Below are 57,671 nucleotides of genomic sequence, written 5' to 3'. Positions count from 1 at the left end.
TGGATTGTGAGTTTCATTTAGTTGAACGCTCATAGGTGATTTGCTTTCTTTAGACTTGAATTGGGTGTGTCGTTATTCCGCTTGAATATTAAGCTTGATTAGGATTGAAGTTTTTCTTAATCCCTTGCCAGCATTGGAAATAATCTGGCTGTAACTGCGGCGAGTTCATCGCGGCGCGGGTTGGCTTGATGATGGTACAGGTTTCTATCATGAAGGCCATGGTGTTATCAACTTTTTGCGGTGTGCTGGTGTCGATGTTACTGGCTTTTTCGAAGGTCGGTGCATCAGGGCCGTGACCGCTCATACAGTTATGCAAACTGGCACCACCAGGGCGGAAGCCGCCAGATTTTGCATCGTACTGACCGTGTATCAAGCCCATAAACTCACTCGCAATATTGCGGTGGAACCAAGGTGGGCGAAAGGTGTTTTCGGCAGCTAACCAGCGTGGTGGAAAAATCACGAAATCGATCGTATCCACACCGGGGGTATTGCTCGGCGATTGTAATACCAAAAAGATCGACGGGTCTGGATGATCATAACTGATCGATCCTATGGTGTTGAAATGTCGCAAATCATATTTGTAGGGTGCCATATTGCCATGCCAAGCCACCACATCAAGTGGTGAATGACCTATTTTTGCGCTCCACAAATTGCCACTGAATTTCGCGACCAATTCGAAGTCACCTTCACGATCTTCATACCACGCAGTTGGAGTTAAAAAATCACGTGGATTCGCCAAACCATTGGAGCCGATCACGCCCAAATCTGGCAGCTTCAACATCACACCAAAGTTTTCACAGACATAGCCACGCGCTTCGCTATCGGGAAGTGTGACTTGAAAGCGCACACCACGTGGAATCACCGCGATTTCTTGCGGCTCGATATCGACTAAACCCATCTCTGTTTTAAGATGCAATCGCCCTTGCTGAGGAATGATCAACAGCTCGGCATCTGCATTGTAGAAAAACTTATCGGTCATATCGCGATTGGCTGCATATAAATGAATTGCACAGCCCGTTTGCGAATCGGCTGAGCCATTGCCCGCCATCGTTAACCAGCCTTCGACAAAATCCGTTGGCGTGCTGGGCGGCGGTTGTGGATCCCAACGCAATTGATTCGGCGTACTCGGTACTTGCGCGAAATCATTTGTTATATTGCCGTTATCGATTTGCACGAAAGGCTGATGCATAGCGGCTGGGCGAATCCGATAAGTCCAAGAGCGGCGATTCGAATGACGTGGTGCGGTAAAGGCTGTGCCAGAGATTTGCTCCGCATACAAGCCGTACGCGCATTTTTGCGGCGAATTTTGATTGGCAGGCAAAGCACCGGCTAAGGCCTCTGTTGCAAATTCATTGGCGAAACCACTCATGTAGTTTGTTGTCATGATTTTATCCAAATAGAGAAATAGGACCTACGCAAAACAGACGCTAGTGTCGTTGTTGTTGCCTCGCCGTACAATTGTACTGTCTTCGGCGACACGCCTAGCTAGCGCAATTTTGCGTAAAACCTTGAAAAACACGAGAATCCGCTAATGTAGTGCAATCCCCCCTTTTTTGCGATATAAATACTAAAATGTAGAGCATTCACAAAATCAATAATGGGGTGAAGTTTGATCGAAGCCAAAGACATCGATCTGAATCTTCTGGTTGTGTTTCAGGAAGTATTTCAGGAGCGCCAGATTTCCAGCGTCGCACGTAAGTTGAATTTATCTCAACCCGCAGTCAGCAATGCCCTGGCACGCCTGCGCAAAACATTTAATGACGAATTATTTGTCCGCACTTCGCTAGGCATGCAGCCAACACCATTGGCGCAACAATTGGCCGATCCGGTCGCAGCGGCTTTGGCCAACATTACCAAAGCCTTAAACCAGCATGATGCTTTTGATGTGCCAAGTAGCCAGCGCCATTTCACGATTGCCATGACGGACGTGGGGGAAATGTATTTTATGCCCGTGTTGGTGGAACAGTGTCGCTTACATGCTCCGCAGTTGAAAATTTCTACCGTGCGCGCAAGCAGCGTTGATTTAATGGCGGAGATGGAAACTGGTCGTATCGATTTGGCGTTGGGCGCCTTTGACGAGGTATCGGGTGCGCTCTATCACCGTCGCTTATTTCAACAGGATTACGTTTGTATGTATCGCCAACACCATCCCTTGATGAAGGCAGGCATGTCGAGCCGTGATTTTCTCAATGTCGAGCATCTGATCGTTTCGACTCAAGAAAGTCCCTACGATAAAATTAATCAAAGCTTAGAGAAAGCAGGCATTAAGGCAAACGCAAGTTTTACGGTGCCGCATTTTTCTGCCGTGCCCTACATTGTCAGTACCACCAATTTGGTAGTGATCGTACCGCAGAAGCTAGCTCTCAGCGCCGCAACCCCATTTCGCCTCGCCTATAGTAAACCGCCGATTAAATTGCCCACTTTACAGACAAATATTTTCTGGCATCGTCGTTTTGCACAGGATGAGGGCAATCAATGGTTGCGTGGATTGTTGGTGGAATGCTTTGCTGATACGTGAGAATTAGTTAGTTTTTGACGTATTCTGGTTGTAGGCGTTACTTTGAGTACAAATCAATAATCGCAGAAATTCCGTCCTGACAAACCCGGCAGAACTGTTCGCTACGATCAAACATAAGGCATTGCATTTGTGAGCGGTAGTAGCCTTTTGCTTCGTAGTTCGCGCCTTCAAATGCACCTATGGTTCGGAAGTTGGGATCTTTGCTAAACAGCAGGCTAGATTCGTGCAGATCTTTTTTGAATAAAGCACTCATTTCTGATTCTGGACGATTATTTTTTCTGAGATCTGCGCGCACTTTTTGGAACTGACGTGCCGCTTCTTCATAAGACTGTTTTGGCCATGCGCTTGGTAATGCTGTGTCTGCTTTAACATGCTGTTGCCACTTTAATTGGGCCTTATCTTTTAAGGCGGTGACATTCGGTTCCCATGGTTCTGTTTGAATGTCGTTTCCCGTCTGATAGGCAACTGGTGAGGTGTAATACTCATCAGCTAAACCTGCAAAGTGATGACCAAATTCATGCACGAATAAATAGTTTGCCCAATCGTTTCCAGCCGCGGCGGTAGAAAATTGACCAAAAATACCACCGCCACCATAGGTGTCGTTATTCACCAGAATTTCGATAAACTCGTACGCAGAATGCTGCGCGATTTCACGTAAGGCGCGGTTGTCTAATGTGAGTACATAACGTTCACTTCCAAAGATGTCATAACTTGCTCCGGTGCTAGAGGCTTGATATTTGCCAGTTGAAGGACGAGATATGCCTGATTCTTTGGTCGCTACAGCTAAAGCCCACACATTGAAATCTTTTGCGCGTTCCTTGAATGGAGAAACTGAAAATAAGAAATCGCTGAGTCGTTTTGCGTCTGTCTTAAATTTCGTCATTTCCTTTTGGGTGTAGCCGTCGCCAATAATGAGCAAGTCAACTTTTTCAGAAGAGGCGCCATTGATCTGAATGGGAATGGGTTTGCGCACAGAACCGGCTTGTTTTCTCACGACATCTTGCGCATCGGTGTCGATGTCGACACTCCATACGGTTTGGAATTGATTTTGTGTATCGCGTTTTAGAATTTTGATGTTGACTGGTTTAGTTGGTTTCGGAAAACGGATAGATTCCTGAAAGCCTCGTTCAAGTTTGCTTGCCTCAGCAGTGCTTTGCCATTCAGCAAAAATTGTCGAGAAACCGCGCGAATAAAGTAAGTTGCCAGTTGCTTTATCTCGGACTTCGAATAAGTTCACACCGCGATTCGTGTGATCGATATTTTTGTTGAGATTGCCAGGCCAAGGCAGCGGTTCGATGAGTACGCGGTCTAAAGCAAAGTGTTCGGTTTTAGCGTTCCCGCTGTGGTGATAATCTACACGAACGGTGGCGACTTGTTGTGCATGGCTGATATTGGCAATCCATAGCAAACCAATACCGATTATCGTGATCAAACTGCGCATAATTTCTCCGTGAAGGTTTTGAATAAAATTCATAAAATCTTAACAGATGAATGTGCCGCGGCCTTACTCAAGAATGTAAAAAAGGCGTGACTGTTGCCAGACACGCCAGGAGGGGATGTCAACGAATGTCGAGCTTTTGAAGCTTATGCTGCCTGCAACTGATCAGGTGAGTTGAGGTTATTGATGCTGTTAGCATTGTTAACATTGCGCAATGGCTCGCCATCGATCAAGATACGACGAGGTTTATAAGCCTCTGGGATTTCGCGTTGCAATTCGATATTGAGTAAACCATTATCCAAGCGAGCACCAACTACTTTGACGTGATCCGCCAAACGGAAACTGTGCTCGAAATCACGAGAGGCAATACCACGATGCAAGTAGGTGCCTTGTGTCTCTGGCTTGGTTTTTCGACCGACAACCTTCAGTACATCACGCTCTGTTTCGATTTCGATTTCGCTACGGTCAAAGCCGGCGATGGCCATGCTGATTCGATATTGATCTTCATTGACCAATTCAATGTTATACGGTGGATAGCTTGGTGTCGCCTCCGCTCGTTGTGCCTCGTTAAAGAGGTGCGCTAAACGATCAAAACCGATTGCGGAACGATAGAGTGGAGAGAAGTCAAAATTACGCATGATATATATCCTTATAAGTTGAAGCGATATGAGTTAATTTAATTTGCAGACCTCACTTGAGCATCTGCTGATACCGATATGTAGATGGCAAAAAGGCTTTTCAAGAGAAAATAATTTAAATTTTTGAGGCACTTGAAAGCACTAAATCTGGCCCCATTTCTGCGTGTTTTTTTGATCATCCTAAAGATGTAGGGGAACAAGTTATTTCTGGATTTGCAATGCGCCAGCAGGAATCGAAATGGACTTCACCATAGACAAAGTTGATAGTGAAAATTTGGTGGCCAGAATTTTTTCGAAAAATATTTCAAATTCGTGTCAACACAAAAAAACCTGAGCCCGTTATGGGAGTACGCAGCGAATACTGCGCAACAGCAAGACAAAATAAAGTTGTACCGGAATACAAAACTCACATTTATTCATTTGATCTACATAGGAATTCATCATGAAAAAAATCGCATTGACTATCATCGCAACGACATTGTCTATGAGTGCTGCATTCGCTAGTACAGAACAAGCGCCAGCTGCCAGCGCGACAGCAAAAGCTGCTTCAGCTGTGGCTCAAGTAGCGGCTCCTAAAGCAGCAGCTGCAGCAAGTTCTGCTTCTAGCACTATGGCAAGTGCGGCAGCGAAGGCTGCTAGCGTTCCGGCTACAGCGCCAGCAGCAAGTGCAGCTAGTGTCCCTGCGGCAGCAAAAGCAGCAGCCAGTGCCGATGTCAAAGGCGCACCAGCGAAGCATGCAGATAAAGCCGTCAAGAAGATGGAAAAATCGGTAGAGAAAGCAACTGAAAAAGCAGCAGCTTCTGTACCAGCAGCAAGTAAATAAATTGGTTAGTTCTCTGTATGTTCAGCTGCATAAAATGTAGCCTGGAAAGAACTAAAAAAGTGTAAAAACAAAACGGCGCTTCTGGCGCCGTTTTGCATTATTAGATTTGCTTAAGAGTCGTTTGACAACTGGTGGCAATTGATAGGCTGAAAAGATCTTGCAGTTGATCCGGTTTTTTTGCATTCTGCTCCTAAGATCTGACACTTCATCTTTTTTCGCAGACAATGTCCCAAAATGCTGGCAAACTAGCTTCACTCGATGTAGATCATCGCTTATTCATTAAGGACGGAGTTCATCATGCGCAAATTAGTCGTTTCATGTTTCACAGTTGGTTTAGTGCTAGCCAGTTCTATCGCTGCAGCGGGTGAACAAGTACGTAAAGTTTCCCCATTTAGCACCATTCGAACACAGGGTGCTTTATCTGTTGAAGTGGTCGTCGGTAGCTCGCATTCAATTACCGTGAAGGGTGACGATAAATACATGGATAAAATCATTACCGACATCGCTGGTGATGAGCTCTTAATCAGCTACAAAGAAAAGAAAAATATTCGTATTTCTGATGATTTAAAAGTAGTCGTAACGATGCCTGCTTTGACCAAGTTTAAAATGGAAGGTGCAGGTTTGACGACAGTCAGCAAAATTGCTGGTGACCGATTTGAATTGAATTATGAAGGTGTGGGTCTGTTAAAAATGAGTGGCAAGGTGCGTGATTTTAAATTGCGCGCGCAAGGCGTGGGCTTTGTCGATGCAAAGGGCTTGGTTGCCGAGAATGTTGATGCGACCGTAGAAGGTATCGGTTCGGTTGAAGTTACTGCAACGGAAAAACTCAAGGCGAATGTGCAGGGCATCGGTTCATTAAATTATTTCGGCAATCCTAAATCTATTAGTAAAACGGTCGACGGCATAGGCGGCGTGAGTGCGGGAAAATAATTCTCTAAGCGCTATTTTTGCTTTCTGCTAGGTCAACAGACCCTAAAATATAAAAGCCAGCTAGAATAAAAATTCTCGCTGGCTTTTATGCATCAGTCCCAATTATCTGGAAGCAATTAATTCAATACACTGTCTGCAGTTACATGTTGATAGCCTAGGTCGTGCGCAACAGCTGCGTAAGTCACTTTTCCTTCACAAACATTCAAGCCATTGCGCAGATGTATGTCGTCACGTAGGGCTTGCTTCCAGCCTTTGCTTGCTAAGGCAACTGCGTGCCCAACCGTGGCATTATTTAGCGCAAACGTGGAAGTGCGTGCGACCGCACCAGGCATATTCGCTACGCAGTAATGAATGACCCCATCAACGACATAAGTCGGTTCAGCGTGTGTGGTGGCATGCGAGGTTTCAAAACAACCACCTTGATCAATCGCCACATCGACGACGACAGCACCTTTTTTCATGCGAGAGATTAAACTACGGCTTACCAGCTTCGGTGCAGCTGCGCCAGGGACTAATACGCCACCGATCACCAGATCAGCAGACAATACCGCCTCTTCAATTGATTGTGCGTTGGAATAAACCGTCGAAATACGATTCCCATACACCAAGTCTAATTGGCGCAAACGATCAATACTCTTATCCAGCACTGTTACTCGTGCACCCGTGCCAACAGCCATTTGCATCGCATTGGTACCAACAACACCAGCACCGATAATCACAATATGGGCTGGTGCTACACCCGGGACGCCACCAAGTAATAAACCCATGCCGCCTTTGGATTTTTCCAGATGTGCTGCACCTGCTTGGATCGACATACGACCTGCGACTTCGCTCATCGGTGCTAGTAGCGGTAAGCCACCGTTTGCGCCAGTGATGGTTTCATAAGCGATACAGATGGCGCCAGATTTCACGAGCGCTGCGGTTTGTTCTGGATCGGGTGCCAGATGTAAGTAGGTGTACAAGATTTGACCAGAACGCAGCATCGCACATTCGACTGGCTGAGGTTCTTTGACTTTGACGATCATCTCCGCACGTTCAAAAATCTCTTTTGCTGTATCAACTAGCTCAGCACCTACCGCCAGATACTGTTCATCGCTTAATCCGATTTCGGTGCCTGCATTTTTTTGTACTAATACTTTGTGGCCACGTGAAGTCAACTCACGCACTGAAGACGGAGTCATGCCCACGCGGTATTCGTGGTTTTTAATTTCTTTGGGTACGCCTACGATCATGATGTCTCTTTCTTTATTTCGGAAACTTCGTTTGAAGGTTTTGTGGAAATAAAAGCGTCGGGAAAATAATCCCGACGCTTCTTTTTTTGTTGTTGTATTGGACTAGATGGGTAATCAGCCGAGATTGATTATGACACTAGAAAAACCTAGCAATTCATTAACACAAATCAAAATTTGCTTTTGCTGACCTGGGGCAATTGTGCATTCGCACAATGTATGGAAAATGTTACAGATCGATCTGCATTGTATTGAAAACGAAACAGGAGATGATCAAGTAAGCTTTGGAGAAGGTTTGCGTGAACTGTCGCCTGCTCAGGTCTTCCACGTCTTAACTGCGCTTAGGTCGTCAATAAAGAATGTTGAAATTGAATAGAGATTGAGTTGCTATTCCATACAAGCTAGCATTCCTTCTCTTCTATTTTTATCATGTAATTTGAAGTTTTAGAATAGTTGAATACTGAAAGGGCTTTCCGCTTGATATTGCGAGTTCGCCGAGTAAGTCACAATTGCTGTCTTTTTTATTGAGGAAAAATATGCACGCCATTCAATGCCAATGCGGTCAGCTTCGAGCACACGTCGAAGGCGAAGGTGTTCACAATCATATCGTTTGCTATTGCAGTGATTGCCGTGCTTTCGCACATTTTCTTGGACGAGCCGAGCAAGTGTTAGATGCGCAAGGAGGGACAGAAATTGTCCAAATCAGTCAAGCGCGTTTGCGCTTTGTTCAAGGCCAAGAGCATCTAGCTACGGTACGTTTGAGCGACAAGGGCATGGTACGTTGGTATGCCGCGTGTTGCAAAACACCTTTAGGCAATATCATGCCAGATCCTAAGATGGCCTTTATTGGATTAATTCATAGTGCATTGGACCGTAAAAATATTGAAAAAGATTTTGGCCCGGTGACTGCTTGGATGGAGACGCAAGCAGCAATTGGTGAGCCGAAACCAGTGCAGAAAGGTGTGCTCCCAGTGGTCTTGCGTTTTATTCGGATGAGCTTGGGTGCGCGGCTGAGCGGTAGTTATAAACAATCGCCTTTGTTTAATGCCGAAGGCCAAACAATTGTGCAAGCAGAAATTATGACACCGACGCAGCTCAATGATCTTAAAAAACGATAGCGCATTGAGCGGAGAGAGTTATTTTGTTCGAAGCTCAGCCTAGATGTAGAAATAAGGAAAAATCATGTCAACAAATACTGTCAAGTTCCACCGAGTGATACGCACCAACCCAATTAAACTTTACCGCGCATTTGTCGAAGCCGACGTGATGGCGAGGTGAATTCCACTTTTTGGCTTTACCTGCAAGGTACATCATATGGATCCGAAAAATGGTGGCACGCTTACAATGTCCTCCCGCAATTTCTCGACTGGCAATGACCACTCTTTTGGCGGCGAATATTTGGAAATGATGCCGGAAGCTTGTTGCGTGACCGAGACTAACTTGATGATCCGGCTATGCCAGAAGTGATGGCGGTGACGGTCAACTTCAGACAGGTGATTTGTGGCACTGAGTTGAGTGTTACACAGGAAGGGATTCCGGAAATGATTCCAGTGGAAATGTGCTATTTAGGCTGACAAGAATCTTTGATGTAGTTGGCGAATTTGGTTCAGCCTGACATTCCGGGTTGACTTTATTTAGGTAGAAGCGAAATTAGTGCAGAATTACTAGGCAGTAAAAACTGCATTTTTTTCAGTAGTTTGAATTTTTTCATAGGTTTAATGTCGTTAATATTCCGGTAGGTATTGGGATTCGCGGTGCTCAGCACCCACCTACTCACCTATCACGATTGTTTATCGTATCACTCTGGCCTATCCAACTTAGTCGACAACAAAATCGTCGAAAACGTATCCACCACGCCTTTAATCAAACGTATCTTATCAATCACCGCATCGAGTTCGTGGGTTGATTCTGTCGATAGCATGGCACACAAATCGTAGCGACCGCTGACCGTATAGAGCTTGATGATTTCATGGCGCTTGGTCAGTGCGCGCATGATTTCTGGTTCGTGTTGCGACTCTATTGAGATCAAGACCATCGCGCGTATGCTGGGGCGGCTGCGGCTGACTGAGATGTCCACTGTGTAGCCGCTAATGATGCCGCGATCTTCTAAGGATTTTAAACGTAACTGGGCTGTGCTGCGGGCACAGCCTAGGGCTTTTGCCATCGCGACAATGGGCAAGCGTGCATTCACTTTGAGTAGGTCAATGATTTGCTGGTCGAGCGGGTCTATCTTGTTGGGCATGGCGAATTTCGGCTAGCTTTCAGGCATTTTGTTTGAGTGTCATGCATTATGACTGATTTTTGTCTGTTGTTTAAGTCATTTTGTGCGTTTGTGGCGGCACAACTCGTCTTTACACTGTCTCCCTGTCACCCACATGGGTATTCACCTTATTTTGCCGCTTACTGGCTTTGATTAGCTATATAAAGAGAGAGACATCATGGATCAAAAAGTCGAATTCAATCCTATCAAAAAATTACTGACACGCGAAGAATTAGACGCATACGATCCAGAGTCTGAATCTTGGCAGAAACAGTTCACGCGTCGTTATTCTCATCATTCTGAATTGATGGGCGTATTGAATAATGTGGAAGACGTGGATAACACAGTCTACAAAAAATTCGCGGTGGCGATTACACCGTACATGGCGCAATTGATGGACAAAGATGATCCAAATTGCCCAATCCGTTTGCAATACATGCCTTCCCATCATGAACAAACCATTCCAGGTTTCGCTACTTCTTTGGATCAATTAGGTGAAGAAGGCGATACGATTCCTGGTACTAGCGTGGTGCATCGTTATCCACGTCGTGTGTTGTTCTTGGTCTCCAATACTTGCGCAACTTTGTGCCGTTTCTGTACACGTAAGCGTATGGTGTCGCAACCTGATGGCTCCGTCGCTAAAGACGAAATCGAAGCTTCTATCGATTACATCGCGAGCAACCCACAGATTGACGACGTGCTCTTGTCTGGCGGTGATCCGCTGACATTTACTGACGAACGTTTGGATTACATACTCGGCGAATTACGTCGTCGCGCGCCGCATGTACGTTTCTTGCGCATGGGTTCACGTATGGTCGTGCAATTGCCAACACGCGTCACGCCAGAGTTGTGTGCGGTATTGGAAAAGCATCGCGTACAGATGATCAATATCCATATTGGTCACCCAAAAGAAATCACACCTTTGCTGCGTCAACGTGTGAAGATGATACAAAAAGCCGGCATCATGATGGGCTTGCAAACTGTCTGCTTGAAAGGCGTGAATGATGACGTCGAAGTGATGCGTGATTTGTTTATGCAAACGATAGAAATGGGCGTGCGCCCTTACTACGTGTATTCCACAGATATGGTCGAAGGCGCCGCGCATTTCATCGTGCCACATCACCGTATGATCGAATTGTATGAAGGCTTGCGTGGTTGGATCAGTGGTCCAGCGGTGCCAACCTTCGTGGTTGATGGCTTGGGTGGTTTGGGTAAATTGCCTATTATTCCTACCTATGTACGTGAAGAAGAATTACCTGATGGTAGCGGTACGACGGTGAAGTGCCGTAACTACAAAGGCATGACGATTGATATGCCTGGCTTGGGTCATAACTTTAGTTTGCCTACGCGTAGTAATTAATTGAATATCTCGCTTTAAAAGCCCTTCTCCCGTAAGCGGGAGAAGGGATAATTGCGGCGCTCATCCACCAAATTTCTTCATTCTGCTCATCATGACATTCACAACCCCAAGCTCTCCATACGGTATCCATCGCGTCGTTGAACCCCTAGGCGTCCTGCCGCAAGGCGCATGGAAAATCGATAACACGATGGAGATCACTGATAATGAAATCTTGATCGATGTTTCTGCTCTGAATATCGATGCTGCCAGCTTTACCCAAATCAAACAAGAAGCAAATGGCGATGTAGCCAAAGTCGCTGAGATCGTGAAGGGCATAGTCGAGAAACGTGGCAAGCATCACAACCCTGTGACAGGCTCCGGCGGTATGTTGATCGGTACGATCTTAGAAATTGGTTCTGCACTCGCAGATAAAATAGATCTGAAAGTCGGCGACAAGATTGCCACGCTGGTCTCTTTGTCTTTGACGCCTTTGCGCATCGACGAAATCGTTAAGATCCATATGCAAAAAGATCAGATCGAAATCAAAGGAAAGGCGATTTTGTTTGAAACTGGTTTGTACGCCAAACTCCCAGATGACATTGACGAAAAGATGGCGCTCGCGATTTTGGACGTGGCGGGTGCGCCTGCACAAACAGCACGTTTGGTGAAAGAAGGCGACACAGTTGTCGTCATTGGTGGTGGTGGGAAATCCGGCACTTTATGTGTTTATGAAGCGAAAAAACGTGCTGGTAAAAATGGCTGCGTGATTGGCGTTTCACCATTTGAAAAAGATTGCCAACGCATGCAAGAATTGGGTTGGGCAGATCATACTCTGCAAGTCGATGCGACCAATGCTTTGGCTTTGATGGAAGCCGTAGCGAAAGTGACCAATGGCGCGATGGCAGATCTCGTCATCAATTGCGTGAATATTCAAAACACTGAAATGGGCAGCATCCTGTCGACCAAACAGCACGGCAAAATCTATTTCTTCTCGATGGCAACTAGCTTCACCGCTGCAGCACTCGGCGCGGAAGGCGTTGGTAAAGATGTGGAAATGATCGTCGGTAATGGTTATGCGACTGGTCATGCAGAACACTCATTAGCTTTATTGCGCGAGAGTGAAAAACTGCGCCAGTTGTTCACGGAACTCTACGTTTAATCACATAGAAAGTCACTGACGATGGAGTTCAAAAATCCCACTTTAAGTAATATACAAACCAGCCCGTTATGGCAACGCATACACGACAGTGGCATGCAAACTTTAGCGGTCATGGGTATGACAAAAAATACCGGTAAGACCGTGGCGATGAATCATGTGCTGGCGCAAGCAGCGGCGGCACAAGTCGATATTGGCTTGACCTCGATAGGTCGCGATGGTGAAGATAGAGACCAAGTATTTTTCAATCCTAAACCACCGATTATGGTGTGGCCGGGCAATCTGGTCGCTACTGCACGTGAGACTTTGCAGCGCGCTAAGGTTCGTTGGAAATTAATTGATTCGACTCAAATCGACAGCCCTATGGGTGAGATTTTGGTCGTAAAAGTTTTGGAATACGGCGAGATGGAAGTCGCTGGTGCATCGCGTGGTAGTGATCAGTTAAAAGTGATTGCACGTCTACGGCAATGCGGCGCTAGTTTAGTGATTTTAGACGGTGCTTTAGGACGCAGTCATCATGCTTCACCGGCGATTGCGGATGGCGTGATTTTGGCGACCGGTGCGGCTATCGGTGGCGGCATACAAGATGTGATTCGCAAGACTCGCGATCGTCTCGGCATTCTCGGTATCAAACAAGCGGATGCTAGCGTCAAAGCGCAATGTGAAGCGGTATTCACACAAGGCGGCGTTGGCGTTTGGGATGCAAACGGTAAGACGCTTTTCTTGGAAGAAATTGCAACCCTGAATGCGGGTGCAAAACTGATGGAATACATCGATGCAGATGTAGGCACAATCGCTGTTAGTGGCGCAGTCGGGCGCAATCTATGGCGTGCTTTGAGCAGCTTGGCGGAACGGCATCCCGCATTGACCGTGGTGGTTGCCGATGGCACAAAATTATTTATAGAAAATACCGATTTATTGATCTTTCAAAAACTCGGTGCGAAATTGGTCGGGTATCGTGGCATCAATTTGACCGGGATTACCTTGAATCCATTCTCGCCCATGGGTGGCAGCTTTGAGGCTGCTGAGTTTTTGGATGTGGCGAGAGGTGCGTTTGTCGGCTATGACGTGTGTGATGTTGTGCTAGAAGCGACATCGGACGAAAAAATTAAATAACGCCTGCGCAAAACCGCCTCAGCGTTGTTGTGTCACCTTGTCGTACAAATGTACTGCCTTCGGTGACACGCCTAGCTGAGACAATTTTGCGCAAGCACTATTACAGAAACAGGAGAAGCAGCATGAGCCATTTACAATTAGATCAGGCACAAATCGATCGCGCACGTGATTCCGCCCGCCGCATCGCGCGTCAGGTCTTCGATGAAATGTCGCAGTACACAACGACGACAGTAGAGCGCGCGACTTTGCGTTTGCTCGGTATCGATGGTATTGATGAAAATTATGTGCCTTTGCCGAATGTGGTTGTTGATCATTTGCAAGCGCAAAACATCTTGCAACATGGTGCCGCACCGATCGTGGTCGCTGCCATGCAGGAACAGAATATGAGCGCGCAAGAAGTTGCTGAAGCCGTGTCTAAAGGCACACTGACTTTGACTTTGCCAAAAGATGCAGATACTGCGCGCAAGGCAACGGAAGCACAAGCCGCATTGATGTGCGAACACATTGCGAATCAACGTACATTCCGTGCCAAGCAAATCGAAACTATGGGCGAAGCACCAACCCCGTGGCTGTATTTAATCGTCGCCACTGGTAATATTTATGAAGACGTGGTGCAAGCACGTGCGGCGGCAGAGCAGGGCGCGGACATTATCGCGGTGATCCGTTCTACTGGCCAGAGTTTGCTCGACTACGTACCTTATGGTGCAACCACAGAAGGCTTTGGCGGCACTTACGCGACGCAAGAAAACTTCAAATTAATGCGCGCTGCTTTGGATGAAGTTGGCGAAAAACTCGGTCGTTATATTCGCCTGACGAACTATTGCTCAGGCCTATGTATGCCAGAGATCGCTGCGATGGGCGCGATTGAACGTCTCGATATGATGCTCAATGATTCTATGTACGGCATTATTTTCCGTGACATCAATATGAAGCGTACCTTCATCGATCAATTTTTCTCACGTATGGTGAATGCTTACGCGGGCATTATCATCAACACTGGTGAAGATAACTATCTGACGACTGCCGATGCTTATGAAGCTGCACACACGGTTTTGGCATCGCAACTGATTAACGAACAGTTCGCGTATTTGTCCGGTTTGCAGCCAGATCAAATGGGCCTCGGTCATGCATTTGAAATTCACCCAGAATTAGAAAACGGCTTCTTATGGGAAATGGCGCATGCGCAGTTAGTGCGTCAGGTTTTCCCAGACGCCGCATTGAAATACATGCCACCGACCAAACACATGACGGGTAATATTTTCAAAGGCCAGGTACAGGACACCTTGTTCAATATCGTCAGTACCGTGACCAATCAAAACATTCACTTGCTCGGCATGATGACAGAAGCGATTCATACGCCATTTATACAAGATCGTTTCCTTGCTATTCAAAATGCCAAGTACGTGTTTGGCACCATGAAAGATCTGCATTCTGAAATCGAATTTAAATCTGGCGGTTTGATAGAAACGCGTGCGCAAGAAGTGTTGGCAGAAACCGAAAGTATCTTGGCAGATATTGAAAAAATGGGTCTGTCGGCAGCGATTGGTAAAGGTACTTTTGCAGAAATCTCACGCACACCAACTGGCGGCAAAGGTTTAGCTGGCGTGATTACTAAAGCAGCGGATTACTACAATCCTTTCCCACAATTGATGTTGCCAACACAGACAGCGTAAGGAGAAAAACATGACAACAATGGCTGATATCAAAAAACCAGAGCAATGGGTTAAGCCTTATGGCGACACCATGAACGATGGTCGTGTACAGGTCTCTTTCACTTTACCGGTTGCACTCGATGAAACCTCCAAAGAAGGCGCGAAACGTCTGGCTTTGTTGATGGGCTTGGAAGAGCCAGCGGTCGTGCATTGTGAAGACATGGGTAAGGGCTTTAGTTTTTATGTGGTGTATGGTCAGTGCAAACATCAGGTCGATTTATCGAGCTTCCAGGTCGTGAAACCAGAATACGAAACTTTGGACAAAGACGGTATTAATGCTCTGATCGCCGAAAAAATGGGACGTCGTATGGTGGTGATCGGTGCTTGTATTGAGACCGATGCGCATACCGTCGGCATTGATGCGATCATGAACATGAAAGGTTACAACGGCCATAAAGGTTTAGAGAGCTATCACGAAGTGCGTGCCATCAATATGGGCGCGCAGGTCGATTCAGAAGAATTGATTGCCCGTGCAATTGAAGAAAAAGCGGATGTGATTTTGGTTTCGCAAGTGGTGACGCAGAAAAATATTCACCTCGATAATTTGACCAAACTGTCTGATTTGCTAGAGGCAGAAGGTTTGCGTGATAAAGTGATCTTGGTTGTTGGTGGTCCGCGTATCAGTCACGAATTGGCGAAAGAGCTCGGTTACGATGCTGGCTTTGGTACTAAGTCGTATGCTGAAGATGTGGCGTCGTTTGCGATTCACGAATGGATCAAACGCAAGGCGGCTTAATCGAATATGTACCCTCTCCCGCAAGCGGGAGAGGGGTAGGGTGAGGGTGGTTCAGAAACGATGAAATCCTTGGCGCTCAAAAGACAGCGGTGAAGGCCGGTCTCTTGTTCAAAATAATTTTATCCGAATTAGAACCACCGTCAAAGCATGCTTTGACTCCCCAACTCTTCTCCCGCCTGCGGGAGAAGGGAGTGTTGATCACAATTCAAAAGAGGTAATGATGGAAGATTTATCCAAATACACGAGCCTGATTCGTCTGCGTATGGGATCGCATGATGCGCACTATGCGGGCGATCTGGTCGATGGCGCGAAGATGTTGAATTTGTTTGGCGATGTCGCTACGGAACTCTTGATTCGTAGCGATGGCGATGAAGGTTTGTTTGTGGCTTACGACAATGTGCAATTTATGGCACCGGTGTTTGCAGGTGATTATATTGAAGCGACAGGTCGTATTGTTTCTATGGGTAAGACGTCGCGTAAGATGGAATTCGAAGCGCGTAAGGTGATTTCGCCTGCGAAGATTGCTGGGCAGGTTTCTGCTGCTGATGTGTTGGCAGAGCCTGTTGTGGTTTGTAAGGCTTCTGGGACTTGTGTGGTGCCGGCGGATTTTCAGCGGATTAAACGTTGATTGTTTTTTGTTGAGCATTTGCTGATGTAGGATATGGCGACATTATAGGTGCTAATCAAAAATGGAGTTTTGCTCGCAACGACTAGTGTGCTCGTCTTACTCCTTCCCCTTCAAGGGGAAGGTCGGGATGGGGATGGGGTGTCGCTGGGAAAATAGAGTTAATATTTTCAGTAAGGTTGATTGTTTTTTTGATCGTATTTGTTTTTGTCGTTGATCTGCGGCCTGTAGGTCGGGGGTAGCCCGACAGCTAGTTACCTTTTTTGCTTCGCCAAAAAAGGTAACCCAAAAAAGGCGACCACGCTGCCACTGGCCTTCGGCTTCCCAATTGAGCAAGACAAAAAATGGGAAAGCCTTGAAACTCGCTATGCTCAGACAACAAGGCTTTCTTTATCCATTTTCCGTCCTACACAATTGGCAGTGCCAGAAGTGGATGAAAGTCAAAATCAAAATCAAAAGCAACGACACATAACAGCTAGTAGAAAAATGAATGGCTATCGATATTGATTGTTTTGATGTTGGGGTTGGGTTTGAATTTGACCTTCCCCCGTTTGAGACGATGTAATTTGCGCTTCACAGAAAATGGATAAGAAAGTGTTGTTGTCTGAGCGTAGCGAGTTTCAACACTTTCCCATTTTTTGTGATGCGCAAATTATGCGGAAGCGAAGCGTAAGCACCCCGAAGGGGCGAGTCTACGGTCGCCTTTTTTGGATTACCTTTTTTGGCGAAGCAAAAAAGGTAATTGGCTGTCGGGCCACACCCGACCTGTGAACGTTGAGCAAACGCGAACGTTAGAACGCAGTACAAAAGAAAAAACAGCGCGGGTTGCACCCGCCCTACAAATGAGTAAATTGATTAGTATGAGAATTGAAGTAGAAAAGAAAATAAAAAACATTTCAAACAATAAGAATTAGTCAGCGTAACATCGCGCAAAAAAACGAGGCGAAAAATGGAAAAACTCATCATCACAGCCGCCCTAACAGGCGCAGAAGTCACCCGCGAACAACAACCCAATCTCCCCATCACCCCAGACGAAATCGCCGATGCTGCATTTGAATGCGCCAAAGCAGGCGCGTCCATCGTCCACGTACACGGACGTTACGATGATGGCACCCCAACCCAAGACAAAGAAGTCTATCGCCAAATCATCACAAAAGTCCGCGAACGTTGCGACGTGATCGTGCAAGTGTCGACTGGCGGTGCAGTCGGTATGACCGCACAGGAACGCCTCGCACCAGTCACACTCAAACCAGAAATGGCAACCCTGTCGATGGGATCAGTCAATTTCGGTAACGACGTGTTCGTGAATCACCCCGACGACATGGATATCTTCGCGACGACCATGAAAGACTTGGGCGTAAAAATTGAGTATGAAGTATTCGATACTGGCATGATCACCACCGTGAATCGCTGGTTGAAAAAAGGCTTAATCACTGCGCCATTACACGTCGATTTCGTGCTCGGCATTCCTGGTGCGATGTCTGGTACACCAGAGGCATTGATGTATATGCGTTCGCAATTGCCAGCAGATGCAAGTTGGACGGTCGCTGGTATCGGCGCAGCACAACTGCCATTGGCAACCATGGCGATCATACTTGGTGGTCACGTGCGTGTTGGATTTGAAGATAATGTGTACTACCGCAAAGGTGAACTCGCTAGCAGCAACGCACAATTAGTAGAACGTGTGGCACGCATCAGTCGTGAGCATGATAGGGCGGTTGCAACGCCGGATGAAGCACGTAAGATTTTGGGTATGCCAGCGCGAGCTTAAATAAGTTTTAGACGTAAAACAAAAGCCAACTTAGATGCATACTCTAAGTTGGCTTTTTTGCGTGCTTTACAAATGACGAATGTGATCTATTTCTTTAACACTAACTCTGGTTCTGGAAAGTCACCGACAGTTTTGATGTGACTAAAGTCTTCTGATAACAATTTTGGGAGAGCAGCATTGCTTTCAGGATAGGGATAGTCGAGTATCCCTTGTACGCCGATTTCCTGGAGAAACTTGAGAGACGGAAAATACATTGCGTCAGCATAGGGATTGCTAATAACAAAAGAAATTTTTGAGTTCTTTTTTAGTGACTTTCGAAGTCTTTTTTCCATAAGCTTCTGGCCTCGATCATCCCAATCGAAAGTGTATCTTTTGCCGTCTATGGTAAGTACCAATATTCGTTTTGCCTTCGGTGCGATCGGCATTTTTTTGTAAAACTGTGCATTTATCGTGCTTAGCGTATCTAAATTTAGATCGACTTTTTTGAGCAATTCCCATTCTGAAATCTGTAATCGCTTTAGCCCCTCTTTGCCGGTGTAGTCGTCTTTGTTTAAGTTTCCAAGTTCAAATTGAGCTCTCAGATCCTCACTATTTTTTAATGAAACCGCACCGTGGAATCCCAAAACGCTATCGACTAGCAAACTTTTCTTCCGTGCCGCCAAGAATAAATAGTTTGCGCAAGACGACATACAATAACCATCAACAACGAGGCTAAGATTTTGATCGATGATCTGATTGCCGATTAACATAGCTTCTTCGCCATCTCCGCCCGAAGAGCGAACACGAAGAGTCGTGGTTTCTGGTGTGAGATGGGCAAGTAGTGCTTGAAAACTTCCTTTGACGATTTCTCCTTGATATGAGACGGTCGCTGTATCCAAGCGTTTGATTTCGTAATCTTCAGCGTTTGCAACAATTGACGTGAAGATGGTGAACGCGAACGCAGTCGTTTTGCAGAGCTTCATTAGATGATGTTTGTGCATGGTTGAAAAAAACGTGAAAGAAAATCAATTATAGCCATGTGTTGATTTTTTGAAAATGCTCAATCTAGCTTGAGCTCTTGGCTATTTGGTCTGCTGAGGTTTGAGCGGGGCATGAGTTAGTACGCAGAATGATGGATATAAAAAAGCGCAGATAGGTTTTCGAAACCCTATCTGCGCTCAAATTCATTTATTCAAATGATGTCAATCGAACTTAATCATCCCCCAAACTAGCCAACAACTCAGCCTGATGCTCAGCCACCAGCGCATTGGTCAGTTCGGTCAAATCTCCATCCATCATGAAATCGAGTTTGTACAAGGTCAGATTGATACGATGATCCGTCATGCGGCCTTGTGGGTAGTTGTAGGCGCATATTTTATTCGCGCTGAAGCGTTCGCAGGTGAATTTTTTTGAAGCCTAGATGTACTTGGGGCTTGTATTATTGAAACGATGTGAACAATGTCTTTCAGTTCTGTTTGCTTTGGTCGATCTATATGGCAGAGCATATAGGTACTCAAACCTAAAATCTCTCGAACAGTTGAAAGCGTAACACCCTATTGATAATAGGCTGGTGCATTTCGATCAACGACGCATTCTGACGTATCTACAGTCTATTCTAGCGCTGCGGACAAAAGCCGCATGACTAAAGGATAGATCTATGATTAGTAAGGCGTCTCACGACAGATTCTTTTCTCTCCAATCTCAACGTGCTTTTCGGCACTTTTGTGCATGGATTTTCGGAGTCCAGGATTTCGGTAATGAACCTAATTCGTCTGGAGAAAACCATGTACATGCCTGATGTAGAGTTTATAAAATTCAGTTGCCCAGAATGCGGATGGACGATTGTTGTACCGCAAAGTAGCGATGTGATCATCATGCACGACCAATGTGAAAATGTTTGCCAGAAGCCCTTGCAAAGTCAAAAAATCTCCATTTTAGAAGCGATGCTAAGTAGCCCGATGACCGCACTTAGCGCAATTAAAAGGCGAGTCGGTAGGTAAGGGTCGTCACTTGAAAAAAGTAGTTCACTTATTAACGTAACATTAGAAGGATTTAAAGCATGAAGAAAATATTTATGGCAGCACTCGTTTTTTCCACTATCACCTCAATAGCCCATGGTGCTGAAGGCAAATGGACAGAAGGCTACGGTCAAGGCAATTTGGAGTATTTCATCGACTTTAGCGGTAAACGTTTGCTGATCAGTTGTCCTACGCAAGAGGGGAGTGCGGATGTGATGTCTAGTGTAACAATCTACACCATTCTGAATAATAAGGAAGAGCGTCAATTCACCATCAATGCTGGCGGCACTTCCTTTGATGGGCCATTTAATGCAGACAGTCGCGCAAGCGAATCCAATTTTCATGGACTAATCAATGCTTTGCGCAAGGGCGATGCGGTGCTCAAAGTGGGCAAGCAAACGTACAAGCTGCCAATATCGAACGCGGTGAAAGTTTTACCTGCACCAGGATCTAAGAGTTTTGTTTGTAATACGATTTTTAGTAACTAAAAATAATGAGGAGGCAACCTCGGTTGGTCTCCTCATTTTCATATTTTCGCAAAATTAATGGAAGTTGATTATTTTGCCGAAATTGTTGCTGCATCTAGCACTGAAAAGTGCATCTCTACTCGTCGATTTCTGGCATCTCCAGGTTGGATACCATTGATTGGTTGAGAGTCACCATAACCAGCCACAACAATTCTTTTAGCCGTATCAGTGTCGATTCCACCAATTAGCAAACGACGTGCTTCACGAGCGCGAGCTGCCGAGAGCGTAAAATTATCATCATAAACAGTGCAAAATCTCACGTAGTCAGTGACAGGTTTTGATACAGGAAGATTATCAGTGTGTCCCTCGATAAAAACCTGACTTTTGATTGACGCATTCAGAAATTCAGCGACTTTGTCCTGAAAAAAAGCCACGGATTTTCTCGTTTCAGGTGAAATGCAAGCACTACCGCGTTCAAATACATTGTCGCGCAGTGTGACTTTACCTGATGGTACATCCACGGAAACTAATTGGTCTGCGCCATTTTTTTCCACTAGATTTTTGAGCTCATTTAAAGTATCTGAAATTCGATTTTTTTTCAGTGAGGCAATTTCATTCATTTCCTTTTGATGTTGGAGCTCAGACTGTTTTTTCTGTAATACAGATAAAACTAGAAGTAACATAACAACGGCCAATAACCCAGCCATCAAATCAGAGATTGATACCCACTCGTTTGGTTTATCTTTCATTTAATTACCCACCTTGTAGATTGGTATTCTCGTGATTCTTTTGAACAATGAGTTTTAATTGCTGCTCGATTTCGTGTAGCGATTTGATCACATTCGGCATAGCATTACCTGTATCGTATTTCGCAAATTCTCGTTTTACCTCGTCAACTAAGTTTTCGATTGATTTCGCTGTATCTTCAGCGCTCTGTGTCATCGCTTCATAGCGGCTGTTTAGTGACATGACATTTCGATTGCTGCCTGAGATTGCACTTAAACCAGAAGTAATATCCCCGGACAACTTATTCACCAATCCCGCCATCGCACTGACGTTGACATTCAAGGTATCACTCGTAGTAATGAATTCAATCTGTGCTTTCTTTTGTATATCCATCGATTCCTTAATGGCAGATTCAACAGAGTTCATTGTGGCATCAACACTTGCTGCCAAATCGCTCACAGCGGTAGATATGCCACTTGTGGCTGATTCTAAATTTTTTGACATTCCTTTCATGTTTTCGCCAAAATTTTCGCTCATCAAATCAATTGTCTGACCTAAGTCTTTCTTCAGTGTTGCGAGTACGTCTGCGACGCCGGATTGAAAATCACCAATCGCTAGTTTCAACTCACCAGCAGATTCGCCAACGCGGCCTGCCGCTGTTGCCATTTGCTCAGACGATGCTTGCATGGCGGTCAAATTACTTGAATTAGAATCGACAAACGAAGTTAGGATTTCACGTGTTAAACGTGTATCGGCAACTAGTATTTTGCTTTCTTCTAGTTGTAGTTTTAATGATGCCAATACTCCCAAAATTCCAGCTTTATTTTGCGTCGCAATTTCATTTTGTTGCATTAAAAGTTCATGACCTGTATTGAAGGAAATGCGGTTTTCGGAAAATTCAGATTTCAAGGTCGAGCATAAATTTTCATTTAAAAATTGAATCGAGCTAATGAATTCTGAATGTTCTTTTATCCGTTGTTGGGTGACTATTGTTCGGTTTTTATCTAGTTCTGCCTTTACTTTATGAATACACCAGCGCAAGCGAATTTCTTCGAAACGATCATATGACATCCAAATTTTCAAGCCAAGAAATGCAATGATTCCCCAAGTTGATGTCTTAAATTTTGTGCCTAATCCCTGCATCATAGACATCAAATTATTCATAGAGTCATCCATGCCGACGCCTGCAGATAGTATCGTCGATGCTTTGTTTAGCGCTATTCCTAGGCCAAGGAATGTTCCTAATAAACCTAAAATAAGGAGTATTCCTGGCATGGCTTCAGCTAATTTTTCCCATGTGGTCGCGACGGCGCTACTTAAGTCGGTCACGGAACCATGTTCTGCATCAAGATCATCTGAGGTGTCATTTAATGTGCCTCCATTCCACTTTAGTTCCCAATTTTCCGGCGTTGCTGATTTTTTTACTTTAAAGATCGTAAAGAATGCGGTGCCAAACATCAAAATAAAGAATACTACTTGGATAGATTCATTTAAATTTGGAATTAGAAAACTAAAAATATCGCTATTCATACTTATGCTCCTACTTCAATTTCAATTAATTTTTTTAATCGTTGTTTGCAATCTGCTTCGAAGATATTGGCGTAGTCGATGATCAAAGATTGCTGTTCTGGTGTTAAGTCTTCCCAACGCTTGCCATTTTGGGCGCAATCGATAATAATCATCCCTGCAGCAGCACTTTCCTCTGCTAAATATTCTTTGCCTTCCGCAATTAGTTGTTCTGGATCTTTTTCAAGTACCTGCAGAAATCCTTCGGCAGCAGAAACGTAATTTTTCATTTCTCGATTATGTTTTTCTAACGCCGACAATTTTTCTTGTGTTTCTGGCGAACGAGCCATTAAGCCGGAAAGCAAAATTTGGTCTTGCTCGGATAGTTCAGAAAGTCGCTCGGTGGTCTTCAGTCTGCGCATCAAAACAGTCTCTTTCGCGAAATCTGCGTTGAGTTCTTGCCATTCTGCACGCTTACTTTCTAGATTTTGTTCCCATGCCATGATCATTTCCTCGAAAACGAAAGGTAACAACTTGGAATTAAACCGGTTGAAGATTATTTCGTCTATCCGTAGCGCATCCGCATCGGACAGTGTTGGATTCTTTTTGATTAACTTGGCGCCAACTTCTAACATAAACATATCGTCGGAGCTGATCTCCTCAATACTGCTAGCTGAAGTTAAGGCTTGTTCAACATTGGCAAGTAGCTTTTGGGTTGCCCGTAAACGTAAGTAATGGTCAAAATTGTCGACAGCATTTTCTTCAAAAATAATCTTAATTACAGATTGAATCTTGACATAATCATTGATCATTGAAGCCAAGGCCATTGCGTGCTTAGCATCGCCTGTTACTTGTGTTGCCGCCTGTTCGAAAACTTCTTTTCGCTTATTCGCTTCTTCAATTTCTTTCGGATCTAGATAGGTTTCCTTCAATTTCTTTGCGGTCGAGATCGTCCAATTAATCGCCGCCTCGATTTTTTTTAATACTGGAGAATCTTCAAGCTTCAATAAAGTCTGCAAAGCATGATCAAAAATCGTGATTGCCGTTGAAAGCCAAGGCCAAGGGGCTAACTTTGCCGCTTGTTTTAGAAAGGGCGAAATAGCTGCGACATAGGGCTTTACTTTAGACCAAACTTCTTTCACCCCATCCACGAAGTTCTCTGCTTTGTCTGCCATCCAACTCACTGCTTTGCCTGCAATCTCTCTAGCACCTTCCCAAGCTCTACTAGCTACGTTGCTTACTGCACTACCAATAGAGGAAACAGCGCTACCAACGCTCGAACAGAAATTTGAAAACCATCCCATTTTGTGGCTCCTTAAGTTATGTTATAAAGAAATACCGAGTAAATTTTTAGCTGCTGCAATGTCAAGAGGTCGTTCGCGTTTTGCAGTTGCATTGACCGCGACCTCTGTATGTGCGGTTCGTATTTGCGAGATCGCTGAAAGAATATGTTCAGATGTTAAATTGGCAGGTGATGTGAGCCGCTCAGATTCGAGCAGCACTTTAGGTAGCGCTAATCGCATGCACGTACGGATTTCTCGACCAGAAAAACCCTCTGACATTTCGGCACAAAGTGATATCAGCGTTTTTCGATCCTGAGCAAGAGGAATATTAGGAACTAGCATGCGATCCCACAACAGGGTACGCGCATTTAGATCCGGTAAGGCAAAGTGAATATGATGCCCTATACGACTTCGGAATGCCTCATCGTAGTTTTTTGCAAAATTTGTTGCGAAAATTACGATGCCATCGAATCGCTCCAATTCAATCAGTAATGTGGAACGCATTGCATTGACTTCATTATCGACACCTTGTGTGACGGACGATAGTCGTTTTCCCAGCAATGTGTCTGCTTCATCAAAAAATAGTATGGCGCCAGCCAGTCGTGCCGATTGAAAGGCAGCTTGAATATTTTTTGAGGAATCGCCCATCATTTTGCTCTCAATTTCCGCGATACCAATTTGGATAATTGGTAGGCTTAATGTTCCCGCGAGCGCTTGAGCAGCTAGGGTTTTACCTGTCCCAGGTGGGCCGTAGAAATTTAGAATGGTACTCATGCCTAGGGGGTCAACTGCTGCAAATCCCCAATCTAAGTAAATTGTTTTATGGTGTCGTAACTTCGCCATGCATTCATCTAGTTGCAGTCGCGTTTCGTCGGCTAGTATTACATCGCTATTTAAAGTCAACTTACTTTCGACTTCTTTGAATACACTGTGTTTTGAATGACTTTTCGTAGCATCTAAAGGCGGTATTTCCATTTCAGGCGCTGGCGGTACATTTTTTTTTGTGTTCATTCTTTTGCTTTCAGAAAATTAATTACTTAGACTAAATTGAATTCTATTTCGAACGTATGAAATCACAATAGCGCGACACAATGTGTCGCTAACCATCCACCATCACAACAAGGATGCTCGCACAACATTCCGCACTTGGGTACCAAAACCACGTAGCCACCATTCTAGTTGCGCGGTATCGACGACCGTTGCACAAATCTGGTATTCCTCGCCTTGGTCAATAACTGTTTGATCCAGCGCAAGTGGTGATTCGAGAAGATGGCGTCCGGCGATCTTGGTGATCACAAATGTCAAGCGCACTTTGACACCTTCACCAAATCCAAAGCGGCCATCGGCATCATATTGTTCAAGGTCGAATTGGGGGCGTTCAAATTCAAATGGTGTTGCCTTTGCTTTCGCAATGCGATGCAGAGCGAGGCTGCGTTCGTTGTCGTGGCCGTCAAAGCGGCATGCGAGATAAAGCCTAGGACCTTGTTGCGCCAGACCTAGTGGCATGACTTTTGAGTTAGTGACTTTGTCGTTGGCGTTGCGATATTCAATTTCTAGCCATTTATTGGCGTAGAGAGCATTGCTGACCTCTTCCAGTACAGTCGCATCCACTTGTGGTGGCAACAGCGGTTGGGTCGTGCTGACAACGCGTACTTTTTGTAGCCATTCGCGCTCTTTCTTTGCCTTGCTATAGGGGTTTAAATTGCTCTGTGCTTGCGAAAAAAATCCTTCCATCGATTTGAATAAATTTTGTGGCAATAGATGACGCAGGTGTTCTTGTGCCAATGCGAGAAGCAAGGATTCTTGTTCACTTAAGACAGGTAAATTCAAGCCATTTGATCGCTCTTTCCACCGATATCCATAGGGTTTGTTTCGTGTATCACATTCGATCTCCAAGTCCTCACTGAGGGTCGAGAGTAAGCGTTGGATCGAGCGAAGGTTTCGAACATGGCCTGCTGCTGCGAGTTGATCACGTAGTTCTGTAGCAGTGATTTTTGTATGACGAGGAATGCGCTTAAGAAGTTCGATGGCAAGTAGCACGCTCTCTTGGGTGCTTGATCTTTTGTGCATGGGAATCGGGCGAAAGATTATAAAGGGCTGATTTTTTAATTTTAAACAAGCGCTAAGCATGATTGCGGTTCGAGCTTGGTGCGATCTATGGCAAGCGCGATTTTGCGTCACAATGGAATGATGAATGTGAAGCAGTGCAAGAATGATTTTCTGTCGATTGAATTTTGTTTTGGCGTTATGTTGTGAAAAATAGAGGAGTTAGAATGTTTTGAAACGATGAGCTTATTGTTTTCGAACTGGACATGCAAGAAATTTCGCATGTTCTTTTGGATTAAGATGCGGCGATTTTTTTGACGTGTAAAAAAGGTGCTGGGACCTTTACGTGTAAGGATGATCCTTGATTGGAATCAGCATAGGCATAAGCTTGATCGGACATCCAGCATTTTCCTTTGCGCTTGTAAGACTGGATTAAGTCCGGAATGACAATTCCAGTGTTTTCATTTGACTTATATTACTCTTGTCGCTAGAACTGAATAGTCACAAACAATTCAAATCAAGATGATTTGTTATCCGAGGAACTAGCACTAATCAGTTCAGCAAAACCGGCTTCTTTGACTAGTGAGAGTAAATGGCTTCGCATTCTCCAATTTTCGTCTGCTTCTTCGTAGCATCTCTGTAACTGTCGCTACCATCGAATCTAGAACGCTTATATTCGTCGTATGCACGCTCTGCTAAAAAAGAGATGGTGATTAGCTTGTTCGATTAACTTCAAGGCTTCTTCATGCGTCATGGGATTTCCTTCATTCGTTAATACAATCATTTGGAACAATGCTCATTGACTTCTCTTAGTCAATCAATTTTGCGAGTATGCGCGGAGTCGGAGGTGAGCTACAATTTTTAGATTGCTACAGCATTGATTTTCTCAAACCCATGATAGTCGGCATTGACGGAAATCACAATAAAGAAACCACTATGCGATGGATGCAAACGCTTGAAGTGTTGGGGGGAAACGTGCATCCAAACTCATGCATTGCATGACAGTCGTGCAGACGCTTTATGTGCTCTGTGTTATCGAACTTGAAGACCGTCAATTGAAATTCTTTATCTCAGTTCAAGCAATGTAGCGAAATTAATCATCCCCCAAACTAGCCAACAACTCCGCCTGATGTTCCGCCACCAGCGCATTGGTCAGTTCAGTCAAATCCCCATCCATAATGAAATCGAGCTTGTACAAGGTCAGATTGATACGGTGATCGGTCATGCGGCCTTGTGGGTAGTTGTAAGTGCGTATGCGTTCGCTGCGATCACCAGAACCGATCAAGCTCTTACGGGTCGCCGCTTCTTCCGCTTGCTTCTTGCGCAATTGACCATCCATGATGCGGGTTGCTAATACGCGCATGGCTTGTGCTTTATTTTGGTGTTGACTACGACCATCTTGGCATTCAACTACGATGCCGGTTGGGATGTGCGTCAAACGTACTGCGGAATCTGTTTTGTTAATATGCTGACCACCGGCACCTGAGGCGCGGAAGGTATCGATGCGCAGATCGGCATTGTTGATGACAACGTCGGTCAATTCATCCGCTTCTGGCATGACTGCGACGGTACAAGCGGAGGTGTGAATGCGGCCTTGCGTTTCTGTTGCTGGAACACGTTGAACGCGATGTCCACCGGATTCAAATTTGAGTTTGGAATACGCACCAAAACCAGCGATACGGATGATGACCTCTTTATAGCCGCCGAGTTCGGAAGGTGATTCTGACATCACTTCAACTTGCCAGCGATTGCGTTCGGCAAAGCGGGTGTACATGCGCAATAAATCACCAGCAAACAAACCTGCTTCGTCGCCGCCTGTACCGGCACGTATCTCTAATAGAATATTGCGTTCGTCGTTAGGATCTTTCGGTAACAACATGGTTTGCAGTTCACGTTGCAAGGCTTCGATGCGATCTTTGCCTGCTTGAATTTCTTCTTGCGCAAAGTCCTTCATGTCAGGATCGTTCAACATCTCTTGCGCTTCGACGATATCGCTCTGCGCTTGTTGATAGTTGTGATACAGCGCAACCAAAGGTTCTAATTCCGCATGTTCGCGATTGAGTTTGCGATAGGTGTCTATATCATTGGTGACGCCTTCTTGTACCAGTAATTGACCCACTTCGACCAAGCGTTCAGAGAGTTGATCGAGTTTATGTAGCATGGATGGTTTCATGATTTTGTTTCGCTTTATGCTGTAGTGGCTCTCGATATTCTTGAATGTCGTTGAGCCATGAATAATTAAATCGGGGTGAGGTCGTCGTGACGACGCTGCAGGCGTAGCGCATGCACAAAGCATGCTCAGATAGCTGGTAGCAGCTAACGCTTAGTGCGGAATAATTGTGGCAGCAGGCGCACCAGATGTGCGCGTTCTTCGCCTTGCGCTTGATGCAAAGCTTGTTGCGGGCCGTGCAAAAACTTGGCGGTGATACCTTTGGATAAGGCTTCCAAAACGGCTTCAATATCATCGCCACGTGCTAGCATTTTGCGAGCGCGTTCTAGCTCGTGTTGACGAAACTGCTCGCTGCTTTCGTGTAGATCTTGGATAACTGGAACCACATGACGACCATCCACCCAATGCATAAAGGATTGCACGCGGGTTTCGATAATTGCTTCGGCTTGTGCCACAGCAGCGTGACGATTTTCTAAGCCACTTTGTACCACACTGGCTAAATCATCCACGGTGTACAAAAACACGTCGTCGAGTTGCGCGACTTCGGATTCGATATCACGTGGTACAGCTAGGTCGACCATAAAGATTGGACGATGTTTGCGTGCCTTAATTGCGCGTTCGACTAAGCCTAGACCGATGATGGGTAAAGATGAGGCTGTGCAAGAAATGATGATGTCGAATTCATGCAAGCAATTTGGTAATTCGGCTAGGCGAATGGCTTTGCCGCCAAAACGATTGGCGAGTGTCTCACCACGTTCTAAGGTGCGATTGGCAATCGTGATGTTCTTAGGATTCTGCGCAGCGAAGTGGGTTGCGCACAGTTCTATCATTTCACCTGCGCCGATAAACAGCACTTTTTGATCAGCAATTTTGTCGAAAATACGTTGAGATAAACGCACCGCCGCTGCCGCCATAGACACACTGTGCGCACCGATTTCTGTGGTTGATCGAACTTCTTTCGCCACCGCGAAAGTGCGTTGAAACAATTGATGCAAATAAGTACCAAGTCCACCCGCTTCATCAGCTTGACGAACAGCTTCTTTCATTTGTCCGAGAATCTGCGGCTCACCTAAGACCATAGAATCTAAACCCGATGCCACACGAAAGGCGTGACGCACCGCATTGTCTTGCGGCAGGGTGTACAGATGATGACGCAAATCCGCATAAGGTAGCTTATGAAAATCTGCCAAAAAATGCGCAGTCATGTCGATAGGATTATCTACATCGGCAACCGCGTAAAGCTCGGTACGATTACAAGTCGATAAGACGGCCGTCTCTGATGCCTGAGTCGATCCATTACGTGCAAACCACGTGCGCGCACCCACCACCGCCTGAGAAATTTGCTCAGGAGAGAACGCCACTTTTTCTCGTAAAGAGACTGGGGCAGTCGTGTGATTGAGGCCGACGGCGAGTAGTTGCATAGGATTATTTGGTTCGAGGGCGCCATTATAGCGCGACTCGCTTCGTGTTTCATGGCTGGCTTATGCTTCTTGCGCAAAATCAATTGCTATTTAGATATTGTGAGCTGGGATGGTAATCGTAAAACAAGTACCTTCACCCGGCACGCTGGTAAAACTGATATGTGCAAAATGGCGATCGATGACTGTTTTGACAAAGACCATGCCGAGACCAATACCGTCATTTTTGATCTGATCCGCTGGCTTGCCATGTCCTAAGCGTTGAAAACGTTGGAACAAGCGGCTTTGATCGGCGCGGGCGATGCCATAGCCCTGGTCTTGTATGTGACAGACGACGCTATCATTGAGGCTCTTGGTTTCAAATGCTAGCGTACATGTTACGGTGGTGTCGCAAGGGCTGTACTTGATCGCATTCGAGAGTAGATTGGTGAGTACGCGCGTCATTAAGCTGCGATCAACCCTTACTGGATAGTCGCCTTCTGGGATGTCAGTGACGATACGGATACGTTTCGCTTTCGCGAGCGTCCACATTTCCTCGGTGGCGTCGATTAACATATCTTGAAAGTCGATTTCGCTGTATCGATACTCATTCGATTCAGCATGGGCTAGTTGTACAAAACTATCGGCCAGACCGAGTGTCGTGTTTGATGCTTTTTCTATGCGGCTTAAAAATTCTTCGTGTTCGATTGCGGTCTTCGGACTTTTCTGTAATTCAATCAATGCCAGTATCGACGCCTGTGGCGCGCGCATATCGTGTGAAATGAAGTGCAGCGTCTCATCGCGACGGCGTTCTGCTTGCCGGATCTCTGAAATATCGAGAATGCTGATGATCCAACCGATTAACACTTTTTGACCTGAGTAGCAGGGTGCACTTTTAATGATTAGGTCACGATTTTTTGGATCGACGACTTCGACGCCTTTGATCAAGATATCACTTTGATTCAAATCGAGTATATGCCACCAACTAAAGCTATCGCGTTCATTGGCATATAGCGTGTGAGGGTGGCTCATGTTGGCGAACAGATAGGGCACCAGCGTGTCGATCACATGTGGCATGCCTATGCTATTGAAGTAGTCGACTGCCGCTGGATTGGTCAGGACTACATTGCCATCGGTGGTGGTGACCATGGTCGCATCGGGCAAGCTAGTTAGGCTATCGGTGACAAATTGGCGTAAATCGCGAACCCGTCGAGCGGCTGCTTGCATGGCGCTGAAATGGCGCTCTAACTTGTCTTGAATTAGCCGCTTTACCGGTGTCTGCGAGCCATTGGCAAGTGTGAGATCTGGGTTGAATTCGGGTAGCAAGTGTGGCTCTTGATCGAGCAAAATAAATTCTTCACCCAGAAAATCAATCGCCGCTTCAAGGCGTCGCCAGCTCCACAACGGATAGGCAAGCAGTAAAATCAGGACGCTGACCGCTGGTGGGAACCAGAATCCAAGTCTGAGTAGTGCCACGCTGGTGATGAGGGTCGTCAGTATCAGCCCTAAAACCGTGAATAAGGCTGTGCGTGGAGAAAAGAACCAAAAGCTGAGCAAGGCTGTGGCGATAATGAGGCAGGTGATGCCAAGAATTTGCCAATTCTGCGCTTGAACAATCGAGCGACCATCTAGCAGGCTAGCGAGTATATTGGCATTAAATTCTATCCCCGAAAGTGCGCCTTCATTGGATGTCACCGGAGTGGGGAATGCATCTGCCATGCCTTGTGCGGTGGTACCGACCAGCACATATTTATCCTTGAAAAAAGCGTCGGGGACTTCGCCCCGTAATACCGATACATAAGGGATAGAAGTGAAGTGTCCGCCACTGCCGTAATAAGGAATATGCATCTGATGATTGCGATGCCAAATACCTGCTTGGGTCGTGGTAATTTGTTGGTGTAAAGTGGAAACGGGTAGTGGTTTTTGGCTGGTCTTTGCCGAATTGGTTTCTTGATCAAGTTGTCCTATCTGATAGAGTGCCAGCGAAAAATGCGGCCACCATTGACCTTGGGTTCCTTCGTACAAAAACACGCTGCGCGCTACGCCATCTTCGTCGAGTTCGAGATGGATGTGGCCAAGTGCGGCAGCTACATCATTTAGCACAGGTGTTGGCTGCACTGCTTGCAAACCTTGGCCCGCATTGACAGATACTAATGGCAATACGACTTTCGCACTTTGTGCGATTGCGCTTGCTAACGCTTGATCGCCAATCGAATTGACTTGTTGATTTTGCTTCTCGGCACTTGGTAATTCTGCTTCGGTAAATACCACGTCGATCCCAATCGCACGTGGTTTTGCGGCCTGAATTTTTTGAATCAGTTCGGCATGACGAGTGCGTGGCCATGGCCACTTGCCTAATTCTGCCAAGCTATAATCATCGATCGCGACAATAATGATATCTTCGCGCGCACTTTGCGTTTGCCAGCGTAATAGTTGGTCATAAGCGGTTTGATCCAGACGTTGCAAACCATGGAACAAACTTAAAACACACGCCAAACAGAAAAGAAAAAGACTGAGTATTAGCCACTCATGTAAGGCGATTGATTGGCTTGGTTTGAATCGACGGCCGGAGTTCTTGTTCGCGCTACGAACCGCATTAGTATGTTTGCTGTTCAGCATGAACTCAGCCGTTTCTTCGTTGTTTCGTCATTCAAGGTTTTTGTGGTCGCACTGTTCCGCTCGCTGAATCTAAAGGATCACCGCTACCCGTAGTCCAGCGTAAAAAGATCTCGAATTTTTGTGGTTTAGAAAAATTGCCAACAAAGCGATCAGGATCTGTCGCCCGGACGCGAATATAGTAAGTACCAGCCTCTGGACGAGGAATGCGCAGATTTGCCTGATCGAGTTCTTTGCTCAAGTAAAGTTTTTTGAAATCGGCATCCTCGGCAATTTGCACCAGAAAACTTTGTCCTGGTTCTGCCGGCCAAGTAAATTCCATTTGGTTTTGACCAGTGTCTTTCACCTCATTCATTGCTTGTGGTGCCAATAACTGAAAACCCTGTGCAGGAGAGAAAGGTCCTTGGTCGATGGTCTGATTTTTTTCAATGATGGAAGCAACTCGCCAGAAATACGAACCAAGTGCGAGTTTGTCGGTGCTAAATTCCACAGCTGTGATATCGCTTTGATCAAGAACGATATGCTTGAATTGCACATCGCTTGCTACCTGCAGGCGATAGGCTTTAGCCTCGCCCGATTGTGTCCAGTTGAAACTAACACTTTCAGCGCGTACTTTGTGTTTGGGGCTCATCAAAAAAGGTGGTTCTGGGCGCGCTTTTAGTTTGAACGCATGCGTGCTTGGCATTCCTTCTAAACCGTTGGCGTCGATAGCAGTGATTCGGATAAAGTAGTTGCCATCATCCAGTCCTTCAAATTTGAATTGCAAATTCTTGTCATGCGCTTCTGCGACCAGATTTTGACTTTCTGCATCTTTAGAAATTTGCGCATGATATGAAACAGCCTGATTGGTCGCTTGCACTGAAAATTGCAAAGTTGGGCGTTCTTGTAATTGATAAGCATCGACTAAAATTGGTGCGGGTAAAAGGGCAATCGCTTTGCCTACGCCTGCTTTGCTGACGATATTCCCTTGCCCAGCAGGAAGCACCAGTGCTTGCGGCTTGTCTTTATTGCCGACGGCCACTCCACCTTCGAGCACTTCATTCGCTATACCGTTCTCGTTCACGCCAACACGGAAATGGGTGCCACGGACACCCGCAATTGCCAGCGGTGAACTGACTTCGAAACGACCTTTGTTTTGACTGAGTGGAGTGACTTTAGATTCCACCTTGCCTTGTACCAATTTAATTTGCGTACGCGGACTTTTGACATATTGCGTCATCCGTAATTTGGCCAAATTCACTTGACTGTTGGATGGCACAGAAATACGGGAATCGTCTGGCAATCCGAAAGTGACGAAACTGTTTTTATCGGTGCTGATTTGACTACCTTCATACACAATACTGCCAACCGCAAGGCTTGATTCTATGCCTTTAGCGTTGATTTCCTTCACATTGCCCGCGATAGCAAGTACGCGAGCCTGACTGGCTTCTTCAGGCAATAAATCGGCAGGGATGATAATTCCTGAACCGATCGGAATCGCTCTATCGTTGCGGACTTGGTTTAGCTTTCCTAATGCTTCCCAGTTATTCGGTGTTGTCGTAAAGCGTTTCGCGATGCTAGTTAAGGTGTCGCGTTCTAATGCAAAGTAGGTAATCCCAGCAGTATCGATTTTCATCGTGCCAGGCTGCCCTTTCAATTTTTCCGCCAAGCTGTTAGCGCTGCTCGTTAGAAAACAAATTATCAGCGCGATGTTAGCTAATAATTTGGCGGATGAGTTGCAGGCAGTACGGTCTAACATAGGATGCTCCAGCATAAGGTCATTCACAAGCTTGTATTTGATGTCTGTGGCCTTGCCTTAATCGTCCTGGCAAGGCGTTTGTGAATAGGCAGCAGTAATGATTCAATTAAGGTGTGACAATAAAAAAGAGTGAAGCGATTGGCTTCACTCTTCAAATTTACTTTTTATTCGCTAGTCATTGTTTATCGACGACGCTAGTTATTCTTTAGAGATTTGTTCCAGTCGATAACCATAGCTATAAACTGGCGCTAATCGATATCCATTTTCTGGGCGTAAATCAAGTTTGCTGCGCACGCGTGAAATATGGGTATCCATCGTGCGAGACGGAATTTCAATGTCACGTGACCAGACCGCTTCTAAAATGTACGCGCGTGATAATGGGCGTCCGAGGTTTTGGAATAACACCAAGGCCAGATCGAATTCTTTTTGAGTTAATTCTATGGGTTCATTATTTAACTTCGCGCGGCTGGCGCGTACATCAAATTCATAACATCCAAAAGTAATTAATTCGTTGGCGGTTTGCGTTGGATAGGCACGTCTGAGCAAAGCATTCACGCGAGCGATGAGTTCTGCACGGCGAATCGGTTTAATCATGTAATCGTCGGCGCCAGCTGCTAACCCTGCCACGATATCATCTTCACCTGAGCGACTAGTCATGAATAAAACTGGCAAGCTCTTAGATAATTTTTCACGCACCCAATGCAAAATTTCTGTCCCGCTTAAATCAGGCACTTGCCAGTCGAGAACCAGCAGATCGTAGCTTTCACGATGTAACTGGTGCAACATCGCTTTACCGCTGGAGAACGGATGGCACACATGACCGGCATCCGTTAAGGTTGCTACGGTCAAGTCGAGTAGATTTTGGTCATCATCCAGTATGGCAATTCGCATATTTTCTTGGGTAAAAAAGCTAGGTTACGAACAAAAAACAAAAAACTTGAGAGCACTAATTGTGAACACTAGAATACCGCTCTCAAGTTCTGGCGATTGTTAAATGCGTGAATCTGCGTCAGGCAGGATGACGTTCACGTCTAATACTTCTAAATTACCTTGTTTATCCAGTGATACCTTAATATCGTCGGGATTGACTTTGGTGTATTTAGAAATGACTGCGATCAGTTCTTCACGCAAAGCCGGCAGAAAATCATAGCCCTCGCGTCCGCCATTGCGTTCACGCGCAATGATAATTTGCAAGCGTTCCTTTGCTGCACTGGCGCTCTTCGGCTGTGATTTAAACAGAAAATCAAGCAAAGCCATCTTACTTACCTCCGAAAATACGTTGCAGCAAACCTGGCTTTTCATAATCGACAAAGCGTAGCGGTGGTTGCTCACCTAAGAAACGTGCGACAACGTCAGTGTAGGCTTCAGAGACATCGCTACCTTTGACATGAATCGCTGGGTTACCATGATTTGACGCATGCAAGACCGCTTCTGATTCTGGAATTACGCCAATTAATGGTATCCGCAGAATTTCTTGAACGTCAGTGTAAGACAACATTTCGCCCGCTTCGACACGTTTTGGTGAGTAACGAGTAATCAGCAAATGTTCTTTGACCGGCTCACCGCCCGCTTGAGCACGTTTGGACTTGGCCTGAATAATGCCGAGAATACGATCAGAATCGCGTACAGAAGATACTTCAGGATTAGTCACTACCACCGCCTCATCGGCAAACGTTAATGCCATCACAGCGCCACGTTCGATACCAGCTGGCGAGTCGCAGACGATGTATTCGAAATCCATTTTGATCAAATCGTTTAATACACGCTCGACACCTTCTTCGGTGAGGGCATCTTTGTCACGGGTTTGCGAAGCGGGCAAAATGAATAAATTGTCGCAATGTTTATCTTTGATCAGTGCCTGATTCAAAGTTGCCTCGCCACTAATCACATTGACCAAGTCGTACACCACGCGGCGTTCGCAGCCCATAATTAAATCGAGATTACGCAGACCGACGTCAAAATCGAGAACGGCAGTTTTATGCCCACGTAGCGCCAGACCAGAAGCGAAACTTGCGCTGGAAGTGGTCTTGCCTACACCGCCTTTACCGGATGTTACAACGATGATTCTTGCCACAGGGTACTCCTTTGTTAAACTTGATAATAACTAAGACGAAAATGAAGCGATAGTTGAAGTTGATTTCTGTTAAGCCGATTTCAGTGATGATACTTCAATACTGTCACCGACCAATTTGATTTGTACAGGCTGGTTTGCCGCTAGTTTTGGGAAGCCTGCATCAAAAGTTTGGTAGATGCCAGCGATAGAGACTAATTCGGCCTCCATCGCGGTTGCAAAAATACGTGCGTTGGTATTGCCACGGGCACCAGCTAGAGCGCGTCCTCGCAACGGTGCATAAATATGAATGCTGCCGTCCGCAATGACTTCGGCGCCATTATTTACAGAGGCAGTAACAATTAAGTCGCAGCCACGTGCATAAATTCTTTGTCCTGCTCGCACTGGTGTATCGATAATCATCGCAGGAATATGCTCAACCGCAGCGGGCATTGTTGCAGCTGTGGGTAATGCTTGTGGTTCTGGTTTTACAGAAATCGTCACTGGCGCAGGTGCTATTGCATCGGCAACTGCACCTACATCCTTAGGTAATTCAGGTTTTGCTTTGCTAACGACATCAATACTCAGCCCGTGAGAACGAATTTTTGCATGCTGCTCCTCTGCCGCATTACGTACCGCAACAGCGTTCAGTCCGCATGATTTGAACAAGGCGATAATTGCTTCCCAATCCAAAGTTTCATTTGCGATACTTTCCACATCAATGATTGCGAATTCATCATCGAAGAAATCAGGTGTTCCGCCAGTCATTTCTTTCAGGGCGACTTCAAGCGTGGTGAGCACAGCTTCATTCAGCATGACGGCAATTGCCACAACCGTGGATATTTTTATTTCTATAGGTTTGCGGGTCAGGCTATTTTGCATATTGCAGATCAATCAGAAATGAAAAAAATAAAGTGAGCTTAATGCATTGATTAGATAGTTTATTATGAAATTTATAAACCACCATTTTCTGTGTTAGACGGCTTTGTTCAAACGCGAAAACCCAGAAAAAACAATCATTTTTGCACAGGCTCCATCCTACCAATTGATTGCCCACTTAGCAAAAAAACTGCGCAAAAAACGCGCAAAAGCAGTAGATTCCCTGAATTTGTCGGTGCAATCGCGACGAAGAAGTCACAATGCTTAAATTGCATGGGGTTTTTATGCACATCCTTGAATTATTGAGGATGTATTGAAAATGCGATCTAGATATGTAAAAGAAGTAAGTCTTTAGTTTTGGTCCCCAACGAAGTCATCAATATTTATTCGACATCAGTTTAAAAAATGCTCAAAACGGCAATCCTGAGGCCTGATCGCTGACACGTCGACCAAAACTACGACGCCTGCCATTATTTTTTCTGGTATCGATATAGGGCTGACAATTTACCGTACGTCTTTCTTGTTGGCGTCGGTCTACACTTACTCTTCGCTCTATTTGTGGCCAAGTTTTTGTGCGTGACTGTGCTGTCTCGGTAGGCTGATATTGCCCAGACAATATCGAGCCAGAAGAGATCGTTTTCTTAGGTGCAGAAATGTTCTCAAAGATAGTAAAAATTCGCATGAAACTCATGCCGACCTCCCAAATGCTGACATACATGAATGCTGAGTGCGTGGCTCTAAAAGCAGATTCTGTGCCTGTTGTGCGACGCACTTCTTGAGAGAAGAATTATAGGAAGCTTGTGCACTATCGTGGGGCACCGACTGTGAACGATGTATAAATCTGTAGAGATATCCGCTGTAAAGTGCCGTTTTTTACATGTAAAAAATTAGCGTCCGCTCTATTGGTGCTTGTTCAGACTTTTTTTGCTGTTTTAGAAGCTGGGACTTTATCCCTTCATCCTTTTAGCGAAATAGGGCGATAAGTGTTTTGGGCATCGTTCGCCCTACGTCCAGCTGAGCGTCTTCGGCCTTGCATTTTTCGGGTGTTGAGAAACGTAGCTTGCTGTTTTTCGCGTCTTTCCAACGCACGCCTGTCCGTTTGTTGACGGCGCTCTTCGATGATCTCGGTCGCTGCACCTGTTTGTGATGACCCGTCAGCAGCGTTCACCCGCGATGAATCGCTCCGATACATGTCTGTAGCCGGTTGTTGATAGTCAAAGATGCGCGTAAGTTGAAGCGGTAACATGGTCAGCGATGTTAAAAAACGAAACATCGTGCTGTAACGGCAGAAAATGGCGGAAACTTTAGGAAAGTCCTTAATAAACAATAACTTGCATTATGGCAATGTGTATCGATATCGTGTAAAAGTTGAACTCATAATGAAAAAAACGGCATACCTTGCGAGTGGTATGCCGCTTCTGTTGGACTCTATTTCGATCACTCTATTTATTTATAGGCTGAAATAGCTTTCATTTTTCTTAGGTTCCCACCCCATGCGCCTGTTGATCCGCATGGTAGGAAGACCTAACCATGGCGCCAACTGCTGCATGGGCGAAGCCCATTTTGTAGGCTTCTTCTTCAAACATTTTGAATACGTCAGGATGCACGTAACGGCGCACTGGTAAGTGATGACCGCTTGGTGCTAAGTATTGGCCGATGGTCAGCATGTCGACATTGTGCGCACGCATGTCGCGCATCACTTGCAGGATTTCTTCGTCGGTTTCACCCAAGCCAACCATGATGCCGGATTTGGTTGGTACGTTTGGATGTTGTTCTTTGAAACGCTTTAACAAATTCAACGAGTATTCGTAGTCTGAACCTGGACGTGCTTCTTTGTAAAGGCGTGGAGCGGTTTCCAGATTGTGATTCATGACATCTGGCGGTGCCATGTTGAGAATTTCTAAAGCTCTATCCATGCGACCACGGAAATCTGGTGTCAGAATTTCTATGCGTGTCATTGGTGATAGTTCGCGGATTTTGCTGATGCACTCAGCAAAGTGCGCTGCGCCGCCATCGCGTAAATCGTCGCGATCAACGGAAGTGATGACGACATAACTCAAGCGTAATTCGGCAATGGTTTTTGCCAGATTCAAGGGTTCGTTGACATCAAGCGGATCTGGGCGGCCATGACCGACATCGCAGAACGGGCAGCGACGTGTGCATTTGTCGCCCATGATCATGAAGGTCGCGGTGCCTTTACCGAAGCATTCGCCGATATTCGGGCAACTCGCTTCTTCGCAGACGGTGACTAATTTATTCGCGCGCAGAATATCTTTAATTTCGTAGAAACGTGTCGTTGGTGAACCAGCTTTGACGCGTATCCAATCAGGCTTAGGCAATCTTTCTGCTGGCACGATTTTGATAGGAATACGGGAAGTCTTACTCGCACCCTTTTGTTTTTCTGTTGGGTCGTAGTTGGTATTGTCGGTGGCGAGTGGGGTATTTTCGGTAGTCATAGCTCAGTTCATTGCTCAGTTGGTCGTTTAATTCGTAGCTAATCAGTAGCTCTATTAGGCGACGGTCAATAAATGTTGTAAACGCTTTGCTAAGGCAGTTTGTACTTGCTCCAGCGGGACTTGTACTTGCAGCGTTCGCATGTCAATGGTGGCAAGTCCTTCGTAGCCACAAGGATTAATCCAAGAAAACGGCTGCAAATCCATCGTCACATTCAGCGATACACCATGATAAGTACAGCCATTCGCGCGTACTTTTAATCCTAGTGCGGCAATTTTTGCACCTTGCCATTCACCATCTTTCAGGTAAATTCCGGGCGCTCCGGCAATGCGTTCACCGGCGATATTATACGCTGCCAAGGTGTCGATCACCGCTTGTTCGATTTGATGGACGAATTCGCGCGCGAATAAACGGCCTTTAGTGTGACGACGTTTGAGATCAATCAAGAGATAAATCACTACCTGGCCCGGGCCATGAAAAGTGACTTCACCACCGCGATCAGTTTGAATCACGGGAATATCATGCGGGGCTAGTACATGCGATTGATCTGCGCCAAGCCCCAGTGTAAATACCGGTGGGTGCTCGACTATCCAGAGTTCATCTGGCGTATCGGCAGTGCGTGCGTCGGTGAAAGCGCGCATTGCAGAGAAGCTGGTTTGATAGTCTTCTTGTCCACGCTGACGGATGGTAATTGCCAGCGGATCGATGCTCGCGTCAATCATCTTTGTTCCGCCAGACGTTTGACTGTGACTCTTTGGATGAAAAATTGTCCATCTACGACTTTGCGAAACGGAATGCCATCTAAGACAAAACCAGGTCCACCTGTTGCGATCCAAGATTGCGCAAGGCGATCAAAAGCAACGGGATCTAATCCCAGCATTGGCGCCGAAATAACGAAGCGGGCACCGACTTTTTGTTTGTCTACGATGGATTGTAAGGCTTGCATGAAGATGAAATGTTTCTATGTGAAGTGCTGGTAAGACTAAGTGCGAATTGCAGCGAATCGTAAAAAGCCAAGAAAAGCCGGATTTCAGCGTATTCAGTGCAAAACGCCCTGAAAAATTGAATTAACTTACAGCACCATCTTGACCATAGGATGAGCCGATAAATCGCGATACAAATTGTCGAGTTGCTCACGATGAATCGCACGGATAGTCACGGTCAATGCCAGATAATTGCCCTTGCTAGACGGACGCATTTCTAATTTGCCTGCATGAAAAGTCGGGTCGTGAATCATCACCACTTCGACGATGGTTTGGGCAAAGGAATCCTGCATCACACCCATCACTTTGATGGGGAAGTCGCAAGGATATTCAATAAGGCTGTCTTCAGGTTTGATTTCGTGCATGATAAAACTTCTTTAAAAGGCAATTTGAGTGGGGTATTGACAGGTTTTTTGTGAAAAATCGCTAAAATTTGCGATTTTTACCTGTTTCTCAAGCCTAAATGGGGGCAATTCCACCAAAACCAATAGTTTGAACCCCTATCTGGCAGACTGCAAGCCTTGTTTATCTAAGCGGCTGTAAAACACTTGTGACTTTCATTTGGGGGCGCAGATTTTGCGCCTAAATGCGGTATGGCTTGCCACTTTAGGATTTTTGCTAGACGTCTTTACGGTGGTGGGTGTTACTATTGTTGCACTGTTTTCTTTTGTTGGGAGATAAGATGGAGTCGTCAAACATAGTACTAGATTGGATCGCGCAAGGGCGGGTGAAAGCTGGTCACGAAGTCATTGCGCTGGACTTGGCAGGCATACAACCGAAAGCCGCGCAGTGGCGACGTTTTATCGACCAGATGCTTTTGTGGTGTGGCGTGATTGCGCTCGGTGCCGCATTGATTTTCTTTTTAGCCTACAACTGGCAAACGATGGGGCGCTTCGCTAAATTCGGTCTAGCAGAAGCCGCGATTGTTTGTGCATTAATCGCTTGTTGGAAGCTTGGTTTAGAGAGTACCGCAGGTAAAGCCAGTTTGTTATTAGCTAGTTTATTTACCGGTGCTTTATTAGCCTTGGTTGGACAGACCTATCAAACTGGTGCAGATACTTATGAATTGTTCCTCGTGTGGGCGATCGCGATCACGGCATGGGTATTGCTCGCGCAATTAGGTGCGATGGTTTTATTTTGGCTGGGTCTGGTGAATCTTAGTGTGCTTCTATATTTTCATACTTTTGGTGGATTTTTTGGCTTACTGTTTAGTTCAAGCAATCAGTTATGGGCGATGTTGATATTGAATGCAGTGGCATTATTGATGTGGGAATGGCTGCGCTGGCGTGGTGTGCGCTACTTACAAGCGCGCTGGTCGGTGCGGGTTGTCGCGACCTTGGTGGGAGTGTTGGCAACGACGTTAATGCTAGAGGCAATTCTTAGTGACGGTGATCGGTATCGTCAAATAGGCCAGTCAGCTAACTTGCTTGCAATCCTCACCTACCTCGTTTGGGCACCGCTGACTTTATGGGTGTATCGCCGCAAAGTGAAAGACTTGTTTGTGTTGGCGGGTCTAGTCTTGAGCTTAATTATCACGTTCAACGCGTGGTTAGCACGCGAAGTGCTCAGCCACAGCGAAGCCGCAGGGTTCTTACTAGTCGGATTGATGATCATCGGTTCGTCCGCTTTGGGCGGTATCTGGCTAAAGAAAATGGTGAAGGAGATCCAGTCATGAATACCTCACAACATGAGTTGCTCACGCCAGTGTCGATCTGGACACGCTTACTGCAAGCAAAAATAGTCGATGGCGATATGCCTGCGCTTGATCATGCGCAAACTGCGACCCAGCCTTGGTATATACGCGTGATGCTGGGGTTTTCTGGTTGGCTTGGTGCCTTATTTTTGATGGGCTTTGTCGGCATTTTGTTCAGTCTTGCCAGAGATAATGGCATCGTTACGATTTGTATCGGTGGTGGCTTATGCAGCCTTGCTTATCTGTTGTTCCGCATACCTGGAAACAATGATTTCTTGTTGCAGTTTGCGCTAGCGGTCAGTCTGGCTGGACAAGGTTTTTTTGTATTTGGTTTGTTTCAAGAATTTCGTAGCGATGGTGCTGGAGTGTATCTGGCGATCCTATTGTTTGAAGTCTTGTTGACGGTGACTGTTTCGAACTGGATTCATCGTTTCTTGACGACTTTGGGTGCGGTGTTCGCCGCCTATTTTTTCTTCCAACAATCAGCAATTTTTGGACTCATGCATGGCTTGGTGGCATTGGCCGCTTGTGGCTTGTGGTGGTCGCCAATTTTGTTGCGTAGACCAGAATTGCTACGCCCGATTGCTTATGCGCTAGCTTTTGCTTTGTTGTGCACGGAAGGTGGGCGATTTGTCAGCAGATTGGCATTTGATCCCAACCACGGCTGGTGGCTATTACACGGTTGGCGTGTTGGTACTAGTTTGGCGAATTTGGCACTTCTTACCGCTACCGTCATCGTATTGCAAAGGCAGCAGTTCACGTTGAACTCCTTACCTGCAATATTAAGTTTAGTGGCCGCGATTATTCTATGTGGATTTTCTTATGTTGCGCCTGGCTTAAGTAGCGCGCTTTTATTAATTCTGATTGCGTATAGTTTTTCTGACCGGGTTTTGCTTGGCGTGGGATTAATCGCACTGCTGAGTTTTGTGTCGCATTATTACTATCAATTACAAGTGACTTTATTGTACAAATCAATCGTGTTATTGGGATTGGCAGGCTTACTGTTGACTAGTCGTTTTTTGTTGAAACGTCTTTTCCCCATCGCTGACTCGACAACATCAGCGACAGATAACTTGGAACAGGAGTCAGAGCATGTTTAAGTCTTCATGGAAGTTAAGTGCCAGATTGAGAATGTGGCTGGCGATACTCGCGGGCGTCCTGATTTTGGGCGCGGTTAATTTTTCGATTTATCAGCGCGAACAATTACTCAAGCATGGTCGTTTTGTATTGCTTGAACTAGCACCAGTAGATCCGCGTTCTTTAATGCAAGGCGATTACATGGCTTTGCGTTTTCAAGTGGCGAATCAGGCTTTTCCAAATTTTCAATGGGGAAGCCAACGCGCGACCGATGAGGCCAGTGCGATTGCTCCTGATGGTGCCTTAGTCGTCAGTGTCGATCAACACCAGCGTGCGCATTTTCAAAGGATTGCAAAGCGCGGGGAAGTGCTTGCCCCAAATGAACTCTTGATGCGCTATCGGATTCGCAATGCTCAGATGAAGTTTGCGACCAATGCATTTTTCTTTGAAGAAGGGCAGGCGCATCTTTACGAGAAGGCGCGTTATGGAGGATTCCGTGTGGCAGACAATGGTGAAATGTTATTAAGCTCTATGCATGCGGCTGATTACATGCTTTTGCAAAAGCAATCGGACCAATAAGAAACATATAGCTTGGACTTTTGGACGAAATCAAAATGCGTCGACAAATTCTTGTATGATGGCGAAGATTTCACTTAAGGAAAAATGATGCCTAAAAATTTGCAAAGACAATGGTGGTTTATGTTTCCCATCACTTTCATCTCTGGATATGCCGCTTATTTATTGGTGAGTGCTGCTGGAATCGGTGGATTAGAAACCTTGGCGCAAATGTTGGTGTTCGCATTGTGTTTCGCAGCACTGCGCACGGGTTTGCAATTTATCTCATGGCTGGGGATCGTGGCCTTTTTGCCTAAGTTAGCAAAGTCGGTGTTGGATCAGGAAGCGGCTTTAAAGTAAGCACAAGATCAGCAGCAAGAAGTAAAAAGCCCGCGATGACTTGATGTGATCGCGGGCTTTTGATTTTTCTCGTCGAGAGAAATTACTTGAACAAAAGACGAAGAGAATCCCAGGCACGCCCAAAGATACTCGCTTGCGGCACTTCTTCTAACGCTAATACTGGAAATTCGGCAACAGCTCTACCATCCAACATCATCTTCATGGTACCGATTCGGCTGTTCGCAGCGATAGGCGCGACTAGTGGATCTTTGCGTTCCAAGGCTGGTTTCAAACGTGCGGCACTGCCTTTGGGTAAGGTGACATACAGATCTTGATTGAAGCCGACCTTGATTTTGCCTTGACTACCTTTCCACACATCTAAAGTCTCGATGGCTTGTGCTTTATCGTAGAGTTTGACGGTGTCAAAGTTTAAGTAACCCCAGTTCAATAATTTCAAACTTTCTTGTGCGCGGATTTGGTCACTTTTGGTGCCTGTCACAATGGAAATCAAGCGACGTTGGCCAGTCCCATTAGGACGATTTGCCGATGAAATTAAGCAATAGCCAGCCGCTTCCGTATGGCCGGTTTTCATACCATCGACAGTTGGGTCTAACCACAACAAGCGATTGCGATTCGCTTGGGTGATTTTGTTATAGGTATAACTCTTGGTGGAGTAATAGGTTTTGTAATACTCAGGGTGATCAGCGATTAAACGTGATGCCAAAATGCCCAGATCATATGCAGTTGAAAAATTATCTGGGCTAGGCAGGCCATGTGAATTCGCATAACGTGTTGCTTTCATGCCGAGACGCGCAGCTTCGCGATTCATTTGCACCACGAAGGCGTCTTCACTACCAGCAACGGCTTCCGCTAGGGCGACGGAAGCATCGTTACCAGATTGAACGATCAAACCGAACAACAGGTCGTTGATGCTCACTGGTGTCGCTGGATCGATAAACATTTTGGAGCTACTTGCATCGACTTTCCAAGCGCGTGTCGATACTGTAATTTGTTGATTGATGTCTAAGCGCTTTTCTTTGAGCGCGTTAAATACCAAGTAGGCTGTCATGATTTTGGTCAGTGAAGCTGGCTCGATTTGTAAAGTCGCATTATCAGAGTTAATAACTTGATTGCTAGTCGCATCTAACAGCACCCAAGATTTCGCATCAATCAGTGGCTTAGGCAGGGTTTGCGCTTGGGCGAGAGACACATTGGTTAGCGTCACTGCGATAAGCGCGAGTGAAGAGAGCAGGGAAGACAAAGTTTTTTTCATTGGAGATTAAGCAAAATAGAAAAGAAAGTAAATAATCGGGTTAGGTCCACAAATCACTGATAATTTTTTTGATATGCGGCAAACGACGATGAAAGAAATGATCGGCTCCGGGAATCACCACCACCGGAATGTCTTGTGGCCGCAGCCACTCAAACACCGCTTGCAATGGAATCGTATCGTCTAGTTCGCCATGAATCAAAATCGTATCGGCTGGAATATCTGGCATAGCCCATTTGCCCGCAGCGGCGCCGACTAAAACCAGTCTTTGCACAGGAATACCCGCGGTCGACAAACGTTGGTGTAAGCGCGATTGCACGAAAGTACCAAAAGAAAAACCACTCAATACCAAGGGCAGATCAGGGTAACGTTGACGCATGTGCTGCAACAGCGTTTCCATGTCGTCAGTCTCACCAATGCCAGCGTCGTGTACGCCTTCGGATTGCCCAACGCCACGAAAATTCATGCGGACAGTAACGTAACCAAGCGAGATAAAAGTGCGCGCCAGCGTTTGCGCGACTTTGTTTTCCATCGTGCCGCCAAAGAGCGGATGCGGATGTGCTACCAGCGCCAAACCTGTTGGTGCAGGAAATAATTCAGGATCGGGATGATTCACAGCACATTGCAGTTGACCTGCTTTGCCTGGAATAAGAAATTGCTCGGTGTGGATATTCATAAATCTTTATACTTTGAGACGTTCAACCACGCCACCACCGATCAAATCGACATCAATAATTTCGTCGATATCACTTTGATCTACATAGGTGTACCAAGTGCCTTGTGGATAGACCACCAGCACCGGACCTTGTTCACAGCGATCTAGGCAACCGGCTTTATTGATGCGAATTTTGCCTGCGCCATTCATGTCGAGTTGCTTGATACGACGTTTAGCATGCTCTTGTGCAGCTTGCGCGCCACTTTTGGCGCAGCATTGGCGCCCATCATCGCGGTCATTCAAACAAAAGAACACGTGTTTTTGAAAATAGAGATTGTCAGACATGAGATTTTTTCATTTCTGCGAATTAGTGAATTTCGCGTGGCAGATGAACAGAAGGCGCTATGATACATCGAATTGAAATCGTGAATGCGGCGATCGCTGAACATGATCAGCGAATTTTCCCCTGTTATAAACGTATTTTTTGGAAGTGGAAATATCATGCTAAAGCTAAATTGGATTGTCACCACTGTTGTCGCCGTTGCGCTATGTAGCGCTTGTGGCAAACAAGCGAAGCCTATCGAGGCGTCGGCGCCTTCATCTGCTAGCGCCATAGACGAGCCTGCTTTCAAGATTGCGGAGGAACAGCGAAGGGCGTTGGAGGCAGCGAAACAAGTAGAACAAGATTTGCAGAAGGCGGCAGATCAGCAAAAGCGGGCAATTGAAGTAGCAACTGAGGCAGCAACTGAGGCAGCAACTGAGGCAGCAACTGAGACGGCAACTGAGACTGCAAGCCAAGTTGGAACACGATGAAATCGAAATCGGGGTAACTAGGTCAACACGTCCTAAGTCGTTTGCGCCTTTTGAGTAGATGGTTGATATTTAAGTAAATACCAAATCGCAATGAAAGGCCAGGTTACCGATAGAAATTGCGCGGCACCGTAAAAATTCAGCATTTTCCCCTGCACCATGGTTTGTAAGGTATTTAAAAAGTAGGGGTTGCTGGGGATTAAATTGACCATCAGCAGGCTGATGCCCAGTAACAGCACGGCAAGTCGTCGTTGCGCATGACTGGGCGCGAAGGAAAATCCATACAGCATGATGGTACTAATGAATATGCCACCTTTAGCGCCGGGTGCCAGCCATAGAAATGCATTTTCTGGTTGAAACATCAATGCAGTTGATAAGGCTTTGACCGCGAGGCCTGCGATCAGTAGCAGACAAGCGAGCGCAAATTTTGGCGCATGTCGGTTAAGTAAAGACAGGCAAATCAAAATGGCGCCAGTGCAGGCGCTGGCGGTTATGATGGTTTCTGACAGTAAATAGGTTTCTGGGCTCAACTCGATACCATGTCTGAGATAGGCGCTCAGATCGATGTTCACATCCAAATATTCCTCACACCATAGCGATAGCACTGGCAATATTTGACCGTGACCAAATAAAAAAGCTTGCGGGAAAATCTGCGCAAGAGGCCACAAGCCAAGCACGACTAATTCTGGTGACGATTCACGTTGTAGCCACTTAGTTCGCAAGGACTGTAAGCGACCACTCTCTAAAATAAGCGGTATCAGTAGTACACCACACAAAGCTCCCAAGATGCCGCCTGCCGCATTGGTGATTAAATCTAACAGCGAGGTGACGCGATTGGGCAGAAAAAATTGAATACTCTCCATCAACAAACTCATGCCGCAGACACTCAGACTTGCGAGTAAAAAAGACCAGCGTGATCGAAGTAGTGGATATAAAGAGAAAACCAGCAAAACGCCAAATGGAATATATCCAATCACATTCACGATGGCATCGAACTTTGACCAATAACGAGGCCATTGCGAAAGTTGCGCTGTGAAGGCGGCAAGGTTTTCAAAATGCCAGTCTGAGAAAGGATACAAACTGGCGTACACAATCAACACCGCATAAGCTACCAAGCTGGCGCGAGATAAAGGTGATGCGCTGAGCTCTTGATTCGATGCCATGCGTTTGCGTGAATAAGTTTAGTTGCGAACTGGATTAGAAACAGTGTTTGATGTGACTTGAGTCTGTAACCAGGCAATAAGTTCCCCAATCGCTAGGTCAGTTGCTTGCGGCATCGCTTGCGCACCACCTTTGGCATCGGCACTTTCGCATCGTGTTTGTGTCTGAAAAACCTTCTGTGCGATTAACTGATTATTGTTGATCAAGCTGGCACGCCAGCGTAGTTGAACCTGACTTTGCGTAGGGCTGGAAAAATGTTGGGAAAATTCTTCGAGTTCTAATTTCAATAGCGGCAAATTTTTCACGCCATCGCTGGCTGCGAGCACCGCGCCACCTGCTTGATTGATATGCGTCTTGATTCTTTGTTTCAATAGTTGCGCCGGAGGCATGCTCCAGCGACTTTGCGCATAAGGACGCAACTCTTGCGCATTTTCATATTGCAATCGGTATAGCATTGCAGAGCCTTCTAAACTAGCGGGAACTTGTATTTCAGCCAGCAGGATTTTTAGTTTGTTACTTGCGCTGTTGTTGGTTGTGATCGACGTACTGCCAAAGTCAAACTGCTGATGTGTCACCGGTGTTGCACAGGCAAATAATAGGCTGGCGATTACTAGTGCGAAGGACGCGCGAGTTACCGTCGTGATGGTCAATCTTGAAGAGTTCATAAAATATCCTGCGCAAAAATCTGATGGAGTACATGCATGGAAATGGCGATTTAGGGAGTGGCCTGAGTTAAGCTAAGCGGAGCTAAGTTGATGTAAAAACGTCGCCTCATTGCTTTTTGAAACCAACTTCACCAGGCCCTGGTGGAATCGATTTTGGACCAAACAACAGGCTTTGTGGACGCTCATTAAAATTGTCGGTGCTGCGTTGCATGCTACGTAGTGTGCCACCTGCATCCAACACCAGGCTGTTAATCGCCGGCAGGGTTTCGTACTGCAGGCGATGACTTAATTGTTCAACATTGTTGCTAAGGCGGGTGATGCTGCCATTTTCGCCTTGTAAATTGTTGATCAGCTGGTTCAGGTTGCTACTGGTGTTTTTTGCATTATCTGAAAACTGTTTAAACGCCAAAGCACTTTCCCGTGCTTGCGCAATGGTTTGCGGCAAGCTGGTGAGAACGGGATCTAGTTTTGCCGGCAATGTTTCCCACGCAGCGGCAGTCTTACCGATTTGTTTGACGGTATTGGCAAGCGATGCGCGATTATCTTCGTCAAGCAAAGCATTGAGGCGTTTACTGAGTTCTTCCGTTTGACTCAAAATGACCAAGCCGCGTTTTTCAACTTCTTGTAGTAAGCCCGGACGCAAGGGAATGCGCATTCCCAACTGTGAATCAGGCACAAGTGCAGCGGGTTTGCTGCCATCGTCATCCAGTTCAATAAACGCGATGCCAGTTACGCCTTGATAGCCCAGTGTGGCGTAGGTGGATTGGGTGATTGGCGTGTCGGAAACAATATCTAAATTTAATAATAATTGTCCCGGCACCTTTTTGTCGAAATCGATATCGGTTACTTTGCCGACTTTGATGCCTTTATAGCGCACTGCGGCCTGTATATTTAAACCAGATACTTTTAATGATGTGGCGATGGTATAGGGAGTACGCTGAATTTCATCTTTGCCCAGCCACAATGCAAACACGCTGGCCAAAATAGCGAGGCCAATTGCGAACACGCCAGCGATCAGCGCGTGAGATTTACTTTCCATGAGGTGCTCCTGATGCTAGTTCAATGGCATGTTGCTGGATATTTGCTTGAGGTAAAACTTCCATCGCGCGGATACCGCGACCACCACGGAAGTAAGTTTGAATGAATGGATGTTGTACTTGCGTGACTTCTCTGGCTGTTCCAACCGCAATCATTTTTTTATCGGCAATCACACCTATGCGTGAGGATAAGGCAAACAAAGTATCGAGATCGTGTGTGACCATAACAACGGTGAGTTTGAGTAACTGATGTAATGATTGGATGAGGTTGACGAAACTGTCTGAGCTATCAGGATCTAAGCCAGCTGTTGGTTCATCTAAAAATAATAATTCAGGATCAAGCGCAATCGCACGTGCTAAAGCAATGCGTTTGATCATACCGCCCGATAAATCAGAAGGCATTTTTTTGGCATGCTCAAAACCAATGCCCGACATATGTAACTTCAGATAAGCGATATCCATAATAAGTGACTCGGGCAAATTTCCCAGCTCACGTAGCGGTTGCGCCACATTTTCGACGACATTTAATGCCGAGTACAAAGCGCCGTGCTGAAATAACATGCCAGAACGACGGCGCAAATGTTCAAGATGCTGCTGTTTTGGCGCATGAATATTATCGCCAAACACTTCGATGACGCCGGCTTTTGGAATCTCTAAACCCAAAATCTGGCGCATTAAAACGGTTTTGCCTGAACCTGATCCGCCAACGATGGAAAAGATCTCCCCACGCTGAATTTGCAGATTCAGATCATCATGAATCACAGTGCGACCGAATTGCGTGCGCAAATGTTGTATGTCTATGATGGTTTCGCTGCGGATTGGGGCGGTTTGGTTTTGCATAATATTTTCGTCAAATTAATACGCAACGTGACGGAACAAGACCGCGAAAAACGCATCGGCAATAATCACTGAGGTAATCGAAACGACCACTGAACTAGTTGTGCCTTGCCCTAGACTTTCTGTATTGGGTTTAATTCTGAGTCCATAATGGCAAGCGATCACGGCGATCAATATCCCAAACACGACACCCTTTCCTAATCCTATCCAATAATTACTCAGACTAACGACATCTGGCAATTTATGTAAAAAGAATCCTGGTGACATATCAAGGATGAATTGGGCGGAAATAGCGCCACCGATTAAGGCCATCACATCGGTCCAAATGACGATCAACGGCATGGTGATAGCCAATGCAATGACTTTAGGCATGATCAAACGGAAGCCTATCGGAATTCCCATGACCCGCATTGCATCAAGTTCTTCGGTGACTTTCATCACGCCCAATTGGGCGGTAATCGCTGAGCCAGAACGTCCTGCAATGAGAATCGCGGCTAACATAGGGCCGAGTTCGCGAATAATACTGATGCCCAATAAATTGACGATGAATAAATCGCCGCCATAACTTCTCAATTGTTGACCGGACAAATATGAGAGCACAACGCCAATTAAGAGTCCGACCAGCGCAGTGATCGCCATTGCCTGAAACCCGGTACGATATATATTTGCGGAAATTTCTTTCCATGGTCCACGCATGGGGTGTCGTGCGAATCTTGCCAAATCCAATACGAGTTGACCAAGCAATTCCGTCACGCCAATCACGTGTAAAGCAAAGTTGAGTGAGAGGCGACCGAGTTTGCCAAAAGGCGGAACTAAGGGTTTTTGTGGTGCTAACAGAGGAATCGCCTGGACTTCAGCCAAACGATCAAACAAAGCCTGATGTTGTTCGCTGACTTCAAGATGTTGAGGGAAACGTTTTCCCCAGCTCAGCCATAAAAGCTGCGCACCAATATGATCTAAGGCGCTGAGCTCGCTTAAATCCCAATGTAATTCCGTTCTGCGCTTCGCAGTTTCTAGGCCAGCATTAATGGTCTGCATTAAGCTTGGTTCGACCAGCATATCTGTCAGCCATGCTCCCTGTACCTGGACGGTAGTGTGCTCAGATTCGAGAAAAAGCAAAGTGGGAGTTGTATCGCGGCGCATAGCTGAAGTGTAAGTCACAAATTCTCTGTGAGCAATTGATATAAAAAAGCTGCTTTTGAATTATTTTTCTTGCGTCAGCGGGGTCTTGTTGTCGATCACTTCTTTACAATCGCCTTTCAAGTACGCATCGTCATAGTGTGTCCAGCCGTAACTATCCACATAGCGAGTATGGTATCGCCACTGCGGACTAAAAACACTGCGCTCCAATTTTTCGTCGGGGTAGCGGATATCAACCATATCAACTAAAGAGTGAAAGACATTTTCTGTTGATAGCTTTGCGTTTTGATGTTCTTTCAATTGAGTGATTTTATGCGGATGTTGTGCTGCGTATTGATTGGAATACCAAACAAACGCTGGAATGTGAAATTCATATTTTGTATTGTGCCCATGAAAGGCGAGATTACAAGAGCCGTCATAAAGTGTCTGGCCGTGATCAGAGACATACCAAAGTGCGGTCATGTGTGGCATTGCTTTGAGTTGCGTAATCATTTTCGACAGTACCCAATCGTTGTATAAAATCGAATTGTCGTAGCTATTATTTAATGCCTCTTTATTTTTTAAATTGGTATAGGCTGGATTGGGAATTCCAAACAGCGATGGTTTCCACTGATCGTATTCTTGTGGATAGCGGTGGCTGTAGTTCCAATGGTTGCCGAGACTATGAATCACAATTAATTTATTGGGGGCACTATCGTCTAGCGCATGTTGTAGTGGTGCGAATAAAATTTGATCGTAACTGGAATTATTAGTAAATCCGCCTAAATTCAGAAACTGCACAACATCCGCCTCTTTTGCGATGACGGAGCTTGGTGTGTCAAATTGACCGAAGCTCATTTGATTGGAAATCCAAAAGGTTTTAAAGCCTGCTTCTTTGTAAGCGCTTAAAAAAGATTTTTCATTAAAGCCCGCCTTTAAACTCTGCGTCGCAGGTTTGCGTGTCGTGATAATCGGAACGGACAAGCGGGTCGCAGCAACAGCAGTGATCATGTCATGGAAGCTTACTAAATTTTCTTCTTGCGCTAAGTGGGGATTGGTATTGCGCTGATAACCATTCAAACTCCAGCGATCGTAGCGAGAAGACTCACCGATGACGACAACAATTGTTTGTTGAAAATCATTGCCAGGCGCTTGTGTCGCGTGAAAGCGAAAAAGGCGACTTTTTTCGTTTAAATTTCCGAGGTAGGTTCGCTCTTGATAAAAATCGACAATGCGAGCCCAAATTCCTAGCGGCCAGCTTCGGGAGAAGCTTTCTAGGTCATAAAATTCTTCTGCCCAGCTAGGAAGTGGGGCTTGTTGATCGAGGTATTCCTCCAGACCCGCCCATGAACGTATTTGTGAGAGCCTGATTTCTGTTGATGTCGTGCTGGAGGGTTGACTGCTTGATGCGCTGGCGACCCCAACTCGAGCGCCATAGCTCCAACAAATAAAGACGCTACAAATGATGGCAAGGCTAATCCAGCGAGACCGATGATGCCAGTCAAGTTCGCGTATTGTCTTGGCTGCAGGTAGCAAGGACCACCACCAAGCGAATGTCGCTAAGAAAATGATTATTAGAAGCCAGACTTTGTTGCCAAGAAATTCCAAGGCTTCTTTAGGGCTGGTCTCGGCGATGATGCCAAGATGATGCGTGGAAATTCCTTGTCCGAAGTAAAGGCGCAAGTAGATTTCAATCGGAATTGCCAGAAAAGCGGGTATCAATGCATAGTGAAACCAGCGCGGCCCCTTAAAGACACTCCAAAGAACTAGCCAACATAGTGTTTCATAGAAAAGTAGTCGCCCAGGCTGCTCAACGGTTTTACCTAATATGTAATTGAAAAAAGGCAGACAACTGATCAAAAAATAACTTGCAATTAAGTAATATTTGGATGAGATGATAAATTTAGGCATTCAGCAAGGCTACGGTAAACTAGATTGGATTGCGCAATTTGGAAGGCGGTGCGGGCGGTTTCGCGATCAATCGCTGATCACAGTCTTAGGATTGTGGGGTATTTTTGCTACGAAAGAAAGTAGCCCATTAGGTAAAAAGTGCTGCGACGTAATACAAATCCGTTTTTAGATGCTGATGCCAAGCTTCAACGTGGAGCTAAGTCGTTGTTTTCATTGTTTTTCATTGACTTTGTCCAAATTAAAGGTGTACACTCGCGAGTTCTCGATTTTATATGGTTTATTCTTACGCACTGCTAATTTGTATTTAAGCATGTGTATGAGCGTGAATGGTCGAGGGCTTGCAGACTTTGTTTGCGAGTGAATATATAGATTTTAAGTGCCCGGGCAACCGTTTCCGGGCGTGTGTTTAACGTTGTATTTTGTTGGATTAAAAACGATGCCAACCATCAATCAACTGATTCGCCAACCACGTGTTTCTGCAGTGGTTAAGAGCAAATCTCCGGCGCTGGAAAACAGCCCGCAAAAACGCGGCGTATGTACTCGCGTTTATACGACAACTCCAAAAAAGCCTAACTCGGCTTTGCGTAAAGTTGCCAAAGTACGCTTGACCAACGGTTTCGAAGTTATTTCGTATATCGGCGGTGAAGGCCATAACTTGCAAGAACATAGCGTAGTTTTGTTGCGCGGTGGTCGTGTAAAAGATTTGCCGGGTGTGCGTTACCATATGGTTCGTGGTGCTTTGGATACTCAAGGTGTTAAAGACCGTAAGCAAGCTCGTTCCAAATATGGTTCTAAGCGCGCTAAGGCTGTTAAGAAGTAATCTTCTAATTCATTGGAATTTTATTTTACAGTCAACTTGTAATTTTTCTGTAACTAAGCCTCAGTAAAATCTCCGTAGTTCGGAGAGGTGTCGGTCTCGAATGAGCCGAGTAAGTGGTGGCTATGATGGCTCACCGCGAGCGTTGATAAATCTGTTGTCGACCGCTCAACTGAAGATTGAAAGGAATTGAAATGCCACGTCGTCGTGAAGTCCCGAAACGGGATATTTTGCCGGATCCAAAATTCGGTAATGTTGAAGTATCAAAATTTGTTAACGTGTTGATGTTGTCTGGCAAGAAGTCTGTTGCTGAAGGCATTATCTATGGCGCGTTTGATCACATCCAAACTAAATCTGGTAAAGATCCTTTGGAAGTGTTCGCAACTGCAATCAACAATGCTAAGCCATTGGTTGAAGTTAAATCCCGCCGCGTTGGTGGTGCTAACTATCAAGTTCCAGTTGAAGTTCGTCCAGTTCGCCGTTTGGCTTTGTCTATGCGTTGGTTGCGTGAAGCAGCGAACAAGCGTAGCGAAAAATCTATGCCACAACGTTTGGCTGGTGAATTGTTGGAAGCTGCTGAAGGTCGCGGCGGCGCAATGAAGAAACGTGATGAAGTGCATCGTATGGCTGAAGCCAACAAAGCCTTCTCCCACTTCCGCTTCTAATTTATTTAGTCGTTGCGTTAAAAGTGAGAGGCCATTGTATGAAATTTTTACAGTGGTTTTTCCAGGTATATTGAATCAGGCCGGGCGTGATTTCTTCTTGAAAATTACGCTCGGTTTTGTCCATTAAAAGATTTAGGAATAGCTATGGCCCGTAAGACCCCCATTGAGCGCTACCGTAATATCGGTATTTCGGCTCACATTGATGCTGGTAAAACCACGACAACCGAACGTGTTTTGTTCTACACCGGTGTAAATCACAAAATCGGTGAAGTGCATGATGGCGCGGCTACCATGGACTGGATGGAGCAAGAGCAAGAGCGCGGTATTACTATTACTTCCGCTGCGACAACTTGCTTCTGGAGTGGTATGGCGAACAATTTCGCACCACACCATATCAATATTATTGATACCCCAGGCCACGTTGACTTCACAATTGAAGTTGAGCGTTCTATGCGTGTTTTGGACGGTGCTTGCATGGTTTACTGTGCAGTCGGCGGCGTTCAGCCACAATCTGAAACAGTTTGGCGTCAAGCTAACAAGTACAAAGTCCCACGTTTGGCATTCGTCAACAAGATGGATCGTACTGGCGCGAACTTCTTCAAAGTATATGATCAAATGCGTGCGCGTTTGAAAGCAAATCCAGTGCCTTTGCAAGTACCTATCGGCGCTGAAGATTTGTTCGAAGGCGTGATCGATTTGGTTAAGATGAAAGCGATCATCTGGGATGTTGCATCTCAAGGTATGAAGTTTGAATACGGCGAAATTCCTGAGAATTTGTTGGCTGACGCGAAAAAATGGCGCGAAAACATGGTAGAAGCAGCTGCTGAAGCCAGTGAAGAATTGATGAACAAATACCTTGAAGAAGGCGATTTGTCTGAAGCTGAAATCAAAACTGCTTTGCGTCAACGTACGATCGCTTCTGAAATCGTTCCAATGTTGTGCGGTACTGCGTTTAAAAACAAAGGCGTTCAGGCGATGTTGGATGCGGTTGTTGAGTACTTGCCATCTCCAGTAGATATTCCACCAGTTCCTGGTACGAATGAAGATGATGAGCCAGTCGTTCGTGAAGCTAAAGATACAGAGAAATTCTCTGGTTTGGCGTTCAAGATTGCAACTGATCCGTTCGTTGGTCAATTGTGCTTCGTGCGTTGCTACTCAGGTACTTTGAATTCTGGTGATACGGTTTATAACTCTGTTAAAGAGAAAAAAGAGCGTATTGGTCGTTTGGTTCAGATGCATGCAAACCAACGTGAAGAAATCAAGGAAATGTTGGCGGGTGATATTGCTGCGGTGGTTGGTCTGAAAGATACAACAACTGGTGATACATTGTGCGACGAAAAAGCGATCGTTGTCTTGGAACGTATGGTGTTCCCAGAGCCAGTTATTTCTCAAGCGGTTGAGCCAAAGACTAAGCAAGATCAAGAGAAAATGGGCTTGGCATTGAACCGTTTGGCGGCTGAAGATCCATCTTTCCGCGTACGTACTGATGAAGAATCTGGTCAGACAATTATCGCTGGTATGGGTGAATTGCATCTGGATATTATCGTTGACCGTATGAAGCGTGAATTCAACGTGGAAGCAACTGTTGGTAAGCCACAAGTTGCGTACCGCGAAACAATTCGCAAAACTTGCGAAGAAATCGAAGGTAAGTTCGTTAAGCAATCTGGTGGTCGTGGTCAATACGGTCACGTTGTATTGAAGATCGAACCGCAAGAACCAGGTAAAGGTTTCGAATTCGTTGACGCGATCAAAGGCGGTACAGTTCCACGCGAATACATCCCAGCAGTTGAAAAAGGTGTTCGTGAAACATTGACTTCTGGTGTGTTGGCTGGTTACCCAGTGGTTGACGTTAAAGTAACATTGTTCTTCGGTTCATACCATGACGTCGATTCCAATGAAAACGCGTTCCGTATGGCGGGTTCTATGGCGTTTAAAGATGGTTGTCGTAAAGCAAGTCCAGTTATTCTGGAGCCGATGATGGCCGTTGAAGTAGAAACACCTGAAGACTACGCTGGTACAGTGATGGGTGATTTGTCCTCACGTCGCGGTATGGTTCAAGGTATGGATGAGATTGCTGGTGGTGGCGGTAAGATCATTAAAGCTGAAGTGCCATTGTCTGAGATGTTTGGTTACTCAACTTCTTTGCGTTCAGCTACTCAAGGTCGTGCGACTTATTCTATGGAATTCAAGCACTACTCTGAAGCACCGAAGAATGTTATCGATGCAATCGTTACATCTAAAGCTAAGTAATTTAAATCGGAAATCCTGTCTCGCAAACGTGATGTGAGTGAGGCAGGTAATTAATCTAATCGTTCTTTTTGAAGGAAGAATAAAATGGCAAAAGGTAAGTTCGAACGCACCAAGCCGCACGTTAACGTCGGTACAATTGGTCACGTGGATCACGGTAAAACGACATTGACAGCAGCGATTGCGACAGTATTGTCTAAGAAATTTGGC

At 45.7% G+C, this 57,671-nt stretch carries 56 protein-coding genes and 2 pseudogenes (1 of these 58 running past the window's edge); 23 read left to right on the top strand and 35 right to left on the bottom strand.

Annotated features, from left to right (window positions below):
• Both fahA and hmgA read right to left on the bottom strand, forming a co-directional pair.
• On the bottom strand, positions 1–33 hold the 5' end (the start) of the coding sequence (fahA, locus tag H8K33_RS19325) for a fumarylacetoacetase (RefSeq protein ID WP_186892707.1). 1,296 nt of this gene lie to the left of the window's left edge; only the first 33 of its 1,329 coding nucleotides appear in the window; its start codon is at positions 31–33; its stop codon lies beyond the left edge, outside the window.
• 55 nt (positions 34–88) lie between these two features.
• Complete coding sequence (gene hmgA / locus H8K33_RS19320; protein WP_186892706.1) at positions 89–1,384, bottom strand: homogentisate 1,2-dioxygenase; 1,296 nt, start codon at positions 1,382–1,384, stop codon at positions 89–91.
• Positions 1,385–1,609: 225 nt separating this feature from the next.
• On the opposite strand from hmgA, the gene H8K33_RS19315 reads away from it, so the two are divergent.
• Complete coding sequence (locus H8K33_RS19315) at positions 1,610–2,518, top strand: LysR family transcriptional regulator (RefSeq protein WP_186892705.1); 909 nt, start codon at positions 1,610–1,612, stop codon at positions 2,516–2,518.
• A 37-nt stretch (positions 2,519–2,555) separates the two neighbouring features.
• Here the strand turns inward: H8K33_RS19315 and H8K33_RS19310 are convergent, their stop codons facing one another.
• Positions 2,556–3,959, bottom strand: a complete 1,404-nt coding sequence (locus H8K33_RS19310) for a M64 family metallopeptidase (RefSeq protein WP_186892704.1) — start codon at positions 3,957–3,959, stop codon at positions 2,556–2,558.
• Between the two features lie 143 nt (positions 3,960–4,102).
• On the bottom strand, positions 4,103–4,594 hold the full coding sequence (locus H8K33_RS19305) for an Hsp20 family protein (protein WP_186892703.1): 492 nt from the start codon (positions 4,592–4,594) through the stop codon (positions 4,103–4,105).
• A 442-nt stretch (positions 4,595–5,036) separates the two neighbouring features.
• Between H8K33_RS19305 and H8K33_RS19300 the strand changes: the two genes are divergently transcribed.
• Positions 5,037–5,417, top strand: coding sequence for a hypothetical protein (locus tag H8K33_RS19300; RefSeq protein ID WP_186892702.1), 381 nt, complete (start codon positions 5,037–5,039; stop codon positions 5,415–5,417).
• A gap of 297 nt (positions 5,418–5,714) precedes the next feature.
• A complete protein-coding gene (locus tag H8K33_RS19295; RefSeq protein ID WP_186892701.1) occupies positions 5,715–6,347 on the top strand; it encodes a head GIN domain-containing protein in 633 nt (210 codons plus the stop codon).
• A gap of 116 nt (positions 6,348–6,463) precedes the next feature.
• On the opposite strand, the gene ald is transcribed toward H8K33_RS19295, so the two are convergent.
• On the bottom strand, positions 6,464–7,579 hold the full coding sequence (gene ald, locus H8K33_RS19290) for an alanine dehydrogenase (RefSeq protein ID WP_186892700.1): 1,116 nt from the start codon (positions 7,577–7,579) through the stop codon (positions 6,464–6,466).
• A 533-nt stretch (positions 7,580–8,112) separates the two neighbouring features.
• Here ald and H8K33_RS19285 point away from each other — a divergent pair.
• Both H8K33_RS19285 and H8K33_RS20025 read left to right on the top strand, forming a co-directional pair.
• Positions 8,113–8,694 carry a DUF6151 family protein gene (locus tag H8K33_RS19285; protein ID WP_186892699.1) on the top strand — a complete coding sequence of 194 codons (582 nt, stop codon included), beginning with the start codon at positions 8,113–8,115 and terminating at the stop codon, positions 8,692–8,694.
• 64 nt (positions 8,695–8,758) lie between these two features.
• A pseudogene (locus H8K33_RS20025) lies at positions 8,759–9,150 on the top strand (SRPBCC domain-containing protein).
• Between the two features lie 224 nt (positions 9,151–9,374).
• Here the strand turns inward: H8K33_RS20025 and H8K33_RS19275 are convergent.
• The gene (locus H8K33_RS19275; RefSeq protein ID WP_222612449.1) at positions 9,375–9,818 is read right to left on the bottom strand and encodes an Lrp/AsnC family transcriptional regulator; all 444 of its coding nucleotides are present in this window, start codon (positions 9,816–9,818) and stop codon (positions 9,375–9,377) included.
• Between the two features lie 196 nt (positions 9,819–10,014).
• Between H8K33_RS19275 and H8K33_RS19270 the strand changes: the two genes are divergently transcribed.
• The 7 genes from H8K33_RS19270 to kce all read left to right on the top strand — a co-directional run bounded on the left by H8K33_RS19270 (position 10,015) and on the right by kce (position 18,291).
• Positions 10,015–11,196, top strand: a complete 1,182-nt coding sequence (locus H8K33_RS19270; RefSeq protein WP_186892698.1) for a KamA family radical SAM protein — start codon at positions 10,015–10,017, stop codon at positions 11,194–11,196.
• Between the two features lie 91 nt (positions 11,197–11,287).
• Positions 11,288–12,334, top strand: coding sequence for an L-erythro-3,5-diaminohexanoate dehydrogenase (gene kdd / locus H8K33_RS19265; protein WP_186892697.1), 1,047 nt, complete (start codon positions 11,288–11,290; stop codon positions 12,332–12,334).
• A gap of 93 nt (positions 12,335–12,427) precedes the next feature.
• Positions 12,428–13,447: a lysine 5,6-aminomutase reactivase subunit KamB gene (kamB, locus tag H8K33_RS19260; protein WP_246443746.1), complete on the top strand. Its 1,020-nt coding sequence runs from the start codon at positions 12,428–12,430 to the stop codon at positions 13,445–13,447.
• 122 nt (positions 13,448–13,569) lie between these two features.
• A complete protein-coding gene (kamD, locus tag H8K33_RS19255; RefSeq protein ID WP_186892695.1) occupies positions 13,570–15,120 on the top strand; it encodes a lysine 5,6-aminomutase subunit alpha in 1,551 nt (516 codons plus the stop codon).
• Between the two features lie 10 nt (positions 15,121–15,130).
• The gene (kamE, locus tag H8K33_RS19250; RefSeq protein WP_230408567.1) at positions 15,131–15,895 is read left to right on the top strand and encodes a lysine 5,6-aminomutase subunit beta; all 765 of its coding nucleotides are present in this window, start codon (positions 15,131–15,133) and stop codon (positions 15,893–15,895) included.
• Between the two features lie 217 nt (positions 15,896–16,112).
• Positions 16,113–16,523, top strand: coding sequence for a 3-aminobutyryl-CoA ammonia lyase (gene kal, locus H8K33_RS19245; protein ID WP_229827341.1), 411 nt, complete (start codon positions 16,113–16,115; stop codon positions 16,521–16,523).
• Between the two features lie 946 nt (positions 16,524–17,469).
• Positions 17,470–18,291, top strand: coding sequence for a 3-keto-5-aminohexanoate cleavage enzyme (gene kce, locus H8K33_RS19240; RefSeq protein WP_186892693.1), 822 nt, complete (start codon positions 17,470–17,472; stop codon positions 18,289–18,291).
• An 86-nt stretch (positions 18,292–18,377) separates the two neighbouring features.
• Here the strand turns inward: kce and H8K33_RS19235 are convergent, their stop codons facing one another.
• Together H8K33_RS19235 and prfA (H8K33_RS19230) are read right to left on the bottom strand one after the other, a co-directional pair.
• Positions 18,378–19,169: a hypothetical protein gene (locus tag H8K33_RS19235; protein WP_222613502.1), complete on the bottom strand. Its 792-nt coding sequence runs from the start codon at positions 19,167–19,169 to the stop codon at positions 18,378–18,380.
• Positions 19,170–19,482: 313 nt separating this feature from the next.
• Positions 19,483–19,644, bottom strand: a pseudogene (prfA, locus tag H8K33_RS19230) (peptide chain release factor 1); the annotation flags it as partial.
• 383 nt (positions 19,645–20,027) lie between these two features.
• Here prfA (H8K33_RS19230) and H8K33_RS19225 point away from each other — a divergent pair.
• Positions 20,028–20,270, top strand: coding sequence for a hypothetical protein (locus H8K33_RS19225; protein ID WP_186892691.1), 243 nt, complete (start codon positions 20,028–20,030; stop codon positions 20,268–20,270).
• A gap of 59 nt (positions 20,271–20,329) precedes the next feature.
• On the top strand, positions 20,330–20,776 hold the full coding sequence (locus H8K33_RS19220) for a hypothetical protein (RefSeq protein WP_186892690.1): 447 nt from the start codon (positions 20,330–20,332) through the stop codon (positions 20,774–20,776).
• Between the two features lie 68 nt (positions 20,777–20,844).
• Here H8K33_RS19220 and H8K33_RS19215 read toward each other — a convergent pair whose 3' ends face one another.
• The 18 genes from H8K33_RS19215 to H8K33_RS19130 all read right to left on the bottom strand — a co-directional run bounded on the left by H8K33_RS19215 (position 20,845) and on the right by H8K33_RS19130 (position 40,968).
• Complete coding sequence (locus H8K33_RS19215) at positions 20,845–21,504, bottom strand: OmpA/MotB family protein (RefSeq protein ID WP_186892689.1); 660 nt, start codon at positions 21,502–21,504, stop codon at positions 20,845–20,847.
• Positions 21,505–21,508: 4 nt separating this feature from the next.
• A complete protein-coding gene (locus H8K33_RS19210) occupies positions 21,509–23,011 on the bottom strand; it encodes a hypothetical protein (RefSeq protein ID WP_186892688.1) in 1,503 nt (500 codons plus the stop codon).
• A 2-nt stretch (positions 23,012–23,013) separates the two neighbouring features.
• Positions 23,014–24,291: a hypothetical protein gene (locus H8K33_RS19205; protein ID WP_186892687.1), complete on the bottom strand. Its 1,278-nt coding sequence runs from the start codon at positions 24,289–24,291 to the stop codon at positions 23,014–23,016.
• A gap of 21 nt (positions 24,292–24,312) precedes the next feature.
• Positions 24,313–25,281, bottom strand: a complete 969-nt coding sequence (locus H8K33_RS19200; protein WP_246443744.1) for an ATP-binding protein — start codon at positions 25,279–25,281, stop codon at positions 24,313–24,315.
• Between the two features lie 102 nt (positions 25,282–25,383).
• Positions 25,384–26,310: a helix-turn-helix transcriptional regulator gene (locus H8K33_RS19195; RefSeq protein ID WP_343043852.1), complete on the bottom strand. Its 927-nt coding sequence runs from the start codon at positions 26,308–26,310 to the stop codon at positions 25,384–25,386.
• Between the two features lie 1,099 nt (positions 26,311–27,409).
• The gene (gene prfA, locus H8K33_RS19190) at positions 27,410–28,489 is read right to left on the bottom strand and encodes a peptide chain release factor 1 (protein WP_186892685.1); all 1,080 of its coding nucleotides are present in this window, start codon (positions 28,487–28,489) and stop codon (positions 27,410–27,412) included.
• Between the two features lie 143 nt (positions 28,490–28,632).
• Complete coding sequence (gene hemA / locus H8K33_RS19185) at positions 28,633–29,907, bottom strand: glutamyl-tRNA reductase (protein WP_186892684.1); 1,275 nt, start codon at positions 29,905–29,907, stop codon at positions 28,633–28,635.
• Positions 29,908–29,997: 90 nt separating this feature from the next.
• Positions 29,998–32,502 (bottom strand): CHASE2 domain-containing protein, encoded by a 2,505-nt coding sequence (locus tag H8K33_RS19180; protein WP_186892683.1) that lies wholly within the window; start codon positions 32,500–32,502, stop codon positions 29,998–30,000.
• A 31-nt stretch (positions 32,503–32,533) separates the two neighbouring features.
• Positions 32,534–34,237: a FecR family protein gene (locus tag H8K33_RS19175; protein WP_186892682.1), complete on the bottom strand. Its 1,704-nt coding sequence runs from the start codon at positions 34,235–34,237 to the stop codon at positions 32,534–32,536.
• 198 nt (positions 34,238–34,435) lie between these two features.
• Complete coding sequence (locus H8K33_RS19170; RefSeq protein ID WP_186892681.1) at positions 34,436–35,128, bottom strand: response regulator transcription factor; 693 nt, start codon at positions 35,126–35,128, stop codon at positions 34,436–34,438.
• 99 nt (positions 35,129–35,227) lie between these two features.
• A complete protein-coding gene (minE, locus tag H8K33_RS19165) occupies positions 35,228–35,494 on the bottom strand; it encodes a cell division topological specificity factor MinE (protein ID WP_186892680.1) in 267 nt (88 codons plus the stop codon).
• A gap of 1 nt (position 35,495) precedes the next feature.
• Entirely contained in the window at positions 35,496–36,311 is an 816-nt protein-coding gene (minD, locus tag H8K33_RS19160; protein WP_186892679.1) for a septum site-determining protein MinD, read from the bottom strand.
• Positions 36,312–36,380: 69 nt separating this feature from the next.
• The gene (minC, locus tag H8K33_RS19155; protein WP_186892678.1) at positions 36,381–37,169 is read right to left on the bottom strand and encodes a septum site-determining protein MinC; all 789 of its coding nucleotides are present in this window, start codon (positions 37,167–37,169) and stop codon (positions 36,381–36,383) included.
• A 406-nt stretch (positions 37,170–37,575) separates the two neighbouring features.
• Positions 37,576–37,857, bottom strand: coding sequence for a hypothetical protein (locus tag H8K33_RS19150; protein ID WP_186892677.1), 282 nt, complete (start codon positions 37,855–37,857; stop codon positions 37,576–37,578).
• Between the two features lie 787 nt (positions 37,858–38,644).
• Complete coding sequence (gene lipA / locus H8K33_RS19145) at positions 38,645–39,622, bottom strand: lipoyl synthase (RefSeq protein WP_186892676.1); 978 nt, start codon at positions 39,620–39,622, stop codon at positions 38,645–38,647.
• 54 nt (positions 39,623–39,676) lie between these two features.
• Positions 39,677–40,342, bottom strand: coding sequence for a lipoyl(octanoyl) transferase LipB (gene lipB, locus H8K33_RS19140; protein WP_186892675.1), 666 nt, complete (start codon positions 40,340–40,342; stop codon positions 39,677–39,679).
• Positions 40,339–40,566, bottom strand: coding sequence for a hypothetical protein (locus tag H8K33_RS19135; protein WP_186892674.1), 228 nt, complete (start codon positions 40,564–40,566; stop codon positions 40,339–40,341). Before H8K33_RS19135 ends, lipB begins: the two co-directional genes overlap by 4 nt.
• Before the next feature lie 126 nt (positions 40,567–40,692).
• Positions 40,693–40,968, bottom strand: coding sequence for an HP0495 family protein (locus H8K33_RS19130; protein WP_186892673.1), 276 nt, complete (start codon positions 40,966–40,968; stop codon positions 40,693–40,695).
• 317 nt (positions 40,969–41,285) lie between these two features.
• Between H8K33_RS19130 and H8K33_RS19125 the strand changes: the two genes are divergently transcribed.
• The 4 genes from H8K33_RS19125 (at position 41,286) to H8K33_RS19110 (ending at position 44,288) form a co-directional block, all read left to right on the top strand.
• Positions 41,286–42,278: a DUF2157 domain-containing protein gene (locus H8K33_RS19125; protein WP_186892672.1), complete on the top strand. Its 993-nt coding sequence runs from the start codon at positions 41,286–41,288 to the stop codon at positions 42,276–42,278.
• Positions 42,275–43,396: a DUF4401 domain-containing protein gene (locus tag H8K33_RS19120; protein WP_186892671.1), complete on the top strand. Its 1,122-nt coding sequence runs from the start codon at positions 42,275–42,277 to the stop codon at positions 43,394–43,396. The genes H8K33_RS19125 and H8K33_RS19120 overlap by 4 nt, the downstream gene beginning before the upstream one ends.
• Positions 43,389–43,952 carry a GDYXXLXY domain-containing protein gene (locus H8K33_RS19115; protein WP_222613501.1) on the top strand — a complete coding sequence of 188 codons (564 nt, stop codon included), beginning with the start codon at positions 43,389–43,391 and terminating at the stop codon, positions 43,950–43,952. Before H8K33_RS19120 ends, H8K33_RS19115 begins: the two co-directional genes overlap by 8 nt.
• An 87-nt stretch (positions 43,953–44,039) precedes the next feature.
• Positions 44,040–44,288 (top strand): hypothetical protein, encoded by a 249-nt coding sequence (locus H8K33_RS19110; protein WP_186892670.1) that lies wholly within the window; start codon positions 44,040–44,042, stop codon positions 44,286–44,288.
• 82 nt (positions 44,289–44,370) lie between these two features.
• On the opposite strand, the gene H8K33_RS19105 is transcribed toward H8K33_RS19110, so the two are convergent.
• The 3 genes from H8K33_RS19105 to H8K33_RS19095 are packed head-to-tail and all read right to left on the bottom strand — an operon-like array spanning position 44,371 to position 46,537.
• Positions 44,371–45,540: a D-alanyl-D-alanine carboxypeptidase family protein gene (locus H8K33_RS19105; protein WP_186892669.1), complete on the bottom strand. Its 1,170-nt coding sequence runs from the start codon at positions 45,538–45,540 to the stop codon at positions 44,371–44,373.
• A gap of 40 nt (positions 45,541–45,580) precedes the next feature.
• The gene (locus H8K33_RS19100; RefSeq protein WP_186892668.1) at positions 45,581–46,213 is read right to left on the bottom strand and encodes an alpha/beta hydrolase; all 633 of its coding nucleotides are present in this window, start codon (positions 46,211–46,213) and stop codon (positions 45,581–45,583) included.
• A 6-nt stretch (positions 46,214–46,219) separates the two neighbouring features.
• Positions 46,220–46,537, bottom strand: a complete 318-nt coding sequence (locus tag H8K33_RS19095) for a (2Fe-2S) ferredoxin domain-containing protein (RefSeq protein ID WP_186892667.1) — start codon at positions 46,535–46,537, stop codon at positions 46,220–46,222.
• 156 nt (positions 46,538–46,693) lie between these two features.
• Between H8K33_RS19095 and H8K33_RS19090 the strand changes: the two genes are divergently transcribed.
• Entirely contained in the window at positions 46,694–47,005 is a 312-nt protein-coding gene (locus tag H8K33_RS19090; protein ID WP_186892666.1) for a hypothetical protein, read from the top strand.
• A gap of 32 nt (positions 47,006–47,037) precedes the next feature.
• Here H8K33_RS19090 and H8K33_RS19085 read toward each other — a convergent pair whose 3' ends face one another.
• The 6 genes from H8K33_RS19085 to H8K33_RS19060 form a co-directional block, all read right to left on the bottom strand.
• Complete coding sequence (locus tag H8K33_RS19085) at positions 47,038–48,165, bottom strand: VanZ family protein (RefSeq protein ID WP_186892665.1); 1,128 nt, start codon at positions 48,163–48,165, stop codon at positions 47,038–47,040.
• 18 nt (positions 48,166–48,183) lie between these two features.
• Entirely contained in the window at positions 48,184–48,828 is a 645-nt protein-coding gene (locus H8K33_RS19080; RefSeq protein ID WP_186892664.1) for an ABC-type transport auxiliary lipoprotein family protein, read from the bottom strand.
• A 106-nt stretch (positions 48,829–48,934) separates the two neighbouring features.
• Complete coding sequence (locus tag H8K33_RS19075; RefSeq protein ID WP_186892663.1) at positions 48,935–49,867, bottom strand: MlaD family protein; 933 nt, start codon at positions 49,865–49,867, stop codon at positions 48,935–48,937.
• Positions 49,857–50,705: an ABC transporter ATP-binding protein gene (locus H8K33_RS19070; RefSeq protein WP_186892662.1), complete on the bottom strand. Its 849-nt coding sequence runs from the start codon at positions 50,703–50,705 to the stop codon at positions 49,857–49,859. The genes H8K33_RS19075 and H8K33_RS19070 overlap by 11 nt, the downstream gene beginning before the upstream one ends.
• 15 nt (positions 50,706–50,720) lie before the next feature.
• The gene (locus H8K33_RS19065; RefSeq protein WP_186892712.1) at positions 50,721–51,845 is read right to left on the bottom strand and encodes an MlaE family ABC transporter permease; all 1,125 of its coding nucleotides are present in this window, start codon (positions 51,843–51,845) and stop codon (positions 50,721–50,723) included.
• A gap of 60 nt (positions 51,846–51,905) precedes the next feature.
• Positions 51,906–53,732 carry a phosphoethanolamine transferase gene (locus H8K33_RS19060; RefSeq protein WP_186892661.1) on the bottom strand — a complete coding sequence of 609 codons (1,827 nt, stop codon included), beginning with the start codon at positions 53,730–53,732 and terminating at the stop codon, positions 51,906–51,908.
• Positions 53,733–54,168: 436 nt separating this feature from the next.
• Here H8K33_RS19060 and rpsL point away from each other — a divergent pair, with 436 nt between their 5' ends.
• The 4 genes from rpsL to H8K33_RS19040 all read left to right on the top strand — a co-directional run.
• Positions 54,169–54,552: a 30S ribosomal protein S12 gene (gene rpsL / locus H8K33_RS19055; protein ID WP_186886132.1), complete on the top strand. Its 384-nt coding sequence runs from the start codon at positions 54,169–54,171 to the stop codon at positions 54,550–54,552.
• A 191-nt stretch (positions 54,553–54,743) separates the two neighbouring features.
• On the top strand, positions 54,744–55,214 hold the full coding sequence (gene rpsG / locus H8K33_RS19050) for a 30S ribosomal protein S7 (protein ID WP_186892660.1): 471 nt from the start codon (positions 54,744–54,746) through the stop codon (positions 55,212–55,214).
• 144 nt (positions 55,215–55,358) lie between these two features.
• On the top strand, positions 55,359–57,464 hold the full coding sequence (fusA, locus tag H8K33_RS19045; RefSeq protein ID WP_186892659.1) for an elongation factor G: 2,106 nt from the start codon (positions 55,359–55,361) through the stop codon (positions 57,462–57,464).
• An 84-nt stretch (positions 57,465–57,548) separates the two neighbouring features.
• Positions 57,549–57,671 (top strand): GTP-binding protein (locus H8K33_RS19040; RefSeq protein WP_017454492.1); only part of this gene is annotated, 123 nt, incomplete at its 3' end.

The organism is Affinundibacterium amnicola, assembly GCF_014284275.1.
Taxonomy (GTDB): Bacteria; Pseudomonadota; Gammaproteobacteria; order Burkholderiales; family Burkholderiaceae_D; genus Undibacterium; species Undibacterium amnicola.
The sequence above is the reverse complement of the archived record's forward strand: the minus strand, read 5'-3'. Positions and strand labels throughout refer to the sequence as shown.

Coding starts and splice junctions, on each gene's coding strand:
- hmgA (WP_186892706.1), bottom strand. CDS start 1,384: ATGACAACAAACTACATGAGTGGTTTCGCCAATGAATTTGCAACAGAG.
- H8K33_RS19310 (WP_186892704.1), bottom strand. CDS start 3,959: ATGCGCAGTTTGATCACGATAATCGGTATTGGTTTGCTATGGATTGCC.
- H8K33_RS19305 (WP_186892703.1), bottom strand. CDS start 4,594: ATGCGTAATTTTGACTTCTCTCCACTCTATCGTTCCGCAATCGGTTTT.
- H8K33_RS19300 (WP_186892702.1), top strand. CDS start 5,037: ATGAAAAAAATCGCATTGACTATCATCGCAACGACATTGTCTATGAGT.
- H8K33_RS19295 (WP_186892701.1), top strand. CDS start 5,715: ATGCGCAAATTAGTCGTTTCATGTTTCACAGTTGGTTTAGTGCTAGCC.
- ald (WP_186892700.1), bottom strand. CDS start 7,579: ATGATCGTAGGCGTACCCAAAGAAATTAAAAACCACGAATACCGCGTG.
- H8K33_RS19285 (WP_186892699.1), top strand. CDS start 8,113: ATGCACGCCATTCAATGCCAATGCGGTCAGCTTCGAGCACACGTCGAA.
- H8K33_RS19275 (WP_222612449.1), bottom strand. CDS start 9,818: ATGCCCAACAAGATAGACCCGCTCGACCAGCAAATCATTGACCTACTC.
- H8K33_RS19270 (WP_186892698.1), top strand. CDS start 10,015: ATGGATCAAAAAGTCGAATTCAATCCTATCAAAAAATTACTGACACGC.
- kdd (WP_186892697.1), top strand. CDS start 11,288: ATGACATTCACAACCCCAAGCTCTCCATACGGTATCCATCGCGTCGTT.
- kamB (WP_246443746.1), top strand. CDS start 12,428: ATGCAAACTTTAGCGGTCATGGGTATGACAAAAAATACCGGTAAGACC.
- kamD (WP_186892695.1), top strand. CDS start 13,570: ATGAGCCATTTACAATTAGATCAGGCACAAATCGATCGCGCACGTGAT.
- kamE (WP_230408567.1), top strand. CDS start 15,131: ATGACAACAATGGCTGATATCAAAAAACCAGAGCAATGGGTTAAGCCT.
- kal (WP_229827341.1), top strand. CDS start 16,113: ATGATGGAAGATTTATCCAAATACACGAGCCTGATTCGTCTGCGTATG.
- kce (WP_186892693.1), top strand. CDS start 17,470: ATGGAAAAACTCATCATCACAGCCGCCCTAACAGGCGCAGAAGTCACC.
- H8K33_RS19225 (WP_186892691.1), top strand. CDS start 20,028: ATGAACCTAATTCGTCTGGAGAAAACCATGTACATGCCTGATGTAGAG.
- H8K33_RS19220 (WP_186892690.1), top strand. CDS start 20,330: ATGAAGAAAATATTTATGGCAGCACTCGTTTTTTCCACTATCACCTCA.
- H8K33_RS19215 (WP_186892689.1), bottom strand. CDS start 21,504: ATGAAAGATAAACCAAACGAGTGGGTATCAATCTCTGATTTGATGGCT.
- H8K33_RS19210 (WP_186892688.1), bottom strand. CDS start 23,011: ATGAATAGCGATATTTTTAGTTTTCTAATTCCAAATTTAAATGAATCT.
- H8K33_RS19205 (WP_186892687.1), bottom strand. CDS start 24,291: ATGGGATGGTTTTCAAATTTCTGTTCGAGCGTTGGTAGCGCTGTTTCC.
- H8K33_RS19200 (WP_246443744.1), bottom strand. CDS start 25,281: ATGAACACAAAAAAAAATGTACCGCCAGCGCCTGAAATGGAAATACCG.
- prfA (WP_186892685.1), bottom strand. CDS start 28,489: ATGAAACCATCCATGCTACATAAACTCGATCAACTCTCTGAACGCTTG.
- hemA (WP_186892684.1), bottom strand. CDS start 29,907: ATGCAACTACTCGCCGTCGGCCTCAATCACACGACTGCCCCAGTCTCT.
- H8K33_RS19180 (WP_186892683.1), bottom strand. CDS start 32,502: ATGCTGAACAGCAAACATACTAATGCGGTTCGTAGCGCGAACAAGAAC.
- H8K33_RS19175 (WP_186892682.1), bottom strand. CDS start 34,237: ATGTTAGACCGTACTGCCTGCAACTCATCCGCCAAATTATTAGCTAAC.
- H8K33_RS19170 (WP_186892681.1), bottom strand. CDS start 35,128: ATGCGAATTGCCATACTGGATGATGACCAAAATCTACTCGACTTGACC.
- minE (WP_186892680.1), bottom strand. CDS start 35,494: ATGGCTTTGCTTGATTTTCTGTTTAAATCACAGCCGAAGAGCGCCAGT.
- minC (WP_186892678.1), bottom strand. CDS start 37,169: ATGCAAAATAGCCTGACCCGCAAACCTATAGAAATAAAAATATCCACG.
- H8K33_RS19150 (WP_186892677.1), bottom strand. CDS start 37,857: ATGAGTTTCATGCGAATTTTTACTATCTTTGAGAACATTTCTGCACCT.
- lipA (WP_186892676.1), bottom strand. CDS start 39,622: ATGACTACCGAAAATACCCCACTCGCCACCGACAATACCAACTACGAC.
- lipB (WP_186892675.1), bottom strand. CDS start 40,342: ATGATTGACGCGAGCATCGATCCGCTGGCAATTACCATCCGTCAGCGT.
- H8K33_RS19135 (WP_186892674.1), bottom strand. CDS start 40,566: ATGCAAGCCTTACAATCCATCGTAGACAAACAAAAAGTCGGTGCCCGC.
- H8K33_RS19130 (WP_186892673.1), bottom strand. CDS start 40,968: ATGCACGAAATCAAACCTGAAGACAGCCTTATTGAATATCCTTGCGAC.
- H8K33_RS19125 (WP_186892672.1), top strand. CDS start 41,286: ATGGAGTCGTCAAACATAGTACTAGATTGGATCGCGCAAGGGCGGGTG.
- H8K33_RS19120 (WP_186892671.1), top strand. CDS start 42,275: ATGAATACCTCACAACATGAGTTGCTCACGCCAGTGTCGATCTGGACA.
- H8K33_RS19115 (WP_222613501.1), top strand. CDS start 43,389: ATGTTTAAGTCTTCATGGAAGTTAAGTGCCAGATTGAGAATGTGGCTG.
- H8K33_RS19110 (WP_186892670.1), top strand. CDS start 44,040: ATGCCTAAAAATTTGCAAAGACAATGGTGGTTTATGTTTCCCATCACT.
- H8K33_RS19105 (WP_186892669.1), bottom strand. CDS start 45,540: ATGAAAAAAACTTTGTCTTCCCTGCTCTCTTCACTCGCGCTTATCGCA.
- H8K33_RS19100 (WP_186892668.1), bottom strand. CDS start 46,213: ATGAATATCCACACCGAGCAATTTCTTATTCCAGGCAAAGCAGGTCAA.
- H8K33_RS19095 (WP_186892667.1), bottom strand. CDS start 46,537: ATGTCTGACAATCTCTATTTTCAAAAACACGTGTTCTTTTGTTTGAAT.
- H8K33_RS19090 (WP_186892666.1), top strand. CDS start 46,694: ATGCTAAAGCTAAATTGGATTGTCACCACTGTTGTCGCCGTTGCGCTA.
- H8K33_RS19085 (WP_186892665.1), bottom strand. CDS start 48,165: ATGGCATCGAATCAAGAGCTCAGCGCATCACCTTTATCTCGCGCCAGC.
- H8K33_RS19080 (WP_186892664.1), bottom strand. CDS start 48,828: ATGAACTCTTCAAGATTGACCATCACGACGGTAACTCGCGCGTCCTTC.
- H8K33_RS19075 (WP_186892663.1), bottom strand. CDS start 49,867: ATGGAAAGTAAATCTCACGCGCTGATCGCTGGCGTGTTCGCAATTGGC.
- H8K33_RS19070 (WP_186892662.1), bottom strand. CDS start 50,705: ATGCAAAACCAAACCGCCCCAATCCGCAGCGAAACCATCATAGACATA.
- H8K33_RS19065 (WP_186892712.1), bottom strand. CDS start 51,845: ATGCGCCGCGATACAACTCCCACTTTGCTTTTTCTCGAATCTGAGCAC.
- H8K33_RS19060 (WP_186892661.1), bottom strand. CDS start 53,732: ATGCCTAAATTTATCATCTCATCCAAATATTACTTAATTGCAAGTTAT.
- rpsL (WP_186886132.1), top strand. CDS start 54,169: ATGCCAACCATCAATCAACTGATTCGCCAACCACGTGTTTCTGCAGTG.
- rpsG (WP_186892660.1), top strand. CDS start 54,744: ATGCCACGTCGTCGTGAAGTCCCGAAACGGGATATTTTGCCGGATCCA.
- fusA (WP_186892659.1), top strand. CDS start 55,359: ATGGCCCGTAAGACCCCCATTGAGCGCTACCGTAATATCGGTATTTCG.